Raw genomic sequence first — 56,381 nt, 5'->3', positions numbered from 1 at the left:
TTGCGCCGAACGCCACGCTGTTCCACTGGGATCTGCCGGCCGCGCTGGACGACCGCGGCGGCTGGCTCAACCGCGACAGCGCGCACTGGTTCGCCGAGTACGCCGAGATCATGTTCAAGGCGCTGGACGACCGCGTGCCGATGTGGACCACGCTCAACGAACCCTGGGTGGTGACCGATGGCGGCTACCTGCACGGCACGCTGGCGCCGGGCCATCGCAACCTGTACGAGGCGCCGCTCGCCGCGCACAACCTGATGCGCGCCAGCGGCGCGGCGATCCAGGCATACCGCGGCGTCGGTCGGCACCAGATCGGCGTGGTCTTCAACATCGAGCCGAAGTATCCGGCCAGCGGGCGCGCCGAGGACATCGCCGCGGCCGCCCGCGCCCATGCGTACATGAACCTGCAGTTCGCCGACCCGGCGCTGCTCGGCACGTATCCGCCGCAGCTGCCCGAATGCTTTGGCGACGCCTGGCCGGAGTTCCCGCCCAGCGACTTCGGCCTGACCCGGCAGAAGGTCGACTTCATCGGCATCAACTACTACACGCGCGCCGTGGTGCGCGACGATCCGGCGCAGCCCCCGCTGCGCGCCGCGCCGGTGCGCCAGCCGAACCGCACCCATACCGAGACCGGCTGGGAGGTGTACGAGCAGGGACTGATCGACACGCTCGCCGCGTTCGCGCGGCGCTACGGCGACATTCCGCTCTACATCACCGAGAACGGCGCAGCGTTCTACGACCCGCCGGTGGTCGAGGGCGAGCTGCTGCAAGACCCGCTGCGGGTGGACTACCTGCGCCGCCACCTGCGCGCGCTGCACGCGGCGATGGCTGCCGGCGCCAACGTGAAGGGCTATTACGCCTGGTCGCTGCTGGACAACCTGGAGTGGTCGCTGGGCTTCGCCAAGCGCTTCGGTCTGGTCCACGTGGACTTCGCCACGCAGCGGCGCACGCCCAAGGCCAGCGCAAGGTTCTACGCGCAGGTGATCGCCAGCGGCGGCGGCGCGCTCGACCCGTGAGCCATGGCCCGGCGCCGACCACTGGACGCGCGCGCGGGTGCAGGGCACCCTTGTCCATTCGCTTGTGCAGAAGGTTTTCGCATGTCGGCTGACGCCCACGCCCCCGTTCCCACCCTGCTGGTCGACCTTGGCGGCACCAACGTGCGCTTCGGCGTGGCCGATCCGTCGCGCACCGATCCGCTGCTGAAGGACAGCATCCGCCGCTACCGCGTGGCCGAGCACGAGTCGCTGGTGGCGACCGCGAAGCAGTACCTGGCCGATACCGGACTCACGGTGAAGCGCGCCATCGTCGCCGCCGCCGGGCGCATTGAGGACGGCGAGACGGTCAAGGTCACCAACAACCCGTGGGCGATCTCGGCGCACCAGACCGCCGCCGCACTGGGTCTGGACGCCGTGCACCTGGTCAACGACTTCGCCGCGCAGAGCATGGCGGTGACCCTGCTGCGCGGCGACGACCTGGTGCGCGTGGGCGAACTGCCGCCGCCGGTGATCGGCGCAGACGAGGAGCAGACCTTCGCCATCGTCGGCCCCGGCACCGGCCTGGGCGTGGGCGGCCTGCTGGTGCGCCAGGGCCACTGCAGCGTGCTGCAGACCGAAGGCGGCCACGCCGGCTTCGCCGCGCACTCGCCCGAGGACATCGCCATCCTCGACTACCTCAACCACAAGTACGGCCGCGTCTCCAACGAGCGGCTGATCTGCGGCCAGGGCCTGGTCAACCTGTACGACGCGATCTGCCACATGGTCGGCGCCACCGCGCAGCCGCTCAAGCCGGAGGACATCACCGCCCGGGCGAAGGACGGCAGCTGCCCGCTGTGCACGCGCACGGTGGAAACCTTCGCCGGCATCTTCGGCAGTGTCGCGGGCGACCTGGTGCTCACGCTGGGCGCGTGGAACGGCGTGTACCTCACCGGCGGGCTGATCCCGGTCCTGCTGCCATGGCTGGAGCGCGGCCGCTTCCGCGAACGCTTCGAGGCCAAGGGCCGCTTCCGCGACATCATGCAGAAGGTGCCCACGCAGGCGATCATGAATCCCGAACCGGGCCTGCTCGGCGCCGCCGCGCTGGCGGTGATGGAATCGGGCCGGCCACTGCTCGCCGGCTGAGCGCCGCGCACGCAGGCGGGCACGCCCGGATCGAAGGAGAACGCCATGGAGAACGCCATGCCCCGCAACGACACCGCCTTCCTGTTCGACCTCGACGGCACCCTGGTCGACAGCGTCTACCAGCACGTGCTGGCCTGGAAAGAGGCGCTCGACGCCGAGAACGTGGAGCTGTCGGTGTGGCGCATCCACCGCAAGATCGGCATGAGCGGCGGACTGTTCGCCAACATGCTGCTGCGCGAGACCGCGCTGGACATCACCCCCGAGCGGCTCGACCGCATGCGCCGTCGTCACGCCGAGGCGTTCAACCGCCAGCACACGCAGGGTTCGGTGAAGCCGCTGCCCGGTGCCCGCGAGCTGCTGGCCTTCCTCACCGAGCAGCAGATTCCGTGGGCGATCGCCACCAGCGGCCGCATGGAGACCGCCGCGCACAATCTGGAGGCGCTGGGCGTGGACCCGTCGAAAGTGCCGGTAGTGACCCGCGACCAGGTGCGCCACGCCAAGCCCGATCCGGACCTGTTCCTCACCGCGGCGGCGCGGCTGGGCTTCGACATCCGCCACGCGCTGGTGGTCGGTGACAGCGTGTGGGACATGCTCGCCGCCCAACGCGCCCGTGCCATCGGCATCGGCCTGCTCGCCGGCGGCTACGGCCGCGAGGAACTGCAGCAGGCCGGCGCGCTGCGCGTGTACGACGATCCGGCCGACCTGCTCGCCCACGTGGACGAAGTCGCCGCGCGCGACTGAACCGCCCACGGGATGTTTGCGCGACGCTGACACCGCGTGAAACCGCGTGAACATGGGCGGGCTAGCAGCCTGTCGGGCTTTGGTGGTCGAGGCGAGAATTTGGCTGTGCGAGGACAGATTTTCGACGATTCGCCGGCCCATAATGGTGCTATGGGCCAAGAAGCGGCGGAAATAGGGACCGCACAGACGGATTCGCAGCCCGGCCGACCAAAGCCCGACAGGCTGCTAGGCTAAACCCCGCTTCTGGCTTGTCCGGACACTCGCATGCGCCTCACCCTGACCCACACGATGTTCGCCGCCGCACTCGCCTGCGCCCTCTGCGCGTGCTCGCCATCAGAGCCGCCGCCGTCACGCGATGCGCCCACGCCACGCGCGCAAGCCGAAACACCCGCCAATCCCGCGCTTGGCTCGGCCGAGTGGTATGCCTGGGTCGACCGCACGCTGGGCATCACGGACGACGGCCACGGGCCGGACCGCGGCTCGGCCGAATGGAACGCCGCCGTGCAACACCGGCTCGGCCAGGAGGCGCCGCAGGCCGCGCCAGGCTCGCCCGAATGGCAGCAGGCGGTGGACGCGCTGCTGCGCACGCGCGCCACGGCGCCCTGAGCAACCCCCTGAGAACCCGACGCCTCAGCCCGGCGCGAGCAGCGCGTCCAGGTCGGTCTGGTCAAAGCTCAGCCTCTCGCGCGTGCCGCCGCCTTCCAGCACGGCATCGGCCAGCTCGGCCTTGCGTGCCTTCATTTCCTCGATGCGCTCCTCCACCGTGTTCGACGTGATCAGGCGGAACACGAACACCGGCTTGTCCTGGCCGATGCGATGCGCGCGATCGGAGGCCTGCGCTTCGGCCGCCGGATTCCACCACGGGTCGTAGTGGATCACCGTGTCGGCCGCGGTGAGGTTGAGGCCCACGCCGCCGGCCTTGAGCGAGAGCAGGAACAGCGGCACCTCGCCTTCCTGGAACCGCTTCACCGGCTCGGCGCGGTCGCGCGTCTCGCCGGTGAGCATGACGTAGGCGATGCGCCGGCGGTCCAGTTCGTGGGCGATCAGCTTGAGCATCTCGGTGAACTGCGAGAACAGCAGCACCTTGCGGCCTTCGGCCAGCAGCGCGGGCAGCATGTCCATCAGCAGCTCGAACTTGGCCGAGTCGCGCACGCCGCGCGCGGCCTCCAGCTTGACCAGTCGCGGATCGCAGCAGACCTGGCGCAGCTTGAGCAGCGCGTCGAGCACCACGATGCCGGAGTGCGCGATGCCGCGCTGGGCGATCACCTGGCGCAGCTCGTCGGCCAGCGACAGGCGCAGGCTCTCGTACAGTTCGCGCTGGCGGCCGTCGAGCACCACGCGGCGGGTGATCTCGGTCTTCGGCGGCAGTTCGGAAGCCACCTGGCTCTTGGTCCGGCGCAGGATGAACGGGGCGAGTCGGCGGTTGAGCCGGGCCTGGCATTCCTCGTCGCGCTGCTTCTCGATCGGGCCGCGGTAGTGGCGGCGGAACGCGCCCTCGTCGCCGAGCAGGCCCGGCACGGCCAGGTCGACCTGCGACCACAGCTCGCCCAGGTGGTTTTCCAGCGGCGTGCCGGTGAGACAGATGCAGCGCGGCGCGCGCAGGCTGAGCACGGCGCGGCGCGCCTGCGTGCGCGGGTTCTTCACCTGCTGCGCCTCGTCCAGCGCGATCAGCGCGAACGGCTGCTTGCGCAGCGTCACCACGTCGCGCGGCAGCAGCGCGTAGCTGGTCAGCACGATGTCCTGCGCGCCGAGCTGGGAGAAGTCGCCGCCGCGCTGCGGCCCGTGCAGCGCCAGCACCTTCAGCGATGGCGCGAAGCGGGCGCACTCGGCCTGCCAGTTCGGGATCAGGCTGGTTGGCACCACGATCAGCGCCGGCTGCGTCAGCGCGCCGCGCTGCTTGAGCGCGAGCAGGTGGGTGATCAGCTGCAGCGTCTTGCCCAGGCCCATGTCGTCGGCCAGCACGCCGCCCACGCCGGCCTCGGCCAGCGCGTTCAGCCAACGCAGGCCCTCGCGCTGGTACGGGCGCAGTTCCACCGTGAGGCCTTCGGGCACCACGTCGCTGGCACGGTCGGCGGCGTCGCGCAGGCGCGTGGTGAAGCCGCGCAGCTGCTCGGGCGCCTGCAGTTCGCCGCCGCTCGGCAGCGCGTCGGCCAGCTCTTCCAGTCGACCGGCCTGCACGCGCGGCAGGTGCAGCCGCTTCTTCGGCTTTTCCAGGTACTCGGCCAGCGGCGCGAGCAGGCCGCGCAGCTCCTTCAGCTTCACCGGCACGCGGCGGCGGTCGTCCACCGGTGCGTACCACACGGCGTCTTCCGGCTCGTTCGGCACCGGGCCGAGGTTGAGCTGGTGCTCGGCCAGCGCCTGCGCCACGGCGGGCAGCAGGTTGTGCCGCCTGCCCTCCACCTCGATGCCGATCTCCAGGTCGAAGGCGTGGTCGTCGGCGTCCTCGGTGGCGTTGCCGTACCAGCGCACCGGACCTTCCAGCACCTCGAACGGAAAGCTCGGCGCGTACTCCACCACGTAGCCTTCGGTTTCGAGCCTGGCGCGCAGCGCCAGCCAGCGCGCCGGCGTGTTCACTTCCAGCGCGCCGGCGTAGCCCTTGCCCGGGAACAGCCAGGCATCCTCGGGCAGGGTGTCGGCCAGATCCCACGGCAGGCCTTCGGTGTCCACGCCGGGCGTGAGGCCGGCGCGTTCGAGCTGTTCCATCGCGGAAAGCTCGTCGGCGCGGCGGCGCACGATTTCCACCAGCTGGCCGTCCCGCACGCGCCGCACCAGCGGCTCGCCGCCGCGGCCGGGCAGGCGCTCGCCGGCGTAGTCGAAGGCCAGCCGCGCGTAGGCCAGCGGCGGCGTGCCGGCGGCGAGGCGCGCGTGGCGGGTGAGTGCGTGCAGGGTCAGCACCGGTCTGGGTGTCAGATCCTCGCGGCGCAGGTCGTCGAACACCTGCGGCAGCGGCACGCGCTGGGCCAGCCGGCTGCGCGGCAGCGCGGCGCGCAGCCGATGGCTGTCGTCGTGCTTGAGCGGCGGCAGGTCGAGCCAGGCGGTTTCTTCGGCGGGCGCCTCGAGATGACCCAGCTCGGCGCGTTCGGCGTCGAGGTACCACAGGCCATCGATGCGCAGCAACCGCTGCCCGGCTGGCAGGGCGGGCAGCAGCCGCTGGCTGCCGTCGGCCTCCAACTGCCAGTGCCAGTTGAGCTGGTGCGACTTGCCACGCGACAGGCGCAAGCCGCCCAGCCCGCCGAGGAAGCACGGCGCGGTATCGAGGATTTCCGCCAGCAGCGCATCGCCGACGTGGCCGGCGAGCCGTGCGTAGCTGCGGCTCTTGCGCAGCGTCTGCGGCAGGCCGAGCACGGTGGCGGCCAGGCGCTGCTCGTGCGGTTCGAGCAGGGCATGCACCAGATGCTTGCTGTCCAGCGGCGCCGGCCGCGCGAAGCGGCCGTGTTCGGCCACGGCCAGCACCGCCGGGGCCACGTCGACCCGGCCGGCGTGGCTGCCGTCCTCGTGCACCACGTCGAGGAAGAACCCCAGCACGCCGCGCTCGGGCGGCGCGCCCGGCAGCGGCGGCTCCAGCACCCGGCGCCACACCGGCGGCAGCGCGGGTTCGGCCACGCTGCGCGCGACGGGGGGAGGATCGCCAGGCTTTCGGTCGTCCGGTTGCTGCATGGGCATGCGTCCGCTGGGCGATCAAAACCCTGAGCTTAGCAAGCCCGGTCGCGCCTGCCCACGACGGCGGCGGCCCCGGCGCACGGGGCGTGGTCGAGCCCGCTCAGGTGCCGGGGAACAGGCCCTGCGGATATTCCGGCTTCTGCCCGCGCGCCATCAGTGCACGCAGCCCTTCCACCGGGGTGACCTCGCCGTGCAGCACGGCGCGCACGCCGCTGGCGATCGGCAGGTCCAGCCCGTGCTTGGCGGCCAGCCGGGCGACTTCGTCGGCGGTGATCACGCTCTCCACCACCTGGCCGATCTGGCGCACCGCCTCGTCCAGCGCGACGCCCTGGCCCAGCGCCAGGCCGAGGCGGCGGTTACGCGAGAGGTCGCCGGTGCAGGTGAGCACCAGGTCGCCCAGGCCGGACAGGCCCATCAGGGTTTCCGGCTTGGCGCCGAGCGCGAGCCCGAGCCGCAGCATCTCGTTCATGCCGCGGGTGATCAGGCCGGCGCGGGCGTTCAGACCCAGCTGCATGCCGTCGGCCACGCCGGTGGCGACCGCCAGCACGTTCTTCATCGCACCGCCCAATTCGGCGCCGAGCACGTCGCTGCCGGTGTAGGCGCGAAAGTTCGGCGCGTGCAGCATGCCGGCCAGCTCGCGCGCGAACGGCTCGTCATCGGAGTGCACGGTGACCGCGCTGGGCAGGCCGGCGGCCACTTCCTTGGCGAACGACGGCCCGGTGACCACCGCCGCGGGGCGGCCGGGCAGCTTCTCGGCCACCAGCTCGTGCAGGAAGCGGCCAGTGCCCGGCTCGAAACCCTTGCTGGCCCAGGCGATCGCCGCGTCGGCGTCGAGCAGCGGGGCGATCTCGTCCAGCATCGAGGCGAACGCGTGGCTGGGCACCACGATCAACACCACCTTGGCACCGCGCAGCGCCACGGCCAGGTCGCTTTCGTAGCGGAGCTCGGCGGGCAGCTCGAGATCGGGCAGGTAGCGCTGGTTGCGATGAGTCTGCGCCATCGCCGCCAGCGCCTGCGCGTCGCGCCCCCACAAGCGGGTAGGCACGCCGTTGCGCGCCGCCAGCGCGGCCAGTGCCGTACCCCAGGAACCGGCGCCGAGGACCGCCAGGGTCGGACGGGTGTTCATCGGTGGATCAGCTGTTGAGCGCCGGCGCGGCCTCGCCACCGCCCATCGCGCTGCGGCGCAGCTGCTCGGCGTACAGCGCGTCGAAGTTGATCGGCTGCAGCAGGAACGGCGGGAAGCCGCCCTCCAGCACCAGCGAGGAGATCACCTGGCGCGCATACGGGAACAGCAGGTTCGGGCAGTAGCTGCCGACGATGCCGGCGTGGTCTTCCGGGCTGAAGCCGGCGATGCCGAACAGGCCGGCCTGGTGCACTTCGGCCAAGTAGGCGGTGCGCTCGCCCACGGTGCAGGTCAGGGTGAGGCTGAGCACCACTTCGTACAGGTCGTTGCCCAGATCGGTGGCACGCTGGCCGAGGTTGAGCTGCACCTGCGGCTGGTCGCCGGTCTCGCTGATTTCCTGGAACATCTGCGGGGCGTTCGGCGCCTCGAAGGAGACGTCCTTCACGTAGATCTTCTGCAGCGCGAGCTGCGGCGGGTTGGCCTGGTCGCTGGCCTGGCCGTTGGTGGTGACGTCTGCCATGGGATGTCCTCGTCGTAATGAAGCGCCGGCCCGCGCGTGCGGGCATGCACAATGTGCAAAGAGCACGATTGTTCCATACAAGTCGGCGCAACGTCACTCGGCGATGGCGGGTGCCACTGGTCAAGCCGCTGGTCAAGGATTGCGCAACCGGCGGAATTTCCGCGATAATGCGCGGCTCGTTCCATGCCGCCCGGGTGACCCGGGCCGTCCGCGACGCGATGCGGACCTCACGGCAGGGCTCGAAAGCTGCACCCTCCAGCATTGCGTGGCGCCCCGGCGCCGCTGGGCCGAAGTCGCCCTGGCCAACGGGCGTTACATCACCAAATACGGAGGTCATCATGGCCCGTGTATGCCAAGTCACCGGAAAGGGTGTGCAGACCGGCAACAACGTCTCGCATGCCAACAACAAGACCCGTCGCCGCTGGTTGCCCAACCTGCATGAGCGTCGCTTCTGGGTCCCCAGCGAGAACCGCTGGGTCAAGCTGCGCGTTTCCAACCACGCGCTGCGCACCATCGACAAGAATGGCATCGAGGCCGTGATTGCCCAGCTGCGTGCCCGCGGCGAGAAGATCTGAGGAGCTAGACCATGGCTAACAAGACCCAGGACAAGATCCGCCTGATCTCTTCGGCCGGCACCGGCCACTTCTACACCACGCAGAAGAACAAGAAGAACACGCCGGAAAAGTTCGAGTTCAAGAAGTACGATCCGGTCGTGCGCAAGCACGTGATCTACAAGGAAGGCAAGATCAAGTGACGTGACGGTCCGTTCGCCGCGCGCGAACGGCCTGCCGGATCGGCATCACGGCGAAGCGACATTCAACAGCCGCAGGCCGGTAAAGCAGTGATCCGCGATCCGAAGAAACCCGCCCTCGTGGCGGGTTTTTTCTTGCCGGCAGCGGGTCGCATCCGTCCACCGCCCGTGCGGCCAGACGTTATGCTCGATCACCCCACGGCGAATGCCGCCGCTCTCTCGAGGAGATGTGCCATGACCCGATTGCCTGCCCTTCCCCGTCTTGCCATGGCAGCCGCCCTGGCCCTGGGCCTGGCCGGACCTTCGTTCGCGACAACCCCGGCTCGGGTCACCGTCACCTACGACCATCCCGAACGGTTCACCGAGACCCGGGAAACCAAGGCGTTTGCGCCGATGCGCGCGGACAACGGCTACCTCGACACCTTGAAGACATACATCGAGCAGCGCGCCGGCAAGGTGCTGGCGGACGGCCAGCAGCTGCAGATCGTGATCACCGACGTCGACCGCGCCGGCTCGTACGAGCCGTGGCGTGGCCCACGTTTCAGCGACGTGCGGATCGTCAAGGACATCTATCCGCCGCGCATCAACCTGCATTTCCGCCTGCTCGACGCCAGCGGCGCGGTGTTGCGCGAGGGCGATCGCACGCTGCGCGATCCGGCCTTCCTCAGCAGCGGCATCGACGCGACCTCGACCGACAGCCTGCGCTACGAGAAGCGCATGCTCGACCGCTGGCTGCAGCGGGGACCGGACAGGCTCTGACGCCGGCCTGCCCTGCCGCCGGCCTGGTCGGGCAAGCGCGAAACGAAAGAGCCCGCCTCACGGCGGGCTCTTTCGTTCCGGCATCACCGATCGGCTGTCAGCGCGTGGTGACGGTGTAGCCCTTGAGCCGGACCGCGAACTCCTGCAGGGAGCGGATGCCGCTCTGCTCGGCCTCGTGGATCCACTGCTGCAGGCCCTTCAGCGCCTGGTCGGCGCCGCGCTGCTCCATCAGGGCCGCCAGGCGGGTGCGGAAATCGACCACCGTGCGCAGGGTCGGCCGCCTGGCCAGCACCGCCTGCAGCCTGTCGTGACCTTCGCCGTCCAGCCAGCGACCGCCGTCGGCCAGCGCGCGACGCAGGCGACGCGGCATCGCCTTGATGCTTTCGCCGGCGTGCTGCGCTTCTTCGCGCAGGGTCGGCACGACTACGCCGCGGTAGTAATCGGTCATCGCCTGGAAGCGGTGGGTGAGCACGGCCTTGAGCGTTTCGGCGTCGGGCAGGCTCACGTTGGGGCGCACGTCCAGCGTCGGGGCGACGCGCAGCACCTTGGCCAGACCCACCGAACGCAGCGCACAGATCACCGCCCAGCCGATGTCGAACTCCCACTTGCGCAGGGCGAACTTGGCCGAGCTGGGGAAGGCGTGGTGGTTGTTGTGCAGCTCTTCGCCGCCGATCCAGAAACCCCAGGGAATCAGGTTGCGGGCGGTGTCGGCGCTCTCGAAATTGCGGTAGCCGGCCCAGTGGCCGACGCCGTTGACGAAGCCGGCGGCCCAGAACGGGATCCAGATCATCTGCACCGCCCACATCGCCACGCCGATCACGCCGAACAGCGCAAAGCTGATGAACAGCATCAGGGTCGGCCCCCAGTAGGGGTGACCGCCGTAGACCTTGCGCTCGATCCAGTCGTCCGGGGTGCCGCGGCCGTACTGCTCCATGTCCTGCTTGTTCTCGGAGGCGTCGCGGTACAGCGACACGCCGTCCCAGAACACCTTCTTGATGCCGTAGATCATCGGGCTGTGCGGATCGTCGACGGTCTCGACCTTGGCGTGGTGCTTGCGGTGGATCGCCACCCACTCCTTGATCACCATACCCGTGGTCAGCCAGCCCCAGAAACGGAAGAAGTGCTGGATGAGCGGATGCAGGTCCACGCCGCGGTGCGTCTGGCAGCGGTGGTAGTAGATCGTCACCGTGAAGATGGTGAGCTGGGTGACCACCAGCAGGTACACCAGCTTGCCGACCCAGGTCATGTGGGTCAGGCCGGTGATCAGGAAGTCGAGGACGGAGTCCAGCATCTCGAAGACATCTCTATGTAGTTGAAAGGCAGTCTAGTGCAGGGTCTCCGTACCCACCAGCATGGCCCGGGCGCCTGCGCATGACGCGGAGCGTTCGAAACAACGTGCCGGTTGTCTGAAAGTGGGGGCGCCGTGACAATCATGCAATGAACAAAGCGCAACCCCTGCTGCGGATCGACCGGCTTTGCCGCCAACGCGCCGGTCGAATCGCCGTGCAGGATCTGTGCCTCGCCGTGGATCGCGGCGAAGTGCTCGGCCTGCTGGGCGTCAACGGCGCCGGTAAATCGACGACGTTGAGCCTGATTGCGGGGGCCATGCGCCCCGATAGCGGCACGATCCACCTGAACGGCGAGGATTTCCTCGAGCGCCCGGAGCTGGGCCAGCGGCTGCTCGGCTGGCTGCCGGAACGTGCCCCGCTGTGGCAGGAATTGACGGTGAGCGAGCACCTGCAGGCGCACGGACGGCTGCACGGGCTGAACGGCGCCGCACTGCGCCAGGCGGCCGCCGCCATGCTGGAGCGGCTCGAACTCACCGCGCTGACCCGCCGCCTCGCCGGCGTGCTGTCGCAGGGCCAGCGCCAGCGCCTCGGCCTGGCCTGCGCGCTGCTGCACCGTCCGGCGCTGCTGATCCTCGACGAGCCGGCCAACGCGCTCGATCCGGTGCAGGTCGCCGGCCTGCGCCAGCTGATCCGCGAGGAAGCCGCGCGCGGCACCGCGGTGATCCTGTCCACCCATCTGCTGGCCGAGGTCACCGCGGTGTGCGGGCGGGTGGCGATCCTGCACGAAGGCCAGCTGCGCCACGAGGGCATGGTGGACCCCAGCGACGTGCAGGCGCTGGAGCGGCGCTTCTTCGAGATCGCGATGAACGGCCGGAGTCAGGCCGCATGAGCGCACTGGCGATGGTGCGGCTGGAGTCGCGCCGGCTGTTCGTTCGTCCGCTGGCCTGGGTGCTCGGTGCGCTCACCCTGGGCGAACTGGCATGGCGCTTCGTGCTGCTGCTGGGCAACTTCCTCGCCGCGCAGGTGAAGCTCGCCGCGTTGCCGGCCGGCCCGGGCTACACCGATCTGGTCGCCGTGCCGCTGCTCAGCAGCCTGTTCACCGGCGGGCTGGTGCCGTTCGGGCTGGCCGAGTTGGCCTTGCTGGTGGTGCCGCTGCTGACCATGTCCAGCATCGCCGGCGAGCGCAGCAACGGCACGCTGCCGCTGCTGCTGGCCAGCGGCCTGTCGCCCGCGCGCATCGTGCTGGGCAAGTACCTGGCCGTGCTGGGCTGGCTGGCGCTGTGGCTGGCGCTGGCATTGGCCATGCCGCTCGCGCTCGCCCACGGCACCGCGCTGGACTGGGGCAAGCTGGCCGCCGCCGCGCTGGGGCTGGCGCTGCTGCTGGCGCTGCTGGCGGCGATCGGGCTGGCCTGTTCCACTTTCGCCTCGCATCCGGCGATCGCCGCCACCGCCAGCCTGGTGATCTCCCTCACGCTGTGCTGCGTGAACCTGGGCGCGCAGGCGGCCGGCGTCGACAACGGCGCGATCCACTGGCTGGCGCTGGGCACCCATCTCGAACCGCTGCTGCGCGGGCTGGTCGCCACCGACGACGTGCTGTGGTTCGTGCTGCTGGCGGCGCTGGCGCTGGCGCTGGCGATCCGCCGGCTCGCCGCGGACCGGGAGCGCGGCTGATGCGCATGCACCGCACCCTGCGCCGCCTCGACGGCTGGCTGTTCGCGCTGCTGGCCTTGCTCGCCGTGGGCGCGGCGGGCTATCTGTCCACCCGCTACGCGCACGTGGCCGACTGGACCCATGGCGGCCGCGCCAGCCTGTCGAAGGAAAGCCGCGCCGTGCTGGCCCGGCTGACCGGCCCGGTCGAGATCGTCAGCTACGCCAACCCGCAGGGCGACCTGCGCCAGAGCATCGCCAGCTTCGTGCAGCGCTACCAGCAGGTGAAGCCGGACATCTCGCTGCGCTTCGTCGACCCGCAGCTCGATCCCGGCGCGATGCGCGAGCTGGGCATCACCATCGACGGCGAACTGCTGATCCATTACCGCGGCCACGAGCAGCGGCTGGACGACCTCTCCTCCGAAGGCCCGATGACCAACGCGCTCGAACGGCTCGCCCGCGGCGGCGAACGCATCGTCGCCTTCGTCAGCGGCGATGGCGAGCGCCGCCCGGACGGCCAGGCCAATGCCGACATGGGCACCTTCGTGACCCAGCTCGAAGGCCGCGGCATGCGCGCGGTGCCGCTGAACTTCGCGCAGGCGAGCGCGGTGCCGCAGCACACCGACCTGGTGGTGCTGGCCAGCCCCGCCGTGCCGCTGCCGCCCGGCGGCGTGCAGGCGCTGGTGGACTACGTGCGCGACGGCGGCAACCTGCTGTGGCTGACCGAGCCGCGCGCGGCCGGCGCGCCGCTCGCCGACGATCTCGGCCTCAAGCCGCTGGCCGACGCGCTCGGCATCAGCGTGCTGCCGGGCGTGCTCAGCGACGCCTCCGGCGCCGCGCTGGGGCTGGACAATCCGCACATGATCGCGCTGGGCGACTACCCGGCGCAGGCGATCACCCGCGGCTTCACCCTCACCACGCTGTTCCCCGAGGTCGCGGCACTCGCACCCGCTGTCGGCAGCGGCGACTGGTCGACCACCCCGTTCCTGCGCACCGGCCCGCAGGGTCGCATCGACACCGGCAGCGAGGCCGACGCCTCGCTTCCCGGCCGGCCGCTGGAATTCGGCTTCGCGCTGCGCCGCCTCTCGCCCAGCCCGGACAAGAGCGAGCAGCGCGCGGTCGTGATCGGCGACGGCGACTTCCTCTCCAACACCTATCTGGGCAACGGCGGCAACCGCGCGCTGGGCGAGCGCATCTTCGACTGGCTGCTGGGCGACGACGCGCTGGTGAACCTGCCGCCGCGCGGCGCGCCGGACCGCTTCCTGCGGCTGTCGCAGGGCCAGTTGAACGCGGTCAGCCTGGGCTTTCTCGCCGTGCTGCCGCTGCTGCTGCTGGCGATCGGCGGGCTGATCGTGTGGCGGCGCCGGCGCCGCTGAGCATGCGCCGCGCCACACGCCAGCGCCTGCTGCTGCTGCTCGGCGTCGCCACGCTGGTGGCGCTGGCCGCGTGGCAATGGCAACGCGACGCGGCCGCCGCGCCGGGCGCGCTGACCTGCCTCGATCCGGCCGCCATCACCCGCGTCACGCTCACCCTGCAGGGCGGCCAGCCGGAGCACTACGCCAAACGCGACGGCCACTGGTGGCGCATCGACGGCACGCCCGCGCGCGCCGACGACGGCCGACTGGACGAACTCACCGGCATCGCCGCCGCCCCGGTGGCGAGCTGGCGGCCGCTGGGCGACTTCGAGCCCGCGCGCATCGGCCTGGCCGCGCCGGTGGCCACGCTGGTGCTGGATCGGCAGACCCTGCGCTTCGGCGAAACCGCCACCACCGGCCCGCTGCGCTACGTGCAGGCCGGCGATCGCGTGGCGCTGGTCTCGGTGCGCTACACCCCGCGCCCGGCGGCGCACGACGCCATCCGGGCAGATTAGTCACCGCGCTTGCCTGCCCGGCGGCGCGCCTCATATGGATCAGATCCCCTTTCCGGAGTACGCAGCATGAGCAAGCAGTCCATCGGCGTCGTCGGCATGGCCGTGATGGGTCGCAACCTGGCGCTGAACATCGCCAGCCGCGGCCACGCGGTGTCGGTCTACAACCGCAGCCGCGGGAAGACCGACGCGGTGATCGCCGAGTATCCGGACGCCGGCCTGGTGCCCACCTATTCGCCGCAGGCGTTCGTCGACTCGCTGGAACGCCCGCGGCGCATCCTGCTGATGGTCAAGGCCGGCAAGCCCACCGACGACACCATCGCCACGCTCAGGCCGTTGCTGGCCGAGGGCGACATCCTCATCGACGGCGGCAACACCTTGTTCACCGATACCGTCCGCCGCAGCCAGGAACTGGCCGCCGCCGGCCTGCACTTCATCGGCACCGGCGTCTCCGGCGGCGAGGAAGGCGCGCTGAAGGGGCCGTCGATCATGCCCGGTGGCCCGCGCGACGCCTACGACCTGGTCGCCCCGATCCTCAAGGAAATCGCCGCCCGCGCGCCGGACGGCGCACCCTGCGTGGCGTACATGGGCCCCGGCGGCGCCGGCCACTACGTGAAGATGGTGCACAACGGCATCGAGTACGGCGACATGCAGCTGATCGCCGAGAGCTACGCCCTGCTCAAGGGCGTGCTCGGCCTGTCCAACGCCGAGCTGGCCAAGGTCTACGCCGACTGGAACGCCGGCGAGCTGGACAGCTACCTGATCCAGATCACCGCACAGATCTTCGGCAAGCAAGACGCCGAGACCGGCCAGGCGCTGGTCGACGTGATCCTCGACCGCGCCGCGCAGAAAGGCACCGGCAAGTGGACCAGCCAGAGCGCGCTCGACCTCGGCGTGCCGCTGCCGCTGATCACCGAGTCGGTGTTCGCGCGCGTGCTGTCCTCGCTCAAGAGCGAACGCGTGGCGGCCAGCAGGCAACTGCACGGTCCCGATGCGAAGACGTTTGCCGGCGACCGCGCCGCCTTCATCGAATCCGTGCGCCGCGCGCTGTACCTGGCCAAGCTGATCTCCTACGCGCAGGGCTTCGCCCAGCTGCGCGCCGCGTCGAGCGAGTACGGCTGGAACCTGGACTACGGCACCATCGCCAGCATCTGGCGCGGCGGCTGCATCATCCGCGCGCGCTTCCTGGAGGACATCACCCGCGCCTTCGCCGAGCACCCCGCGCTGGCCAACCTGCTGCTGGCGCCGACCTTCGCCCAGGTCGCCACCGACTACCAGGCGGCGCTGCGCGAGGTGGTCACCACCGCGGTGCAGGTCGGCGTGCCGGTGCCGGGCCTGGCCTCGGCCATCGCCTATTTCGACGGCTACCGCAGCGAACGCCTGCCGGCCAACCTGATCCAGGCCCAGCGCGACCTGTTCGGCGCGCACACGTTCGAGCGCACCGACCGCGAAGGCAGCTTCCACGCGGACTGGAACTGACCCCCGCCCGGTAGGAGCGAGCGCACCCCGTGCGCGAATGCCTTTGATGTAGCCGGTAGGAGCGCACCCTGTGCGCGACGGCTTTTGGCTTTATTTAGATGTAGATCGAGAGCAAAGGCCATCGCGCACAGGGTGCGCTCCTACCCCCGTCACCATCGACCCCTCGCCCCATGCCTGAACTGCCCGAAGTCGAAACCACCCGCCGCGGCATCGCTGCGCACCTGGTCGGCCGGCGCATCGGTGCGGTGACGCTGCGCCGGCCGGATCTGCGCTGGCCGATTCCGCGCGAAGTGGCCGAGCTGCTGCCCGGACAGACCATCGAGGCGGTGGAGCGACGGGCGAAATACCTGCTGCTGTGCACCGAGATCGGCAGCGCCCTGCTGCATCTGGGCATGAGCGGCATGCTGCGCGTGCTGCCGCCGGACACGCCGGTCAACCCGCACGATCACGTGGATATCGCCATCGACGCGGCGCCGAACCGGCCCGCGCGCGTGCTGCGCTTCACCGACCCGCGCCGCTTCGGCTGCCTGCTGTGGCAGTGGCCGGGCGAAACGCACAACCTGCTCGCCACGCTGGGCCCGGAGCCGCTCAGCGACGACTTCGACGGCGACCGGCTGTGGCACACCTCGCGCGGCCGCAGCGCCGCGGTGAAGCTGTTCGTCATGGACAGCGCGGTGGTGGTCGGCGTGGGCAACATCTACGCCAGCGAGGCGCTGTTCGCCGCCGGCATCGACCCGCGCAAGAGCGCCGGCAGCATCTCCCGCGCCCGCTACGCGCGGCTCGCCGGCGAGATCAAGCGCATCCTCGCCTGGGCGATCGAACGCGGCGGCACCACGCTGCGCGACTTCCTCAACCCGGACGGCGCGCCGGGCTACTTCTTGCGCGAACTCAACGTCTACGGACGCGCCGGCGAGCCGTGCCGGACCTGCGGCACGAGCATCCGCCAGGTCGCGCTGGGGCAGCGCTCCACGTTCTGGTGCCCGCACTGCCAGCGATGAACGCAGAGAGCCTGCAATCGGCATCAAACAGTACGTGAGTGTCACTACCGCCAAGGCCGCGCATCCCTCGGTGGAAGAGAGCAGCGCCGCGGTAGCCGCACTGCCGTCACCGGCGCAAGAGGACACCTGATTCAACGTTGCAAGCCGATAGCCCAGCGGCGGCGGCCGCGCTGCGGCGGCTTGGAGCAGTCACCGCGGATAGCCGGCGGCAGCCTTGAAACGTAATGACAATGTCGTTACATCACGATAGACTGGACGAAACATCGGAGCCTGCGCCATGCCAACCACCACCGCCGACCATCCCAAGCGGGAAACGCTCAACCTCCGGATCAAGCCCGAGGAACGGAGCCTGATCGACCGTGCCGCCAAGGCGCGAGGAAAGAACCGCACCTCGTTCGTGCTGGACGCTGCACGTGCGGCCGCTGAAGAAGCGTTGCTGGACCAGGTCGCCATTGCGACCCACGCGAAAGCCCATGCCGCCTTCCTGGCCCGCCTGGATAGGCCGCCCCAGCCGAGTGAACGCCTGCGCAAAACCATGCAGACCCCGGCCCCCTGGGACAAGGCGTGACGCTTACCGCGCCCGGACCGCTCGGCCCGCAGCACGACGTGGAGCCCTTTCAGTCGGGCGTGGAGACACTGGACACCTGGCTGAAGCGGCGTGCCCTGAAAAACCAGGGCAGCGGCGCATCCCGTACGTTCGTCGCCTGCGAAGGTGTCCGCGTGGTGGCCTACTACGCCCTGGCATCCAGTGCCGTGATGGTGGATGCCGCACCGGGTCGGTTCCGGCGCAATATGCCCGACCCGATTCCCGTGGTGGTGCTCGGCCGCCTTGCGGTTGACCAATCACGACAAGGGAGAGGCCTTGGCCGCGCCTTGGTGCAGGATGCCGGTCGTCGTGTCGTCCAGGCCGCCGATGCGATCGGCGTGCGCGGCCTGCTGGTGCATGCGCTTTCGGCCGACGCCAAGATGTTTTACCAACGACTCGGCTTCGATCCGTCGCCGCTTGACCCCCTGGTGTTGATGGTCACGTTGGCGGACCTGCAAGCGGCACTGTGATCTTCACCCGTTGGGGCCTGTTCCAAGGAAGCCCGGTTTTGCTCGCGCGACTCGCCTCCCTTAGGAGCGTGGCATTTCCAGGAAAACCTTGCCAGAGAGAGATCGTCGGGACCGGGTATCGCGCACAGAGCCTGCCCTCGACTCGATCGGGGGGTGCGCTCCGGTGGCCCGCTCGTAGGCGGCGCGCTTCTCGGCGATCAGCTTGCGCGTCGACTCGTCCATCTCCGGATCGTGGATGAGGCCGATGCTTTTCGAGTTGATGAAGATCTCGAAGGGGCGGCGCTGCTCGTGCGGGGTGCCGGCGTTGAGCACGATGTCGTTGATGGTGACGTACAGCGCGTGCTCGAACAGCGGCGACTTGATCCTGAAGGCAGAGCCGACGCGCTGCCTGGCGCGCTCGACGCCAGGGTGCGTCTGGATGACTTTTCAAGTGCCGGCGAGGTTGCTCAGTCGCTTGGCCGCACGACGCTCCCGGCGCTTCTCCCTTCGCACCCGCGCGCGCTCGGCCAGGCACGAGAAGATCACGTACAGCGCGGGCGTGCTGAGCAGGGTCAACGTCTGCGAGATGAGCAGGCCGCCGATCAGCGCGATGCCCAGCGGGCGGCGCAGCTCGGAGCCCTCGCCCAGGCCGATGGCGATCGGCAGCGCGGCGAGAATCGCCACCATCGAGGTCATCATGATCGGGCGGAAGCGCACGATGCACGCTTCGCGCGCGGCCTCCAGCGGGCTCTTGCCGTGCTCGCGCTGCGCCACCAGGGCGAAGTCGATCATCATGATGGCGTTCTTCTTGACGATGCCGATCAACAGCACCAGCGCGATCATCGCCACCACCGACAGCTCGGTGTTGGTCACCACCAAGGCGGCCAGCGCACCGACGCCCGCCGCCGGCAAGGTGGAGAGGATGGTGATGGGGTGGATCAGGCTCTCGTAGAGCATGCCCAGCACAATGTAGACGGTGACGATGGCGGCGAGGATCAGCCACAGCATGTCGCCCTGCGATTGCTGGAAGCGGCGGAAATCGTCGCCCAGCGAGAGGCGGATGTCGCCCGGTACGCGGATGTCCTGCACGGTCTTCTGGATCGCCGGCAGCGCCTCGCCCATGCTCGCGCCCGGCGCGAGATTGAAGCTGAGATCCATCGTGGTCTGCTGACCGGAGTGGTGGATCTGCGAGGGCGCCAGGCCCGCCTCCTGATGCGCCACCGCGGTGATCGGCACCATCTTGCCGGCGTTGGAGCGCACGTAGATGCGGTTTAGCGCCTCGGGCGTGGCGGTCTGGTTCGGCAGCGCGTTCACCACCACCTTGTACTGGTTGATGTCCGAATAGATGGTGGACACCTGGCGCTGGCCGAACGCGTCGTACAAGGCGCCATCGATGGTGCCGACCGAGACACCCAGCCGCGCGGCCTTGTCGCGGTCGATCACGATGTTCTGGCGCAGGCCACCCTCTTCCACGTCGGAGCCGACGTCGCGGAACATCGGGTTCTTCGCCAACGCCTTCACCAACCGCGGCAGCCACAGTTGCAGCTCGTCCAGGTCATCGCCCTGCAGCGATACCTGGTACTGCGCGCCCTGGTTGCCGCCGCCACCGCCGCTGGGCAGGTCCTGGATCGGGCGCAGGCGCAGGTTGAGGTCCGGGTATTTCGCCGCCTTGGCGCTGAGCCGGTCGAGCACGGTAAAGGTATCGTCCTTGCGCCCTTCGGCACGGGTCTTCAGCTCGATGTCGAACGAGCCGCTGGCGCCCAGCCGGCTGGTGCCCAGCCGCGAGCCCACGCGGGCCACGTCCGGGTCGGCCAGCAGCATGTCCACCAGCCGCTGCTGGCGCTTGACCATGTCGTTGAACGACACGGTGGCGCCGGAGTTGGCGAAGCCGTGGATCAGGCCGGTGTCCTGCGGCGGGAACAGGCCACCCTTCACCTGCCCGGCCAGCACGAAGGTGAGCGCGATCAGCGCCAGCGGCGTCAGCGACAGCGCCAGCGCGTGGCGCAGCGAGAAATCCAGCGCGCGGGTGTAGAGGCGCAGCATGCCGCCGTGCATGCGGTCGATCGCGGCGTTGAGGCGGGCGAAGCGTCGCGGGCGCTTCGCCGGCGCGGCGTGGCCGAGCAGGAAGCGCCCGCACAGCGCCGGGGTGAGCGTGAGCGAGACCACCGCCGATACGGCGATCGCCGCGATCAGCGTCATGGTGAACTCCTTGAAGAACATGCCCACGATGCCGCCGGCGAACAGCAACGGAATGAACACCGCGATCAGCGAGGCGGTGATCGAGACGATGGTGAAGCCGATCTCGCGCCCGCCCTTGAGCGCCGCTTCCATCCGCGGCATGCCCTCGTCGATGTGGCGGATGATGTTCTCGATGACCACGATCGCGTCGTCCACCACGAAGCCGATCGCGATCACCAGCGCCAGCAAGGTGAGGTTGTTGAGCGTGTAGCCGAGGATGTACATCACCGTCGCCGCACCGGCCAGCGACAGCGGCACCGCGGCGGCGGCGATCAGCGTGGGCGCCAGCCGGCGCAGGAACAGCGCCATGGTGAGCACCACCATCGCCAGGCTGATCAGCAGCGTCGCCTGCACCTCGTGCAGCGAGGCGCGGATGGTCGGCGTGCCGTCGAAGTACGGGGTGAGCGTGGTGGCCGGCGGCAGGAAGCTGCGCAGCTCGGGGATCGTCGCGCGCACGCGGTCGACCGTCGCGATGACGTTGGCGTCGGCCTTCTTGTAGACGTACAGCAGCACCGCCGGTCTGCCGTCGAAGGTGGCCGCCTGGTAGGCGTCCTGCTGGCCGGCGTAGACGTGCGCCACGTCGGACAGCCGCACCGGCGTGCCGTTCTTCACCGCGACGATCAGCCGGGCGAAGTCGGCGGCGGTCTTCAGCTGGTCGGTGGCGGTGACGAACATGTTGGTGATGCCGTTGCTCAGCGTGCCCAGCGGCGAGCTGACGTTGGCGGCGGTGAGCGCGTTGCGCAGCTGGTCGGGCGACAGGCCCATCGCGTTGAGCTTGCGCAGGTTCACGTCGACGCGGATCGCCGGCGTGGCGGCGCCGGCGATGTCCACCGAGGAGACGCCGTCGAGCTGGCGCAGCCGGGGCATCAGCAGGGTGTCGGCGACGTTGTACAGATCCGCCGCGGACTGCGTCTGCGAGGTGAGCGCGAACACGATCACCGCATCGTCGTTGGGGTTGGCCTTTTCCAGGCTGGGCGCGTTGGTGAGGCCGCTGGGCAGGTCCGGCGCGGCCGCGTTGATCGCCGACTGCACGTCGCGCGCGGCGGCGTCGAGGTTGCGGTCGCTGTTGAAGATCATGAAGACGAACGTGCGCCCTTCGGAGCTGTTCGAGCGCAGCGTGTCGATGCCCGGCACCTGGCCCAGGTGGCGCTCCAGCGGCGCGGCGACGGTGGCGGCCATGGTGCTGGCGTCGGCGCCGGGCTGGCTGGCCTGCACGAAGATCACCGGGAACTGCACCGCCGGCAGCGCCGAGACGCCGAGCAGGCTGTAGCAGAGCGTGCCGACCGCGAACAGGCCGATGGCCAGCAGCGAAACGCCGATCGGACGACGCACGAAGAGGGCGGAAAGGTTCATGCGGAAACTTGGGCCTGGTCGCGGGGGAGGACGCGGCGCGCGCGGCGTACGCCAATCATCGCACTGCGAACGCACCAGCAGAAAATCGGTTGAACCGGAACACGCCTCCGGCCCGCGCGGCGCGGCGGCCCGGATGCAGTCGGCCCGCCATGCGGCGGGCCGACTGTGCCGGAATCGACCGACGATCGCCGGGATGCTGCGATGTTACGCCGCACCGCGCTCGGCATGGGCCAGCGCGCGCTGCTCGCGACGCTGGCGCAGCCAGTCGGAGAACCGCTCCATGTACAGGTAGATCACCGGCGTGGTGTACAGCGTGACCAGCTGCGACAGCAGCAGGCCGCCGACGATGGACACGCCCAGCGGCCGGCGCAGCTCCGCGCCGATGCCGTTGCCCAGCGCCAGCGGCAGGGCGCCGAGCATGGCCGCGGCGGTGGTCATCATGATCGGGCGGAAACGCAGCAGGCAGGCGCGGCGGATCGCCTCGCGCGGGCTCATGCCCTCGCGCTGCGCCTCGATGGCGAAGTCGATCATCATGATCGCGTTCTTCTTCACGATGCCGATCAAGAGCACGATGCCCACGATGCCGTCCACCGACAGGCTCATGCCGCACAGGATCAGCGCCAGCAGCGCGCCCACGCCGGCCGGCGGCAGGGTGGAGATGATCGTGATGGGGTGGATGTAGCTCTCGTACAGCACGCCCAGCACGATGTAGATCACGATCACCGAGGCGAGCAGCAGCAGCACCTCGTCGCCCAGCGAGGAGGAGAACTCCGCCGCCTTGCCCACGAACTCGCCGCGCACCTGCGGCGGCAGGTTCTGCTGCTTCACTACCTCGTTGATCGCGTCCACGCCCTGCGACAGCGAGTAGCCCGGCGCCAGGTTGAACGAGATCGTCACCGCCGGCAGCTGCTGCTGGTGGCTGACCACCAGCGGCGCGCTGGTGTATTCGGCGGTGGCCAGCGAGGAGATCGGGATGGTGCCGCCGCCGCCGATCTGGAAGCCGACGTTGCCGGTGTTGCCGATGCCCGACGGCGTGGCCGAGTTGCTCGAGGTGAGCTGGCCGAAGCTGGTGGCGTTGGAGCCGGTGAGCGCGCCGTTGCCGTTGCCGCGCACGGTGAGCTTGTTCAGCAAGTCGTCGCTGTTGCGGAACTGCGGCGCCACCTCCAGCACCACGCGGTACTGGTTGAGCTGGGTGAAGATGGTGGAGATCTGGCGCTGGCCGAACGCATCGTACAGCGTGTCGTCGATGCTCTGCACCGGCACGCCCAGGCGGCTGGCCTTGTCGCGGTCGATGGTGAGCTTGAGCGCGTTGCCCGCGTCGGCCAGGTTGTTGTCGACGTCGGCCAGTTGGGGCAGCTGCCGGAATGCCTGGGTCAGCCTTCCGGCATAGCCGGCCAGCTCGGCCGAGTTCACGTCGGACAGCGTGTACTGGTATTCGGTGGCCGAGACGCGGCTGTCCAGCGTCACGTCCTGCACCGGCTTGAGGTACAGCGCCACGCCGGGAATGTTCGCCACCGCGGCCTGCAGGCTGGGCAGCACCTTGTCCAGGCCGTCGCGGTCGCCGCGATCCTTCAGCACGATCGACAGCTGGCCCTGGTTGAGCGTGGGGTTGATCGAGCCGGCGCCGATGAACGCCGCCACGCCGCTTACCGCCGGGTTCTTGCGCAGCGCGTCGGCGACCGCCCTGGTGCGTGCCTCCATCTGCGGGAAGGCCACGTTCTGGTCGGCCTGCACCACGCCGGTGATCAGGCCGGTGTCCTGCTCGGGCAGCAGACCCTTGGGGATGGCGATGTACAGCAGCACGGTGATCACGATGGTGATCGTCGCCACCAGCATGGTCAGGCGCTGGTGATCGAGCACCCAGTCCAGGGTGTTCTCGTACAGCCGCACGGTGCGCGACCACAGGTCCCGCTTGCCGGTGCCGGCATGCGCGGCATGGTGCTCGTCGCCCCGTCCCTCATCAGTGACGGGCAGCTGGTCGGGCTTGAGCAGGTAGGCGCACATCATCGGCGTCAGCGTCAGCGACACCAGCATCGAGATGGTCACCGCGATGGTCAGCACCCAGGCGAACTCGTGGAACAGCCGTCCGGTGACGCCGGGCATCAGCAGCAGCGGCAGGAACACCGCCACCAGCGACACGGTCAGCGACAGCACGGTGAAGCCGATCTCCTTCGCGCCGATCTCGGCCGCCTCCTTGCCGCTCTTGCCCTGCTCGATGTAGCGCACGATGTTCTCGATCATCACGATCGCATCGTCCACCACGAAGCCGGTGGCCACGGTCAGCGCCATCAGCGAGAGGTTGTCCAGCGACATGCCGGCGAACGACATCACACCGAACGTGCCCATCAGCGACAGCGGCACCGCCACCGACGGGATGATCGTGGCCCACAGCCGGCGCAGGAACACGAAGATCACCGCCACCACCAGGAAGATGGTGAGGATCAGGGTGAACTGCACGTCGTGCACCGAGGCGCGGATGGTGATGGTGCGGTCGGCGAACACGTCCAGGTGCACGTCGGCCGGCAGCACCGCCTTGAGCGACGGCAGCGTGGCGCGGATCTGCTCCACCGTCTTGACGATGTTCGCACCGGGCTGGCGGCGGATGTCCAGCAGCACCGCCGGCTTGCCGTTGGCCCAGGCGGCGAGCTGGTCGTTCTCCACGCCGTCGACCACGCTGGCCACGTCGGACAGGCGCACCGGTGCGCCGTTCTTGTAACTGATGATGGTGTTCTTGTACTGCGCGGCATCGACCAGCTGATCGTTGGTGCCGATGGAGTAGCTCTGCGTCTTGCCGTTGAGCGTGCCCTTGGGCGCGTTGACGTTGGCCTGGCTGAGCGCGCTGCGCACGTCTTCCAGGGTGAGGCCGAGATTGGACAGCTGCGCCGGGTTCACCTGCACGCGCACCGCCGGACGCACGTTGCCGGCGATCGACACCAAGCCTACGCCCTGCACCTGCGAGAGCTTCTGGGCGATGATCGAATCGGCCAGGTCGTTGACGTCGCGCAGCGCGCGGCTGTCGGAGGTGAGCATCAGCGTGAGGATCGGCGCATCGGCCGGGTTCACGCGGTTGTACACCGGCGGATACGGCAGGTTGTTCGGCAGCGTGCCCTTGGAGGTGCTGATCGCCGACTGCACGTCCTGCGCGGCGATGTCGATGTCGCGGTCCATGTTGAACTGCAGCACGATCGTCGACAGGCCGGCGGACGAATCCGAGCTCATCATCGCCAGCCCGGAGATCTGCCCGAACTGGCGCTCCAGCGGCGTGGTGACCAGCGCCGCCATGGTCGCCGCGCTGGCGCCGGGATACTGCGTGGTGACCACCAGGCTGGGCGCGTCGATTTCCGGCAGCGCGGACACCGGCAGCTGGCGATAGCCGAGCACGCCCAGCAGCAGCACCGCCACCATCAGCAGCGAGGTGGCGATCGGGCGTCGGATGAAAAGCGATGAGAATCCCATGGTGTCCTGGTCTGCCGTCAGTGGCGGGGTAGGTGCCCGGCCGTCGTGGTGCGCCCGGACGGATCAGGTCCGGGCGCCGCGGCCAGCCGCCGGGCCGGCGGCGGCGCGCTGGAGCATCGTGATCAGCCGCGGCGACCGCCGCGACCGCCTGCCTTCTTGGCCTGCGCGGCCTTCTTGAGCTCTTCCTCGGTGGGTGCGGCCGGCACTTCGCCCGGCTTGAGCGGCTTGACCTTGCTGCCCGGCTTGAGCCGGAACTGGCCTTCGGTCACCACCTGCTCGCCGGCCTTCAGGCCCTGCGTCACCATCACGTGGCTGTCGCCCACTTCCTGACCGGTGGTCACCGACTGCATCTTCACCGTGTTGTCCGGCTGCAGCAGGTACACGTAGTCGCCGTCCGGGCCGCGCTGCACCGCCTGCGACGGGATCACCAGGCCGCCCCGCACCGTGCCCACCTTCAGCCGCACGTTGACGAACTGCCCGGGGAACAGGTTGTTCTCGGCGTTCGGGAACTCCGCCTTGAGGTTGAACGTGCCGGTGCTGGTGTCGATCTGGTTGTCGATCACCTTGAGCACGCCCATGCCGGCGATCACCTTGCTGCCGGTACTGTCCAGCGCGGCCACTTCCAGCGGCTCGCCGCGCTGCTGCGCGGAGCGCACCAGTTCCACGTTCTGCTCCGGCAGCGGAAAGATCACGTTGATCGGATGCACCTCGGTCAGCGTCACGATGCTCGACGAGGTGCTGACGATGTTGCCCGGATCGACGCCGCGGATGCCGGCCAGGCCGCTGATCGGCGCGATCACCCTGGTGTAGCCCAGCTGCACCCTGGCATTGTTGATGGCCGCCTCGTCGGCGGTCACGGTGGCCTCGTACTGGCTGACCGTGTTGCGCAGCGTGTCCATGTCCTGCTTGGAGATGTAGCCCTGCCTGGCCAGATCGAGGCTGCGCGCCAGGTTGCTGCGCGCGGTGGCCAGGAGCGCCGCGTCCTGGCGCTTGCGCGCGGCGGCCTGGTCGTAGGCGGCCTGCAGCGAGCGCGGGTCGATCTCGGCCAGCACCTGGCCCTTGGTCACTTCCTGGCCCTCGGTGAAGTTGAGCCGCATCAGCAGGCCGCCGATCTGCGGGTTCACCGTGACCGTGTTGAGCGCCTTCACGGTGCCCAGCGCGGTGAGGTACACCGGCACGTTCTGCACGCTGACCGGCTCCACCGTCACCGGCACCGGCTCGGCATCTTTCGCTCCGGGACCATTCTTGCCGGCGGCGGGCTTGTGCAGCAGGCGGACTCCGACCGCCGCCACCACGAGCACGGCAACGGCGACCAGCGCGATCTTCCAAAAACGCGACATGCAAAACTCCCGGATTGAACGACGGGGCAGCGGCCCCGGCGCGCGGCGTGCGCGCACTGTCTTGAGTGGCAGGAAAAGAATAGGTTCAGAGCAACGACCCCGGACACTGCCGGTTGACATGGGTCCGCCATGACCGATGGCAGGGGAGAGGCTTCGCGAAACCATGCATGACGGGGACCGGGCACGATCCGAATCCCGCGCACGATACCCCGGGCTGCGACCGCCCGCCACGCTGCACGCTGAAACTTGCGCCGGGCTTCGTCTATAATCCCGCGGCTGGCGTGACTGCGTCCCTGCGGGACGACATCAGGCCGCGCCCGGGGCCAATGGTGGCCCCGCATTTTGACTGGAGTACGTTCGTGAGCGGTTCCCTGACCAAATCCGATCAGAGCTTCGTGCGGCAGTTCTCGTTGCTGATCGCCGGCCTGAGTGTGCTGACCGTGCTGCTGATCGGCCTGGGCTGGGCGATCTACAACCACGAGCCGAAGGAAACCAACCCGAACGCGCTGAAGCAGCTGGAAGCGCGCATCGCACCGGCCGCCGCCGTGTACGCCGGCGACACTGGCCGCGCGGCGATGGCCGCCGCGGAGGAAGCCGCCGCCAAGGCTGCCGCCTCGCAGGTGGCCTACGGCGGCACCACCGACGGCAAGACGATCTACGGGAACCTGTGCCACAGCTGCCACACCGCCGGCGTGGCCGGTGCACCCAAGCTGGGCGACAAGGCCGCCTGGGCCCCGCGTCTGGCGCAGGGCCTGGATACGCTGGTGAAGCACGCGATCGAGGGCTACAAGGGCCCGGACGGCTTCATGATGCCGGCCAAGGGCGGCAACCCCGCACTGACCGACGCGCAGGTCAAGGCCGCCGTCACCTGGATCGCCGACCAGGCCAAGTAGCCGCCGCGCTCATTCAAGCCAAAGCCAACGCCGCCCACCGGGCGGCGTTTTCGTTCGCCCCTTCTCCCCCACGGGGAGAAGGTTGGGATGAGGGGTCACGGAGCCACGGTCGCGGTGCTGCCTGCGAACGATCCGTCGAGGTACGGGCGGGTACGACCCGTCTCAGCCCGGACCCATCCGTTCCTGCTCGATCCATCTGCGCGCAAACGCCTGCAACTCGGGAAAGAACACCTCGAAATGCCCGTCCAGCGCACTGGCCTGCAGCTGCAGCACCGGCAGGGCATCGGCCAGCGGATTGGCCCGCTGCAGCCGCTGTCCGATCCCGGCCAGCGCGCGACCCAGCACCTGCGGCTGCGCGTAGGCGGCCGGCAGGTCGTGCGCCTGCATGTAGGCGAGGAAACGCCGCAGCGCCGGCGGCAGCTGCGCCGCGCGATCGCACAGCAGCGCGCGCAGGTCGACGGAAAACCGCGTCAGCGGCACCGTCGACCAGCGCGGAAAGGCGCGTGCCAGGCAATGGTCGAACCACATGTCCAGCAGGATGCCGGCGTAGCGGCGATACGGCGGCGCCAGTCGCGCCTTCGCCGCCAGCACCTCGGGATGCGCGTCGGTGTACACGTCAATGGCGCGATGCAGGCGGATACCGGCAACCACCCCGCGCGGCCACGCGGCATCGGGCACGCCGCGCACGAAATCGCCGAGCATGCCGCCCAGGCGCAGCGCGTCGTCGTCACCGGCCAGCAGGGCGTGCGCGAGATGATTCATGAGCGGTGAAGATGCGGCCATCGCGGGCCATCGACAAGGCGGCCGGTTATCATCGCCGGCATGAACATGCTCTCGCTTCCCGCCAACCCGGCGAGCTTTCCCGAGCAGGCGGCCGGTTTCATGCTGCGTGGGCCAGCCGGCATGCTGGAAACCATCACCGACCGCGCCGCGCACCCCGGCGCGCGGCGCGGCGTGGCGATCGTGTGCCACCCCAACCCCGTGCAGGGCGGCACCATGCACAACAAGGTGGTGACGATGGTCGAGCGGGCGCTGCGCGAATCGGGGCTGGACACGGTGCGCTTCAACTTCCGCGGCGCCGGCGCCTCCGAGGGCCACTACGACGAAGGCAACGGCGAAGGCGACGATCTGGCCGCGGTGGCCGACTGGGTACGCCGCGTGCGCCCCGGCGAGGCGCTGTGGCTGGCCGGGTTTTCCTTCGGCAGCTACGTGACGATCCGCAACGCGGTGCGGCTGGGCGCCGAGGCGCTGATCAGCATCGCGCCGCCGGCCGGACGCTGGCCGTTCGAGGGCTTCGCGCTGCCGACCTGCCCGTGGCTGGTGGTGATGGGCGAGGAGGACGAGGTGGTCGAGCCGCAGGCGGTGTTCGACTGGATCGACAGCCTCGAGGTGAAGCCCGAACTGGTGCGCATGCCCGAGACCGGGCACTTCTTCCACCGCCGCCTGATGGACCTGCGCGGCGCCGTGAAGGCCGCGGCGCGCCGCTGGCTGCCGCCCGAGCGCACCTGACCCGTCCCGTTCCCGCCATGACCGATACCGCATCCGGCGCGCCCAGCGCGCGCTACCTCGAGGGCGTGGCCGCCCACCGCTGGGAGAGCGATCCGGCCCAGCTCGCCGTGCTGCCCGAGTTCGACCGCATGCACGCCGCGCTCGGCGCCGCGCCGGAAAGTCCAGGCCTGTTCGGACGGCTCAGGAATCTGCTCGGCAGCGACCCGGTGGACGCCGTGCCGGGTTTGTACCTGTGGGGCAGCGTGGGCCGTGGCAAGACTTTCCTGATGGATCTGTTCGTCGCCGGCCTGCCCGCCGGCACCGCGCTGCGGCGGCACTTCCACCGCTTCATGGGCGAGGTGCACGCCGAGCTGCGCACACTGGGCGAGCGCGCCGATCCGCTGGTGGACGTGGCCGCACGCATCGCCGGGCGCTGCCGCGTGCTGTGCCTGGACGAGTTCCTGGTCAGCGACATCGGCGACGCGATGATCCTGGCCAACCTGCTCGACGCGCTGTTCGCGCGCGGCGTGAGCCTGGTCACCACGTCCAACACGGCGCCCGCCAACCTCTACCGCGACGGCCTGCAGCGCGCCCGCTTCCTGCCGGCGATCGCGCTGCTGCAACAGCGTTGCCACGTGGTGGAGATGGCATCCTCGCGCGACTGGCGCCTGCGCGCGCTGAGCCAGGCGCCGGTCTACCTCACGCCGCCCGGCGCGGAGACCGAGCGGGCGCTGACGCGCATCTTCGCCAGCCAGGCGCAGGACGAGCCGGTCGACGGCGGCGCGATCACCCTCAACGGCCGCGAGGTGCCGCTGCGCCGCCGCGCCCAGGGCGTGCTGTGGTTCGCCTTCGACGCCCTGTGCGAAGGCCCGCGCGCGGTGGCCGACTACATCGCGCTGGCGAAATCCGCGGCCACCATCCTGATCTCCAACGTGCCGCAGTTCACCGTGTACAGCGAGGACGCGGCGAAGCGCTTCGTGCAACTGGTGGACGAGTTCTACGACCGCCGCGTGAAACTGGTGCTGTCGGCCGCCGCGCCGATCACCGAGCTGTACGACGGCGAGCGCCTGCGCGCCGAATTCGGCCGCACCGAATCGCGGCTGATCGAGATGCAGAGCGAGGACTACCTCGCCGCGCCGCACCGGCCCGAGTAGCGGATTGCAGACGGACTCTGCATTAGATTCAGGCGTCTGCCGCGCGCGATCGACCAGGCGACGGCACCATGCAGCGACGACAGGCACAGAGGAAGGTCATGGCAAGCGCATCGGACACCCCTCCGGACCCCACTCCCGGAACGGTGCACCACGCCGTCGACCTGGCGGACGGCTTCGCCGTGCCCGGCTTCGACGCGGTGGCGCGACTGGCCGCCCATTCGCTGCGCGTGCCGGTGGTGTCGCTGGTGCTGGCCACCGGCAGCGCCTACTGGTTCAGCGACGATGCGCGCAGCCCGCACGCGCCGCAGGCGCTGCATCCGCGGTACCTGGCCGCGGCCCGCCACGGCGAGCCCCAGGTGGTGCCCGACACCGAGGCCGACGAGCGCTTCGGCGGCGGACCGCCGCTTACCGACCCGCGCACCGCCTCGATGCGCTTCTTCGCCAGCGCGCCGGTGTACACGCTCAGCGGCCAGCACGTGGGCGCGCTGTGCGTGATGGACCATGCGCCGCGCACCGGACTGAGCAGCAAGGAGCGCGACGACCTGCGCGACGCCGCCGCGCTGGCCGGCACCGGGCTGGTGCTGGGCAGCTACCTGGGGCGTACCGATCCGGTCACCCAGCTGCCCCACCGCAACGCGTTCTTCGAGGACCTGCGCGCGCGCCAGCGCGGCGGCGCCCACCGCGCCTGGCTGATCGCCATCGACGTGGCCCCGGTGAACCGCTTCAACGCCTTCGTGCGCGCGATGGGTCACGCCTACGCCGACGAATTGATGCGCGACGCCGCCGCCCGCATCCAGGTGTGGATGCCCGAGCACACCCACCTCTACCAGGTCGGCGTGCATCGCTTCGCCGCCGTGCTGCCGGAGGCGTCCGGTGCCGTCGACGGTGCGCGGATGGACGAGCTGGTGCACCGCCTGCGCCAGCCGTTCGACTGCCTGGGCATTCCGCTCACCATCCAGCCCGGCGTGGGCCTTCTCGACCTGGACGTGGGTGAGCTCGACGGCGGCGGCGATCCGCTGCGGCTGGTGATGAGCGCCTCGCACGCGGCCCACCACAACGTACGCGGCTGGTCGATCTACGAACCCGCGCACGACGAACGGCACCGGCAGGAGTTCTTCCTCGTCACCGAGCTGGCCGCCGCACTCAACGACCGCACCGAGCTCACGCTGCACTACCAGCCGCGGGTGGAACTCGCCACCGGCCGCTGCGTGGCGGTGGAGGCGCTGGCGCGCTGGCACCATCCCACGCTGGGCCCGATCCCGCCGGACCGCTTCATTGCGCTGGCCGAACAGGCCGGGCTGATGCGCACGCTCAGCGGATGGGTGCTCGACCATGCGATCGCCCAGCTCGGCGCGTGGCAGCGCGCGGGGCTGGCGCTGAAGCTGTCGCTCAACGTCTCCGGCAGCGACCTCGGCGGCGAACTGGTGGAACACCTGCGCAGCACCGCCAGCCGCCACGGCGTGGCGCTCGATGCGCTGGAGCTGGAGTTCACCGAAAGCATCCTGCTGGAACACTCCGACACCACGCGCGAACACCTGGCGGCGATCCGCGCGCTGGGCATCGGCATCGCCATCGACGACTTCGGCACCGGCTACAGCAACCTCGCCGCGCTGCGCCAGATGCCGGCCACCAGCCTGAAGATCGACCAGTCGTTCGTGCGGGCGATGGAGGACAGCCGGCACGACGGCGCCATCGTGCGGGCGATGACCGAGCTGGCGCGCGAGCTGGGCTTCCGGGTGGTGGTGGAAGGGGTGGAGACCGCCGGAATCTACGCCGCCGTGCGCGGCATGGCCTGCGACGAGGCGCAGGGCTTCCACATCGCACGGCCGATGCCGGCCGGCGAACTGCCCGGCTGGCTGGCACGGCGCAATACCGGGCCGCGCTGAGCGGCGAGCATGAACCGGCACGCAACCGGATGCAGGCGCCGGCCGTCACGCGCACGCGCGTGATGGCCGGCACAACGCGCCGCCGGGTGGCGCGGCACAGTGCGGTACCCCTCTTGCCCAGGCACGCCATGCACGGCCCTTCGCCCACCCGCGATCCGGTGTTTTCGCGCCCGCTGCGGCCCCGCGTCCACCCGGTCGGAACCGGTGGCCGGCTGCGCCAGTTCCGCCACGATGCGTTCGATCGCAACATGTCGCCGCTGCTGGTGGTCGACCACGTGCAGTCGGCCGGCCCGGAGATCGAACCGGCACCGCATGCGGGCCTGTCGGTGGCCACGCTGCTGTTCGAGCACGCGCAGGGCGAGATCGAAACCATCGACAGCACCGGCGCCAGCCACTGCGTGCGGCCCGGCGACCTGCACTGGACGCTGGCTGGACGCGGCGTGGTGCGCCAGGCGCGCGCGCGCGGCGACGCGCTGTCGCTGGACGTGCTGCAGTTGCAGGTCAACTCGCCCAGCGACCTGAAGCAGCAGCCGCCGACCAGTTTTCACCTGGCGGCCGCCGACGTGCCGCAGATCGCCCTGCCCGGCAGCCGGCTGCGCCTGCTCGTCGGCAGCTTCGGCACGCTGCGCTCGCCGCTGGAACTGCCGCAGCCGCTGCTGATCCTGGACGGTCGCATCGACGCCGGCGCAACCTTTCCGCTGACCCTGCCGGCCGGCTGGAACGCCTGGTGCTACGCGGTCTCCGGCGAGCTGGCGCTGGCCGCCGACGGCGCCGGCTCGCGCGCCCTGCCCGCCACCACCGCGGTCACCGCGGGCGCCCACGGCGCCGACGTGCTGCTGCGCATCCGCGGCGTGGGCACGCGCTCGCACGTGGTGGTGGTGGCCGGTGCGGCGATCCACGAGCCGCTGGTGCAGCACGGCCCGTTCGTGATGAACACGCGCCAGGACGTGATGCGCGTGGTGCGCGACTACGAAGCCGGACGGCTCGGCCGACTCTGATTCAAGCGCGCACATTCAACCGCGCGCGGCCAGCCCGGCCGCCATCGCCTCGCGCGTGCCGGTCGCTTACGTTCCAGCAGCCGCGCATCAGCTGCTATCGTCCGCGCTTTGCCGGCACTGGATCACGCATGACTGCCCTGCTCGCCCTGGCCCTGCTGTCGAGCCCCGCCAGCACCGGTGGCGACGACTTCCACGATCGCGTCACCCAGGGCCGGCTGGCCGAGGCCGCCGCGACCGGCCCCGCCTACCAGAAGGCGCTGTGGGCGAAGATCGGCCACCCGATGACCGACGCGCTGAAGGCCTGCATCGCCCGCAACGCACCGGCGGACAAGTCGCCGTTCACCCTGGTCGCCGACGTCGGCGCGGACGGCCGACCGGCACACATCGACGTGCAGCCCGCCACGCCGCTGGCGACCTGCCTGGCCTCCGGCTTCGTGACCTGGACGCTGCCCGCGCCGCCACGGCAGCCGGTGCCGTATCCGATCGAGATCGACGTCAGCATCACGCGCTGACGCCGGTCGCATTCACTCGCCCGGCGGCTGGCGCGCCGCCAGCCGGCGGTACAGCGTGCTGCGGCTGATGCCGAGCCTGCGCGCCGCGGCGGCTATGTTGCCGCGGCAGGCGGCCAGCACCTGGTCGATCGCCTGCGCTTCGAGATCGTGCAGGTTGCCGGCCAGCGGTTCGGCCGCGGCCGGCAGTGCGCCGGTCGATGCAGCGACTGCGCCGCGCCAGCCGTCGGGCAGGTCGTGCCCGGTGAGCGTGGCGCCCACCGTGCCCAGCGCCATCAGGCTGCGCAGCACGCCGACCAGCTCGCGCACGTTGCCCGGCCAGCGACAGGCCGCCAGTTGCTGCACCAGCTCCGGCGCCAGCCACATCGGCACCTGCTCGGCGCCCAGCGCCGTCCACAGCCGGCGCACGGTGTCGGCCACGTCCGGATGCGCGCGCAGCGGCGGCAGCTGCAGCACTGACTGCGCCACGCGGAAATACAGGTCGGCGCGGAATTCGCCGCGCTCCACCGCCTGCTGCAGCTGGCGATGGGTGGCGGCGATCACGCGCACGTCGATGGCGTGCGCGCGGCCGCCGCCCAGCGGCGTCACCTCGCGCTCCTGCAGCACGCGCAGCAGCCGGCTCTGCAGGCCCAGCGGCATGTCGCCCAGCTCGTCCAGGAACAGCACGCCGCCGTGCGCCTCGCGCAGCAGGCCCGGCGAACCCTCGCGCCGCGCGCCGGTGAACGCGCCCGGCTGGTGGCCGAACAGCTCCGATTCGATCAGCGCCTCCGGCAGCGAGGCGCAGCTCACCGCCACGAACGGCGCCCGGGCGCGGGCGCTGCGCCGGTGCAGTTCGCGCGCCACCACTTCCTTGCCGGTGCCGGTCTCGCCCTGCAGCAGCACGGTGATGTCGGCGTCGAGCAGGCGCACCTGGCGATCGATCGCCGCATCCAGCACCGGATCGAATACCGCCGCCGGCGCGCGCAGCGGGCGGATCGCCTGCTGCGCCGGCGCCGGCGCAGCAGGCGCGCGCACGGTACCGGGCACGTGGATGCGCGAGCGCTGCGCATCGCGCCTGGCGTGCACCATGTCGCCGGTCTGGCAGCGCATGCTGCCCATGCTGCCGGGCACCGGCAGGGCGGAGGCGAACAGCTCGTCGTAGCGGCGCCTGCCCAGCTCGCTCCAGTCCAGCCCGAGCAGGCGCAGCGCATGGCGGTTGGCCGCGGCGAGGCGATGCCCCTCGAACACCAGCATGCCCTCGCGCGCCGTGCCGATCAGCGCCGGGTCGGGCTGGATGCGCACGATGTCGGCGCCGTCGAAGGCGGTCTCGAACAGGCGATGCTCGATCTGCTCCACCGCCAGCTGCACCATGCCCAGCGCATGCAGGTGGTGCACCGAGGCGTGACCGGAGAGGTCGAGCACGCCGACCACCCGGCCCTGCGGATCGAAGATCGGCGAGGCCGAGCAGCTGAGCACGCGATGCGGTGCGTAGTAGTGCTCCGCGCCGTGCACTTCCACCGGGCGACGCTCGACCAGCGCGGTGCCGATCGCATTGGTACCGGTGGCCTGCTCGCTCCATGGCACGCCGGGGCGCAGCAACACGCGCGCGGCCTTGTCGAGGAAGTCCGGATCGCCCAGCGCATCGAGGATGAAGCCGTCCGGCGCGGTCAGCACCACGATGCTGCCAGCCTGGTTGGCGCTGGCGTAGAGCGCCTCCAGCTCCGGCCGGCACAGCCGGCGCAGCGCCTCGTGGCGCTCCTGCATCTCGCCCAGTGCGCGTCGCTCCACCGGCGCCACGCTGGGCCGCGCGCTGGCCACCAGCCCCTGCTCCAGGCAGCGTCGCCACGAGGCAAGGATAGTGTCGGACACCAGCCCGCGGGGCGCGGCGCCGGCGCCGAAGAAGCTGCGGCGGGCGGCGTCGATCGAATCGGATATCGCGTTGTGTCGCATGGAACACTCCGGGCTGTCGCAGATTGCGACAGCTGTTGCGCTGCGTGTTCCGATACAAAGCACATGCGTTTGCGAAGTGCAACGCGACCTTCGCGAGCGACGCTGCTGCGATGCAGCGGCAGGATTTTTTTTCCCCAGCGCACGGACGCTGCGCGCGGTTGGCACGGTGCAGCAAAGAGCGATGGCGACAGCGTGCTGGCACGGCTCCTGCTCCATTCCCCTCACCTTCCACCCCACGCGGAGCCACGCCATGACCAAACTCGAACAGCAGCACCTCGCCGTGCAGGTGCCCTTCAAGCAGCGCTACGACAACTACATCGGCGGCCAGTGGGTGGCGCCCAAGGCGGGGCGCTACTTCGAGAACATCACCCCGATCACCGGCAAGCCGTTCTGCGAGATCGCCCGCTCCGACGCGTCGGATATCGAGGCCGCGCTCGACGCCGCGCACGCCGCGAAGGAGGCCTGGGGCAAGACCTCCGCCGCCGAGCGCGCGCGCATCCTCAACCTGATCGCCGACCGCATGGAGCAGAACATCGAGCTGCTCGCCCACGCCGAGACCTGGGACAACGGCAAGCCGATCCGCGAGACGATGGCCGCCGACCTGCCGCTGGCGATCGACCACTTCCGCTACTTCGCCGGCTGCATCCGTGCACAGGAAGGCAGCCTCAGCCAGCTCGACGACGACACCGTGGCGTACCACTTCCACGAGCCGCTGGGCGTGGTCGGGCAGATCATCCCGTGGAACTTCCCGCTGCTGATGGCCACCTGGAAGCTCGCCCCCGCGCTGGGCGCCGGCAACTGCGTGGTGCTCAAGCCGGCCGAACAGACCCCGGCCAGCATCCTGGTGTGGGCCGAGATCGTCGGCGACCTGCTGCCGCCGGGCGTGCTCAACATCGTCAACGGCTTCGGCCTGGAGGCGGGCAAGCCGCTGGCCTCGAGCCACCGCATCGCCAAGATCGCCTTCACCGGCGAGACCACCACCGGTCGCCTGATCAGCCAGTACGCCAGCCAGAACCTGATCCCAGTGACGCTGGAGCTGGGCGGCAAGTCGCCGAACATCTTCTTCGAGGATGTCTGCGCGGCCGACGACGCCTTCTTCGACAAGGCGCTGGAAGGCTTCACCATGTTCGCGCTCAACCAGGGCGAGGTGTGCACCTGCCCCAGCCGCGCGCTGATCCAGGAGTCGATCTACGACAAGTTCATCGAGCGCGCGATCAAGCGGGTGGAGGCGATCAAGCTGGGCAACCCGCTCGATCCGTCCACCATGATCGGCGCGCAGGCCTCCAGCGAACAGCTGGAGAAGATCCTGTCGTACCTGGACATCGGCAAGCAGGAAGGAGCCGAGCTGCTCACCGGCGGCGCGCGCGCCATGCACGGCGGCGACCTGAAGGACGGCTACTATGTGCAGCCGACCGTGTTCAAGGGCCACAACAAGATGCGCATCTTCCAGGAGGAGATCTTCGGCCCGGTGCTGTCGGTGACCACCTTCAAGGACGAGGACGAGGCGCTGGCGATCGCCAACGACACGCTGTACGGCCTGGGTGCCGGCGTGTGGAGCCGCGACGCCAACCGCTGCTACCGCTTCGGCCGCGGCATCCAGGCCGGCCGCGTGTGGACCAACTGCTACCACGCCTACCCGGCGCATGCCGCGTTCGGTGGCTACAAGCAGTCGGGCATCGGCCGCGAGAACCACAAGATGATGCTCGACCACTACCAGCAGACCAAGAACATGCTGGTGAGCTACTCGCCGAACAAGCTCGGCTTCTTCTGACGGCGCAGCACAAGGTTCCGTTGATCTACCGCGGCCCATAGACTGGCCGCGCCGCGCGCATCCGGGCCACCGCATGCGCGCGGCGGTGGCGTCATTGCGTCAACTCCACAGGAGATCGATTTGAAGCACGCGCCGAACGAGCCGCCTCGCCTCCTGCCGACCCCGATCCATCGCGCGGCCGCGCGACGGCGGCTCACCGCCGCCAGCGCCAGTGCCTGCGCGGTGATGCTGGCTCCGGCGATGGCGCAGCAGGCGCCGGCCGCAGGCGGCCCCCGGCTGCTGCCCGCCGTGCAGGTCAACGCCAGCCGGCTGGACATTCCGCCGTTCGACGTGCCCGCCGCGCTCAGCGTGGTGCGCGTCGATCCGGCCGCCAGCGGCCAGCCCGGCGTCAATTTCTCCGAGGTGCTGGCGGGCGTGCCGGGGATCCTCGCCCGCGACCGGCAGAACTACGCGCAGGACGAACAGATCTCCATCCGCGGCTTCGGCTCGCGCTCCACCTTCGGCGTGCGCTCGATCCGCGTGTACATGGACGGCATCCCGTCCACCCTGCCCGACGGCCAGGGCCAGGTGGCGCAGTTCAACCTCGATTCGGCCGACCGCGTGGAGGTGCTGCGCGGGCCGTTCTCGGTGCTCTACGGCAACGCCGCCGGCGGCGTGGTGCAGCTGTACAGCGCCGACGGCACCGCGGTGCCGCAGACCACGCTGGGCGTGTACGGCGGCAGCTACGACAGCTTCCGTTTCCTGGCCAACACGCGCGGCATCGCCGGCCCGGTGAACTACAACATCGCCGCCTCGGAATTCCTCTCCGGCGGTTACCGCGCGCACAGCCGCGTGCGGCGCGAGTCGGACAACGCCAAGTTCGGCATCGACCTCGGCCACGGGCGCAAGCTCACCGTGCTGCTCAACCGCATCAACCAGCCCAATACCCAGGACCCGCTCGGCCTGACCCGCGCCCAGCTCAACCAGGACCGGCGCCAGGCCACCGCGGTGGCGGCGCAATACAACACCCGCAAGAGCGCCGAGCAGAACCAGCTCGGGCTGGTCTACGAGCAGGCCTTGAGCCAGGCCGACCAGTTGCGCGCGATGGCGTACTACGGCCAGCGCAGCATCGTGCAGTACCTGTCCATTCCCCCGTTCGTGCAGAAGAACCCGCTGCAGGCCGGCGGCGTGATCGCCCCGGCCACCCACTACGGCGGTGCCGACCTGCGCTGGACCCACCGCGGCGAGCTGGCGGGAGGCGACTACGAGGCGGTGCTCGGCGCCAGCGGCGACTATCAGATCCAGCGCCGCACCGGCTACGAGAACTTCATCGGCTCCACCCTGGGCGTGAAGGGCGCGCTGCGCCGCAACGAGCACGACAACGTCAACAACGTGGCCGAGTACGCGCAGTTCTACTGGCACTTCGCGCCGCGCTGGTCGGTGCTGCTGGGCCTGCGCAACGATGAAGTGCGCTTTGCCGAGCACGACTTCTACATCACCGCGCGCAACCCCGACGACAGCGGCCACGTGAGCTACCGCGCCACCACGCCGGTGGCGGGGCTGCAGTTCCGTGCCGCCGACAACGTGCGCATCTACGCCAGCTTCGGCAAGGGCTTCGAGACACCTAGCTACAACGAGCTGGGCTATCGCAGCGACGGCCAGGCCGGGCTGGCGTTCGACCTCAAGCCCGCGCGCAGCAACAACTACGAGCTGGGCGCCAAGTGGCAGGCGACCGGCGGCCTCGAATTCGACACCGCGCTGTTCCGCGCCGACACCCGCAACGAGCTGGCGGTGGCGACCAATACCAACGGCCGCGCGACCTATCGCAACGCCGGCCATACCCGCCGCGAAGGCGTGGAACTGTCCGCCACCGGGGAGCTGGCGCCGGGCTGGCGGCTGAGCGCCGGCGTCACCCACCTGCGGGCGCGCTTCGAAGACGGCTACCTGGCCTGCAGCGGTTCGCCGTGCACGGTGCCGACCACCCCGGTCGCCGCCGGCTCGCGCCTGCCCGGCGTGCCGCAGGACTACGGCTCGCTGCGGCTGGAGCACGGCAGCGGCACGGGCTGGCGCGAGGGCGTCACGCTGACCGGCGTCGGCTCGGTCACGGTGAACGACTTCGGCACCGACCGCGCCGCCGGTTACGCGCTGGTCGACCTCGACGCCGGCTACACCTTCGCGCTGGGCCAGACCACCCGGCTGGACCTCAGCGCGCGGGTGAACAACCTCGCCAACCGCCGCTACATCGGCTCGGTGATCGTCAACGACGGCAACGGCCGCTACTTCGAACCCGGCCCCGACCGCAGCGTCATGCTCGGCGCGCGGCTGACGTTCTGACGCCGCATCCGGGAGAGCCGCATGTCCAACCACGCTGCCGAAATCGCCAAGGTACTCGCCACACCCGCCGCCGAGGCGCTGATCGAGCGGCTGCGCGAACGGCACGGGCCGGTGCTTTTCCACCAGTCCGGCGGCTGCTGCGACGGCTCCTCGCCAATGTGCTATCCGCAGGACGACTTCATCGTCGGCGACCGCGACGTGCAGTTGGGCGAGATCGCCGGCGCGCCGTTCTACATGAGCCCGTCGCAGTACGAATACTGGAAGCACACCCAGCTGATCATCGACGTGATCGAGGGTCGCGGCGGCATGTTCTCGCTGGAAAACGGCGAAGGCGTGCGCTTCCTCACCCGCTCGCGCCTGTTCACCGACGCGGAAGTCGAGGCGCTGCAGACGGCCGGGCGCTTCTGAGCCGCAGCCGTCGCGATCGGCCGTAGCCCGCGCCTGCGCTGGTCACAGGCGGCTTTTCCACAGGCTTATGCACAAGATGTGGTGTTGACCTCGCTCTCCCGCCACTCTATGTTGCGCTCGTTGGTGCCCGTCCAGACGCGGCTGTCGGTCGGGCTTGAAAGGGAATCCGGTGCAAATCCGGAACTGCCCCGCAGCGGTAAGTGGAAACGAAACTCCTCACATGCACTGGGCCGCCGCGCCTGGGAAGCGAGGGGGACTAGGTAGGCGCAAGCCTGGGTCCGCGAGTCCGAAGACCTGCCAGCACGTCGGGCCCCACGGGCCGGCGGTCGCGTCCGGTGAGACGCGATGCGCCGATGCTCTCGCGACCCGGCGCAGGTGACCGCTTCCGCGGGGAAGCGCGTCGCATCGCAGGCCGTCATGCGCCTGCGTGTCGACGCGTCGTTCCCCAAGGAAGCCAAGCCTCAGGCCCTGCGCGCGGGAGCAGGCGTTTGAGTTTCGGAACCGTCGCGGCCGCCATCCCGGACCGGCGCGGCGGCTTCCACTTCGGGAGCACTTTCATGGAAACCGCCGAACCCGCGGCCCGCGAGCACACCGTGCCCGCGCCCGCCGCCGTTGCACGCGACAGCGCATCGGACTTCGCCCTCACCCCGCCGCACAACCCCGGCAGCATGCGCGTGACCAAGCGCAACGGCGGCCAGGAGATCGTCGACGTCAACAAGATCGTCAAGGCGGTTACCCGCAGCGCCGACGGCCTGCATGCGGTCGACCCGCTGCGGGTGGCGCTGAAGACCATCGGCGGCCTGTACGACGGCGCCACCACGGCCGAGCTGGACCAACTGTCGATCCGCACCGCCGCCGCGCTCACCGCCGAGGAGCCGGAGTACGGCCAGCTCGCCGCGCGCCTGCTCAGTGCGTACATCGACAAGGAGGTCGCGGGCCAGGAGATCCAGAGCTTCTCGCAGTCGATCGCGCTGGGCGCCGAGGTCGGCATCCTCAACGCGCGGCTGCGCGAGTTCGTGGCACTCAACGCGCGCAAGCTCAACGACGCGATCGATCCGCTGGCCTCGCGCCGCTTCGAGTACTTCGGCCTGCGCACGGTGTACGACCGCTACCTGCTGCGCCATCCCACCAAGCGCTTCGTTATCGAGACGCCGCAGTACTTCTTCATGCGCATCGCCTGCGCGCTGGGCGGCAACGACATCGGCGAGACGCTGGAGCTGTACCGGCTGCTGTCGTCGCTGGAATACATCGCCAGTTCGCCCACGCTGTTCAATGCCGGCACCACGCACGAGCAGTTGAGTTCATGCTTCCTGCTCGACTCGCCGCTCGACTCGCTCGAATCGATCTACGACAAGTACGCCGACGTCGCCAAGCTCAGCAAATTCGCCGGCGGCATCGGCATCGCGTGGTCGCGGGTGCGCTCGCGCGGTTCGCTGATCCGCGGCACCAACGGCCATTCCAACGGGCTGGTGCCATGGCTGAAGACGCTGGACGCCTCGGTCGCCGCGGTGAACCAGGGCGGCAAGCGCAAGGGCGCCGCCTGCGTCTACCTGGAGCCGTGGCACGCCGACATCGAGGAGTTCCTCGAGCTGCGCGACAACACCGGTGACGAGGCCCGCCGCACGCACAACCTCAACCTGGCCAACTGGATCCCCGACGAATTCATGCGCCGCGTGGAGCGCGACGGCGACTGGTCGCTGTTCGATCCCAAGGTGGTGCCGCACTTCGTCGACAGCTGGGGCGAGGCGTTCGAAGCGGCGTATCGCAAGGCTGAGGCCGATGGCCTGGCGGTGAAGACGGTGAAGGCGCGCGAGCTGTACGCGCGCATGCTGCGCACGCTGGCGCAGACCGGCAACGGCTGGATCACCTTCAAGGACCGCTGCAACGCCACCAGCAACCAGACGGCCAAACCGGACAACGTGATCCACCTGTCCAACCTGTGCACGGAGATCCTCGAGGTCACCAACGCCTCTGAAACGGCGGTGTGCAACCTCGGCTCGATCAACCTGGCGCGGCATGTGGTCGATGGCGCGTTCGATTTCGACAAGCTCGCCGGCACCGTACGCACCGCGGTGCGCCAGCTCGACCGGGTGATCGACCTCAACTTCTACCCGATCGACACCGCCGCCGTGGCCAACCGCAAGTGGCGCCCGGTGGGGCTGGGCGTGATGGGCCTGCAGGACGTGTTCTTCAAGCTGCGGCTGCCGTTCGACTCGGCCGAGGCGCTGACATTGTCCAGCCGCATCGCCGAGGAAATCTACTTCCACGCGCTGAGCCAGTCGAACGAGCTGGCGGTGGACTTGGGGATGCATCCGGGCTTCGCCGAGAGCCGCGCGGCCAACGGCGAGCTGCAGTTCGACTACTGGCCCAACGCCACGCCGCACGAACCCACGCGCTGGGAAACGCTGCGCGGCACCATCCAGCAGCACGGCCTGCGCAACTCGCTGCTGATCGCGATCGCCCCCACCGCCACCATCGCCTCGATCGCCGGCTGCTACGAGTGCATCGAGCCGCAGGTGAGCAACCTGTTCAAGCGCGAGACGCTGTCCGGCGATTTCCTGCAGGTGAACCGCTACCTCGCCGACGAGCTGAAATCGCTCGGCCTGTGGACACCCGAGGTGCGCGACCAGATCAAGCTGGCCGAAGGCTCGATCCAGGGCATCGCGGCGATCCCCGAACGCCTGCGGCAGATCTACCGCACCGTGTGGGAACTGCCGCAGAAGGCGCTGATCGACCTGGCCGCCGCCCGCGCCGCCTACATCGACCAGAGCCAGTCGCTCAACCTGTTCATGGAGAACCCGAACATCGGTCAGCTCAGCTCGATGTACATGTACGCGTGGAAGGCCGGCATCAAGACCACCTACTACCTGCGCTCGCGGCCGGCGACGAAGATCGCCAAGGCGACGGTAAGTGCATCGAAGGCGACTGCGCCGGCGGACCAGGATCAGGCGAACGCCGCGGTGTTCTGCTCGTTGGAAAACCCCGAGTACTGCGAAGCCTGCCAGTAGGAGCTCGTCATCCCAGCGGACGCTGGGATCCAGTGACTTCGTCGTCGCGTGGAAGGCACTGGATTCCAGCGTTCGCTGGAATGACGGACTGGGAAGATCGGGGGAATATCAGCCGCAAATCTCCGCATACAGATCACGCCAGTATGGATTCGACTTTTCGACGAGCTCGACCTTCCACGCACGCTTCCACGCCTTCAGCGCCTTCTCGCGCACAATCGCCGATTCTATGGTTTCGTGCAGCTCGAACCAGACAAGGTCATGAACACGATGCCGACTGGTGAATCCTTCCATGACTTGGTTGCGGTGTTGCCAGACGCGCGCGGGAAGGTTCGATGTCACGCCGATGTAGAGCGTGCCATTGCGGCGGCTGGCGAGCATGTACACGCAGGGATTTCGCTCCTGCATTCGTCGATTCCATTCGCGCTGCATGACGTACTCGAACCTTACCCATGAAACGAACGTCATCCCAGCGAAGGCTGGGATCCAGCGTCGTTGGATGACAACCCGCGGCGGAGAAGCCTGAAGTCACTGGGTCCCAGCCTTCGCTGGGACGACGAGAGGAGGACTCAGCGCGATGACAAAGATTCCACATTTTTGAAAGGAAAACCCATGAGCCACGACACAGCCCGCGACAGCCGCCTTCTCGATCCCGGCTTCGCCCTCACCCTGCGCCCCATGCGCTACCCCGCGTTCTACGAGATGTACAAGAACGCGATCAAGAACACCTGGACGGTGGAGGAAGTGGATTTCTCGCTCGACACCACCGACCTCAACGCCAAGATGTCCGCCGCCGATCGCCACCTGATCCATCGGCTGGTGGCGTTCTTCGCCACCGGCGACAGCATCGTGTCGAACAACCTGGTGCTGAACCTGTACCAGCACATCAACGCGCCCGAGGCGCGCATGTACCTGTCGCGCCAGCTGTACGAGGAGGCGCTGCACGTGCAGTTCTATCTCACGTTGCTGGATACCTACATTCCCGATCCCACCGAGCGCAACAAGGCATTTTCGGCGATCGAGAACATCCCCTCGATCCGCGCCAAGGGGGATTTCTGCTTCCGCTGGATCGACTCGATCCAAGGACTCAAGCGGCTGGAAACGCGCGAGCACCGACGGCAGTTCCTGCTCAACCTGATCTGCTTCGCCGCCTGCATCGAGGGGCTGTTCTTCTACGCCGCGTTCGCCTACGTGTACTTCCTGCGTTCGCGCGGCCTGCTGCACGGGCTGGCGTCGGGCACCAACTGGGTGTTCCGCGACGAGTCCGGCCACATGGCGTTCGCCTTCGACGTGGTGCGCACCGTGCGCGAGGAAGAGCCGGACCTGTTCGACGACGCCATGCGCGCGCAGGTGGAACAGATGCTGGAAGAGGCGATCGCCTGCGAGACCCGCTTCGCCGAGGACGTGCTCTCCGGTGGCGTCGCCGGCCTGTCGGTGAAGGACATGCGCCAGTACCTGGAATACGTCGCCGACCAGCGTCTGGCCCAGCTCGATCTGCCGAAGAAGTACGGCACGAAGAACCCGTTCGACTTCATGGACCTGCAGGACGTGCAGGAAGTGACCAACTTCTTCGAGCGCCGCGTCTCCGCCTACCAGGTCGGCGTGCAGGGCGAGGTGGCGTTCGACATGACGTTCTGAGCATCCCAGGCCCCCGCATGCGCGCGCCCGACGTTCGCGAAGAAAACCAATGCGTTACAGAACGTTTACTTGAGAGACGGTCGACGAGGAGGGACGCCTGTCCGGCGCACGTATCGCTCTCATGCACGGCGCCGCGGGCACGAGGGCAGGTCGACGACCGGCCCTCGTGCGTTGCACGTCGCGGCAGCCACTGCCGGGATCACATCTTCGGCGGCGTCACCCGGTACTGCGCCGGCGGCGTGTCGCCGGCGAGGTAGCGCACGAAGTAGTCCCAGCGGCGGCGCATCACGTACGGCGCGTCCTTGGCGTAGCCGTGGTGGGCGTTGGGCACCAGCAGCAGATCGAAGTCCTTGTTGGCGTCCATCAGCGCACGCACCATCAGCAGGGTGTTGGACAGCGGCACGTTGTCGTCCATGGTGCCGTGCACCAGCATCAGGTGGCCCTTGAGCCTGGCCGCGTGGTTCTCGTTGGCCTGGTCGTCGTAGTTGCTCTTGCCGTCCTTGTCGACGATGAGCTGGCCCTGGTACTTCTCGGCCCAGTCGTCCTCGTAGTTGCGGTTGTCGTGGTTGCCGCTCTCGGACCAGGCGACCTTGAAGAAGTCCGGGTAGCGCAGCATGGCGTCGGTGGACGCGTTGCCGCCGCCGGAATGGCCCCAGATGCCCACGCGGGTCAAGTCCATCCACGGATGGCGCCGGCCCAGTTCCTTCAGGCCCGCGACCTGGTCGGGCAGGGTGTTGTCGCCCATGTCGCCATACCAGGTGTCATGGAACGACTTCGAACGCCACGGCGTGCCCATGCCGTCGATCGCCACCACGATGAAGCCGAGCTCGGCCAGCGCCTGGTGGTCCACCCGCGCGGCGTTGAAGCTGCGCGAGCCCACCGAACCGACCTGCGGACCGGGGTAGATGTAGTCCACCACGGGGTACTTCTTCGACGGATCGAAGTTGGTCGGCTTGAACATCAGGCCGTACAGATCGGTCTTGCCGTCGCGCGCCTTCACCGTGATCGGCACCGGCGGCACCCAGCCCACCGCCTGCAGGCGGCTGATGTCGGCCCTGGCCACGGTGGCCAGCGTGTGGCCGTCACTGCTGGCGCGCAGCACGGTGACCGGCGGCACGCTGGGGGTGGAATACGCGTCGACGAAGCTGGCGCCATCGGGCGACAGGCTGATCTCGTGGTTGGCCGGCTCGGGCGTGAGCAACGTCGGCTTGCCGCCGTCGAGGCTCACTTTGTAGAACTGGCTGAAGTACGGGTCCATGCCCTTGTGCCGACCCACCGCCTCGAACCACACGGTGCGGGTCTTCGGATCCACCTTCAGCATTTCGGTCACCACGCCCTCGCCGGTGGTGATGGCGCGCTTGAGCCTGCCGGTGTCGAGGTCCACCAGATAAAGCTGGCCCCAGTTGCTGCGCTCGGAGTACCACACCGCCTCGTGCGTGGCCGGCAGGTAGGCCCAGTTGGCGCGACCGATGCCGCTCTCGTAGTAGGTCTTGGCGCTCTCCTCGAACACCGTGCGCACCTTGCCGGTGGCCGCATCGGCGATGCGCAGCCACTCGTGCTTGTGATGGCGCGAGGTGGAGACGAAGGCCAGCGTCTTGCCGTCCGGCGCCCACTTCACGTCGTCCCAGCCGCCGTCGGAGCCGCAGCTGACGTCGTCGCACAGGGTGGAGCGGTGCTGGTCCGGCGGCATGTCCAGCCGCACCACTTTCCTGGTCGGCACGTCGATGATGACGCGCTCGATCAGGGTGACGTGCTTGTCGCCGGCCAGCGGGTACTTCCACGCTTCGAGCCTGGGATGGCCCACGCCGGTGGAGACCATGTACATCTCGCCGGTCTTGCGCTGGTCCTGCTGGAACGTGGCGATTTTCTTCGAATCCGGCGACCACTCCACGATGGCGTTGTCGGTGTGCTTCCAGCCGGCGTTGTCGGTGGCGTAGCCGAAGTTTTCCACGCCGTCGGTGGTGAGCTGGGTCTCCCTGCCGGTGGCCACGTCGCGCACCCACAGGTTCCAGTCGCGTATGAAGGCCTCGCTCTTCCTGTCCGGCGACAGCGCACCCGGTTCCTTGCCTCCCGCCGGCCTGGCGCAGCTGGCGTCGGCGCTGCACACGTAGGTCTTGCCGTGCACGCTGAACCGGTAGCGGCCATCGGCGGTGGGCGCGATGTGCTTCAGGCCGAGCTTGTTCGCCTCCAGCGGCTTGCCGCCATCGAGCCGGTCGAGCGCCGCGGCGAGCTTGGCCTGGTCGAACAGCGGCGCGACCTGGCCGGTGGCGGTGTCCATGCGCAGGTAGCGGTCGCCGCGGGCGTCGTGGTCGAGGTAGACCAAATGCGTGCCGTCGAGCCAGTCCACCCGGGTCACGGCGTGATCGACCAGCGGGATCGCCTTGTAGTTGACGAACTGTTCGGCGCGGGCGTAGTCCGCGTCGGTGAGCGTGCGGCCGGTGGCGCAGGCGCCGGTCGACAGGCCGGCCAGCACCAGCGCACCGAGCAGCCGCGGTGTACCGAGAGAAGAGAACATGGGGGACTCCGCTGACGTGAAGACGGACGCCCACAGGCGCCGGAAGATACGGGACAGCATTCCCTGACTCGCGGCGTGCCCGCAAGGCGGACGCCCGCAGCGCCCCTGGCGCTGCCCAGCCGCTGATCCTAGTCCGGCCCCTGCGGGGGGACCCCTGCCAGAAGTCCTGTCGACGAGCGCACCTTGACGCTGTGCGCGGCGTCATCGCACCCTGCCCGTCCCGCCACTGTCCGAAGGAATCGCGCCATGTCCGAGCCGGTCAGCGTCATCGGCAGCCCGATCTCGCCCTACGTGCGCAAGGTGCTCGCGTTCCTGGAGCTGAAGGGCATCGCCTACCGGATCGACCCGATCGCCCCGTTCGTCGGCAACGAGGCGTTCACCCGGCTCAGCCCGCTGCGCCGGATCCCGGTGCTGATCGACGGTGAGCTGGTGCTCAACGACTCCAGCGTGATCTGCCAGTACCTGGAAGAGCGCCACCCCGCGCCGGCGCTGTATCCGGCCGACCTGGCCGATCGCGCCCGCGCGCGCTGGCTGGAGGAATACGCCGATACGCACCTGGGCGACGTGCTGATCTGGAAGCTGTTCTTCCAGCTCGGCGCCAGGCGTTTCCTGTTTCGCGAGGAGGCCGACGAGGCCGTGGTGCGCAAGGCGCGCGAGGAGGAGATTCCCGCCGCGCTGGACTACCTGGAGGCGCAGCTGCCGTCTTCGGGATTCGCGTTCGGCGAGCTGTCCATCGCCGACCTCACGCTGGCCAGCTTCTTCCGCACCGCGGCCTTCGTGAAGTACGCCATCGACGCGACACGCTGGCCGCGCATGGCGGCGCTGGTGGCGGCGGTGATGGCGCTGCCGGCAATGCAGAAACTCGCCGCCATCGAAGACCGCATCGTGCGCCTGCCGCTCGCCGAGCAGCGCCCCGCGCTGGCGGCGATGGGTGTGGCGCTCACCGAGGCGACGCTGGGCGACGCCGCTCCGCAGCGCGGCTTTCGCTGAAGCCTTAGTCTGCACATAGCAGCCCAACCTGTGGGCGACGGGTCAGCTCCGCGGAAAAGCGGTCGCGCATAGGGTGCGCTCCTACGGGTAGATTGCCGGGTAGGAGCTCACCCTGTGAGCGACAGATGGCCAGTGAGGCGCGGAGCGATCGCGCGCCTATCCCGGTCCGTGCGTCTCGAACAACCCGGCCAGCCAGTCCACGAACACCCGCAGCCGCGCGGGCATCTGGTGCTGTTGCGGATAGAGCACGGTCATCGGCAGCGAGGGTGGCGGGGTGTCCGGCAGCAGTTCGATCAGGCGGCCTTCGGCCAGCGCGTCGGCCACGTGGTAGCGCGGAAACTGGGCGAGGCCCAGCCCCACTTCGCAGCAGCCCAGGTAGGCGTCCACGCCGCTGACGGTGACGCGCGAGGGCAGCACCACTTCGCGCCGCCGCTTGCTCACCACGAATTCCAGCGGCTCGACGCGCCGCGTGGTGGGCGAGGCCCAGTTCACCGCCACGTGGCCGTGCGGAAGCTCGGCCAGCGTGCGCGGCGTGCCGTGAGCGCGCACGTAATCGGCGCTGGCGATGGTCACCTGGGCGAGCCGGCCGACCTGGCGCCCGATCATCCCCGAGTCGCCGAGTGGGTGACCGTGGCGCGCGGCAGGCTGAGGTCGTCCGCGGCAGCGGTGAAGCTGCCCAGCTCGACGATGCGCGCGTACAGGCGCATGGCTTCGATGCGATCCACGATTGTTTATTTCCATGGAATGGTGTTGCCCATTATTGATCATTTATCCATCACCGACCGGCGCGCAGAATGACCGGCCGTTGGGCGTCGAAAGCGCCTCCCCTCCCCACCGCACCAGGAGCACACCCATGCAGATGCGCACGCTCGGCCGCCACGGCCCGCAGGTTTCCGCCCTCGGCCTCGGCTGCATGGGCATGAGCGATTTCTACGGCGGTCGCAACGACGCCGAGTCGATCGCCACCATCCAGCACGCGCTCGATCGCGGCGTCACCCTGCTCGACACCGCCGACATGTACGGCCCGCACACCAACGAGGTGCTGGTGGGCCAGGCGATCAGGGGGCGTCGCGACGAGGCGTTCCTGGCCACCAAGTTCGGCATCGTGCGCGACCCCGGCGACCCCACCGTGCGCGGCATCAGCGGCCGCCCGGAGTACGTGCGCGCCGCCTGCGACGCCAGCCTGAAGCGCCTCGGCGTGGAGACGATCGACCTGTACTACCAGCACCGCGTGGATCCGGCCGTGGCGATCGAGGAGACCGTGGGCGCGATGGCCGAGCTGGTACAGGCCGGCAAGGTGCGTTATCTGGGCCTGTCCGAAGCCTCCGGCGCCACGCTGGAGCGCGCCTGCAAGGTGCACCCGATCGCCGCGCTGCAGAGTGAGTACTCGCTGTGGACGCGCGACCCGGAAACCAACGGCATGCTCGACGCCTGCCGCCGTCTGGGCGTGGCGCTGGTGGCGTACTCACCGCTGGGTCGCGGCTTCCTCACCGGCGCGATCACCCGGCCGGAGGATTTCGCCGAGGACGACTACCGCCGCCACAGCCCGCGTTTCCAGGGCGACAACTTCGCCCGCAACCTGGCGCTGGTCGAACAGGTGCAGGTGCTGGCCAACCGCAAGGGCTGCACGCCCGCGCAACTGGCGCTGGCCTGGGTGCTGGCGCAGGGCCAGGACATCGTGCCGATCCCCGGCACCAAGCGTCGCGCGCGGCTGGACGAGAACCTCAACGCGCTGCAGGTGAGCCTGAGCGCCGCCGAGCTGGCCGAGGTCAACGACGTATTTCCGCCCGACGCGGCCGCCGGCACGCGCTACCCCGAGGCGATGATGGCTTCGGTCAACGCCTGATCGCGCCGCTGCCGCGTCCCGCTCGCCGCGCATCGGGGGCGGGGCGCGACGCCGTGGGCGCGACCCGCGTCGCAGCCCGGCGATGGCCGCCCGCTACACTTTGCGCATGAACACCCCCGACGACTCCCTGCTCGGCAAGACCACCGTCTACGCCGATCGCTACGATCCCGCGCTGCTGTTTCCGATTCCGCGCGCGGCCAAGCGCGCGGAGATCGGCGTGGCCACGCCGCTGCCGTTCCACGGCGTGGACGTGTGGAACGCCTACGAGTTCTCGTGGCTGGACGCGCGCGGCAAGCCGATGGTGGCGCTGGTGGAGATCCGCGTGCCGGCGAGCTCGCCGAACATCATCGAGTCCAAGTCGTTCAAGCTCTACCTCAACGGCTTCGCGCAGGAGCGCATGGTCGACACCGCCACGCTGATCACCCTGCTGGAACGCGATCTCTCCGCCGCCGCCGGCGCCGCGGTGAAGGTGGAGCTGAGCGTGCCGTCGGCCGTGATCCATGCATTGCGCGACCTGGGCGGCGCCTCCATCGACGACCAGCCGCTGGACATCGACGACTACGGCCCGCCCAAGGCCGACTACCTGCGCACGCACGACGCCGACGTCATCGACGAAACGCTGGTGTCCGACCTGCTGCGCTCAAACTGCCCGGTGACCGGACAGCCGGACTGGGGCAGCGTGCAGATCCGCTACCGCGGCCGGCCGATCGATCGCGAGGGCCTGCTGCGCTACCTCGTCTCGTTCCGCACGCACAACGAATTCCACGAGCAGTGCGTGGAGCGCATCTATGTCGACCTGATGGCGCGCTGCGCGCCCGCGCAGCTGAGCGTGTACGCCCGCTACACGCGGCGCGGCGGGCTGGACATCAATCCGTACCGCAGCAGCACGCCGGCGACGCCGGTGAACCTGCGCGGCGCGCGCCAGTAATCGGACGCCGGGCACCTCACCGTGATGTGAACGGTGCGCCGTGATGGTAATCAGGGCTTCAGCCGGTCAGGAATAGCCTCTCAACCCCGGCGGCGCGTTGCGCGTCGCCGGGGCCACGGACGGCGTTGTCCCCCTCCCTGCTGAAGACGGAAGATTCCCCATGAAAACGTCCGCTCGCCCCCTTCTCCTGTGCAGCCTCGCCGCCAGCGGCCTGCTGATGCTCAGCGCCTGCGGCAAGCACGACGCCAGCAACGACACGCCGGCCCCGGCCAGCACCACCACCACGCCCACCGCGCCGGCGATGCCCCCGGCACCGGCCAGCACCGCACCCGCGCCCGCCGGCACCGCCGCCACGCCGGCAATGCCCGCCGGCACCGCGCCGGCCCCGGCCAGCACCACCGCCGGCGCCACACCGGCGGCCGGCGATGCGTTCGCCGTGAGCAAGGTGGTGGTCGGGGATGCCGTCACCGCCGCGCACACCGTGAGCCGGCCCAAGGACACCATCGCCGCGACCCAGAAGGCGATCTACGCCAGCGTCGAAACCAGCGGCCGCACCGACGGCGCCACGCTCAGCGCGCGCTGGCGCTACGACGAGGGCAAGGGCCAGTTGGTCAGCGCGATCAGCCAGTCCATCGCCACCACCGGCCCGGCCGTCACCACGTTCAAGATCCAGAATCCGAACGCCTGGCCCGAGGGCAAGTACACCGTGGAGATCGCGCTCGACGGCAAGCCGGTGTCGACCCGCTCGTTCGAGGTGAAGTCGTCCAGCTGATCCACCGACCGATCGCCGCACCCCGCGAGGTGGCCCCGGTGGCGCTTTTTTTGCCATGACAGGCGGCCGGCGCATGCGCGGCGCGGCCGTCCGGCCGATCGCCCTGCGAACACCACGCCACCCCGATACCCGCGCCTTGCTCCCTCTCCCCCGAACAGCTTCATCGTTCGGGGGAGAGAGAGGCTGTTCACTTTCGGCGACAACCACCACGCCCGGGAACCTGCGGCATCCAAAGCCCCCCCTCACCCCAGCCCTCTCCCCCATGGCAACGCCATGGGGGAGAGGGAGTCATGGCTCGAGCAGTTTCTCCATCACCTTGCCTGCGGCCGCGACGAATCTGCGATGAAGCTGCCGCACCGCTTCAGCCCTCTCCCCCATGCCCAAGCCATGGGGAGAGGGAGTCATGGCTCCAGCAGCTTCTCCGTCGCCTTGCCTATCGTCGCGAGGACGAGTCTGCGATCAAGCTGCCGCACCGCTTCAGCCCTCTCCCCCGAGCATCGCTCGGGGGAGAGGGTTGGGTGAGGGGGCGCTCTTGCTGGCAGGCAATCCGGGCCGGGCAAAGCCCCTCACCCCAATCCTCTCCTCCATGGCCAAGCCGTGGGGGAGAGGGAGCCATGGTATCCATCACCTTGCTCATCGCCGCGAAGGCGAAGGCGCCGGCGCCATGCCCACGCTCCCACCTGCGCACCCCTCGGAACCACGCACATCCCGGCTCGCAGCGTGCACACCGCGCGAAGACCCCGTGACTGTCCGCTGCACCAGCGTGAACCCCCGCTGCGGCGGCCTTCGCCGACGCACGCCCCCTTCACGCCGCGCCCGCTGCAATCGATGACGGACGAGGCGACACCGCTTCGCCGCCTTTCCCAAGCAACGAGGACATCGCCATGAACGAGGACACCATCAAGGGTCGGTGGAAGCAGCTCGGCGGCAGCATCAGGCACAAGTGGGGCAAGCTCACCGACAACGATCTCACCGTCGCCGAGGGCAGCGCCGAGTACCTCGCCGGCAAGGTGCAGGAGCGTTACGGCATCGCCCGTGACGAGGCGGAAAAACAGGTCCGCGAATTCCAGCAGACGCTGCGCCACTGATCGGCACGAAGCGCGCGCCGCCACCGCGGCGCGGCGCGGTCATCCACCCAGGAGACAATCCCATGCTTCATTACGCCATCGTGTTTCTCGTCATCGCCCTGATCGCCGCGGTGTTCGGCTTCACCGGCATCGCCGCCGGCGCCGCCAGCATCGCCAAGATCCTGTTCGTGGTGTTCCTGGTGCTGTTCGTGCTGTCGCTGATCTTCGGCGGCTTCCGTCGCGGTCCGCGCGTGTAGCGTATCGACCGACTCACGATGGTTACCGGGGCGGCATCGAAAGATGCCGCCCCTTTGCGTTGCGCGACATCGATGGCGCGCAGTCGCACCCAACCGGCCCTGTGCAGCACGGGCGAGAACGAGTCGATCAGTTCGCGCGTGAGCGGAGTGGGAAAGCGGCGGCTCAGGATCACCGCGAAAAACGTCTCGCTGAGCTCGGGCAGTTGCGCCAGCTCGACCTGGCTGTCGTTGGCCAGCTCCTCGCGCACTCCTCACCGACCTGCCCTTTGCCGAGGCGGCGCAGCGGATCGCCACCACCGAAGGCGCGCGCGTCACGCCGACGCGGTGCGCCCACGCCGGGGCGATCGAGCGCGTGCTGGCGAAACAGGCCGGGGTGCGCGCGCCGGGCTTCGTGGTCACCGCCCGCCTGCCCGGCCGACCCTGCGGCGGGTACGGTGCGCACAGGTGCTGGCCGACGGGCATCGCTGCGCCGGCTGCGACCATCTCGGACGGCGGCCGCGCGACGACGGTCCGGACGACCCGCGCACTGCGCCGTCTGCAACCCCTGACGCGGTCACCGGACTTTTTCCCGCCGGAGGCGGACGCGCTACGCCTACGCCGATATCCCGCTCCGTCCGGAACGACCGCATGCATGCATCCCCGCCGGAGTGGCACGATCCATGATCGGGCGCCGCTCTCTTGCCATACGCAACCGGCCCCGCCGCGACGCAGACTGATGCCAGCCGAATCGGCCAAGCCGTCACAGGCAGCGACATGCCAGCGGCCTCTCCCGTGCCGTTACGCACGAGACTGGCTGCATCGATCAGTGCATGTGCAGCAGGACGGACTTGATATATGTAGTATTATATGATTTCGTTACGGCTCCCCCGCGCCGAGCGCGCACGACCCGTGAGCAGGTTCGACATGACCCATGCCCTCCGCAGCAAGGCTCTTTGGCTGGTCCTGATCGCGCTTGCGCCAGCCGCCCATGCCGGCGATGCCAGCCGCGCCCCGTTCGGCAGACTGCCCGACGGCAGCACGGTGGAAGCGGTCACGCTGCGCAACAACCATGGCGCCGCCGCCCGCATCATCACCCTGGGCGCCAGTGTGCAGTCGCTGACCCTGCCGGATCGGCACGGTGCGATGGCCGACGTGGTGCTCGGCTATCCGGACGCGGCCACCTACATCACCAAGCCGCAGTATTTCGGCGCCACCGTCGGCCGCTTCGCCAACCGCATTGCCAAGGGTCGGTTCACGCTGGACGGCAAGTCCTACCAGTTGCCGACCAACGATGGCCCGAACTCGCTGCACGGCGGCAGCAAGGGCTTTGACAAGGTGCTCTGGACGATCACCCGAGTGACCGGGGGGGCGGCGCCCAGCGTCACCATGCGCTACGTCAGCCCGGACGGCGACCAGGGCTACCCCGGCACGTTGACGGTGGATGCCACCTACACGTTCGACGACCGCAACCGGCTGACCATCGACTACCACGCGACCACCGACGCGCCGACCATCGTCAACATCAGCAACCACACCTACTGGAACCTCGGTAGCGAAGGCTCGGGGAGCGTGCTGGACGACGTGCTGACGATCCCGGCCGACCACTTCACTCCGGTCGATGCCACGCTGATCCCGACCGGCGAGTTCCGCGCCGTGGCCGGCACCGACTACGACTTCCGCCGGGGCAAGCCGATCGGCCGTGACATCCGCGACGGCAAGGAACCCCAGCTGCTGCAGGGCCGCGGCTACGACATGAACTGGGTGATCAGCCGGCACAAGGCCGGGAAGGCGCGCCTGGTCGCGCGCGTGGCAGACCCGCACAGCGGCCGCGTGCTGAGCCTGTATTCGGCGCAGCCGGGCCTGCAGTTCTACTCGGGCAACTTCCTTGACGGCACCAGCGTCGGCAAGTCCGGTCGCATCTACCGGCAGGGCGATGCCTTCGTGCTGGAGCCGCAGATCTTCCCGGATACCCCGAACCAGCCGGACTTCGGCTCCGCCCGGCTCGATCCGGGGCAGACTTACGACAACCGCATCGTCTACCGCTTTTCGGTGGAAGGCGCCGCACACTGATCCGATGCCCGTGCGTTGGTCGTACGGGCCAGCCAACCAGGGAGGCTCCATGAAGCACACCGTGATCGGGCTGGCTTTCGTCATCGCCGCAGCGTTCAGCCTCGCCCCGGCGCATGCCGCCGATAGCGCCCGCTGGTCGAAGCGGCAGGCGGCCGTCTGGTACGCGAAGCAGGCCTGGCCGGTCGGCAGCAACTACCTGCCGGCCAATGCCATCAACGAGCTGGAGATGTGGCAGGCGGACACCTTCGATCCGGCACGCATCGACAAGGAACTGGGCTGGGCGCAAAAGATGGGCATGACCACCATGCGCGTGTTCCTGCACGACCTGTTGTGGAAACAGGATGCCCAAGGCTTCAAGCAGCGCATCGACACCTTCCTCACGATCGCCGCGAAGCATCACATCAAGCCGATCTTCGTGCTGTTCGACTCCTGCTGGGACCCGCAACCGAAACTCGGCCCGCAGCACCCGCCGATCCCCGGCGTGCACAACTCCGGCTGGGTGCAGTCGCCGGGCGTGGCGATGGACGATCCGGACCAGTATCCGCGCTTCGAAGCCTACGTGAAGGATATCGTCGGGCACTTCGCCAAGGACAACCGCATCCTGGCCTGGGACGTGTGGAACGAGCCGGACAATCCGGGCGGGGGCGACTACGACGCCGAGGAGCCGCGGGACAAGTTCCAGCGCGTCGCCGAACTGCTGCCGCAGGTGTTCGCCTGGGCACGCAGCGCGCACCCGCTGCAACCGCTGACCAGCGGCGTGTGGCACGACGACGACTGGAGCCCGGACGCAAGGCTCAATGCGATCGAGAAGACCCAACTGGAGCAATCGGACATCATCAGTTTTCACAACTACGGCTGGCCGGAAGAATTCGAGGCGCGGGTCAAACAGCTCAGGCCATGGGGTCGCCCGATGATCTGCACCGAGTACATGGCGCGCGGCGCCGGCTCGACCATCGACACCATCCTGCCGATCGGCAAGAGGGACGACATCGGCATGGTCAATTGGGGCTTCGTCGACGGCAAGTCGCAGACCAGGTTCCCGTGGGACTCGTGGAAGCGTCCCTACACCTTCGAGCCGCCGACGATCTGGTTCCATGACCTGCTGCATCCGGACGGCTCACCGTACCGGGCACGCGAGGTGCAGATCATCCATGCGCTCAGCGAGGCGCCGCGCGGCGTGGTGCCGAAGGTGCTCTCGGTTCGTTGACGTGCCGTCACCACCCGATGGCGGTCATTTTCTGTTCGCATCCAATACCTGCCAAGTAATCCGCCAAGTAAAAAATCGACCGGGAAAGCACCAAACAAACGCGCCGAACCTGGTGCTTCCTGTTCCAGTCGCGGACTGGGCTCAGCCGATCGAATTGCCCCGGGTTTCCTGCAGGCTGCCTGGTTCCAGTGATGCCGCTTCACGCAGCGTTGCCGACAGTAAGAGCTTATCCGTAAATAATAGGACAGTCTGTTCTCCCATCGCGGCTTGTCCGCGATGGGAGAACGACGATGGCAAAGGCAGCATTGCGAAGCAGACTTCCGTCCTGGGAAGTGTCGGACGCGTTTTGGCAGCGGGTCGAACCCTTGATTCCACAACGCCAACGAGA

The 56,381-nt window shown here is 69.3% G+C and carries 48 protein-coding genes, 1 pseudogene and 1 riboswitch (1 of these 50 running past the window's edge); of the genes and pseudogenes, 34 read left to right on the top strand and 15 right to left on the bottom strand.

Translation table 11 applies throughout. The features are described from left to right. From ACO2Q2_RS08460 to ACO2Q2_RS08445, 4 genes are all read left to right on the top strand, one after another. On the top strand, window positions 1-1,013 hold the 3' portion of the coding sequence (locus ACO2Q2_RS08460) for a GH1 family beta-glucosidase (RefSeq protein WP_423255325.1). 340 nt of this gene lie to the left of the window's left edge; only the last 1,013 of its 1,353 coding nucleotides appear in the window; the start codon falls outside the window, past its left edge; it ends in the stop codon at window positions 1,011-1,013. An 81-nt stretch (window positions 1,014-1,094) separates the two neighbouring features. Further along, a complete protein-coding gene (glk, locus tag ACO2Q2_RS08455) occupies window positions 1,095-2,114 on the top strand; it encodes a glucokinase (RefSeq protein WP_423255324.1) in 1,020 nt (339 codons plus the stop codon). Window positions 2,115-2,171: 57 nt separating this feature from the next. After that, window positions 2,172-2,855: an HAD family hydrolase gene (locus ACO2Q2_RS08450; protein WP_423255323.1), complete on the top strand. Its 684-nt coding sequence runs from the start codon at window positions 2,172-2,174 to the stop codon at window positions 2,853-2,855. Window positions 2,856-3,119: 264 nt separating this feature from the next. Beyond that, a complete protein-coding gene (locus ACO2Q2_RS08445) occupies window positions 3,120-3,461 on the top strand; it encodes a hypothetical protein (RefSeq protein ID WP_423255322.1) in 342 nt (113 codons plus the stop codon). A gap of 24 nt (window positions 3,462-3,485) precedes the next feature. Here the strand turns inward: ACO2Q2_RS08445 and ACO2Q2_RS08440 are convergent, their stop codons facing one another. The 3 genes from ACO2Q2_RS08440 to secB all read right to left on the bottom strand — a co-directional run bounded on the left by ACO2Q2_RS08440 (window position 3,486) and on the right by secB (window position 8,158). Continuing rightward, complete coding sequence (locus tag ACO2Q2_RS08440; RefSeq protein WP_423255321.1) at window positions 3,486-6,512, bottom strand: SNF2-related protein; 3,027 nt, start codon at window positions 6,510-6,512, stop codon at window positions 3,486-3,488. A 103-nt stretch (window positions 6,513-6,615) separates the two neighbouring features. Next, complete coding sequence (locus ACO2Q2_RS08435) at window positions 6,616-7,641, bottom strand: NAD(P)H-dependent glycerol-3-phosphate dehydrogenase (RefSeq protein ID WP_423255320.1); 1,026 nt, start codon at window positions 7,639-7,641, stop codon at window positions 6,616-6,618. Window positions 7,642-7,648: 7 nt separating this feature from the next. Continuing rightward, window positions 7,649-8,158 carry a protein-export chaperone SecB gene (gene secB, locus ACO2Q2_RS08430; RefSeq protein WP_423255319.1) on the bottom strand — a complete coding sequence of 170 codons (510 nt, stop codon included), beginning with the start codon at window positions 8,156-8,158 and terminating at the stop codon, window positions 7,649-7,651. A 338-nt stretch (window positions 8,159-8,496) separates the two neighbouring features. Between secB and rpmB the strand changes: the two genes are divergently transcribed. The 3 genes from rpmB (at window position 8,497) to ACO2Q2_RS08415 (ending at window position 9,668) form a co-directional block, all read left to right on the top strand. Continuing rightward, complete coding sequence (gene rpmB / locus ACO2Q2_RS08425) at window positions 8,497-8,733, top strand: 50S ribosomal protein L28 (RefSeq protein WP_404629810.1); 237 nt, start codon at window positions 8,497-8,499, stop codon at window positions 8,731-8,733. Window positions 8,734-8,744: 11 nt separating this feature from the next. Beyond that, entirely contained in the window at window positions 8,745-8,912 is a 168-nt protein-coding gene (gene rpmG / locus ACO2Q2_RS08420) for a 50S ribosomal protein L33 (protein WP_017463578.1), read from the top strand. A gap of 231 nt (window positions 8,913-9,143) precedes the next feature. Next, window positions 9,144-9,668 carry a DUF3016 domain-containing protein gene (locus ACO2Q2_RS08415; RefSeq protein WP_423255318.1) on the top strand — a complete coding sequence of 175 codons (525 nt, stop codon included), beginning with the start codon at window positions 9,144-9,146 and terminating at the stop codon, window positions 9,666-9,668. A 97-nt stretch (window positions 9,669-9,765) separates the two neighbouring features. On the opposite strand, the gene ACO2Q2_RS08410 is transcribed toward ACO2Q2_RS08415, so the two are convergent. Next, window positions 9,766-10,959: a DesA family fatty acid desaturase gene (locus tag ACO2Q2_RS08410; RefSeq protein ID WP_423255317.1), complete on the bottom strand. Its 1,194-nt coding sequence runs from the start codon at window positions 10,957-10,959 to the stop codon at window positions 9,766-9,768. A 146-nt stretch (window positions 10,960-11,105) separates the two neighbouring features. On the opposite strand from ACO2Q2_RS08410, the gene ACO2Q2_RS08405 reads away from it, so the two are divergent. From ACO2Q2_RS08405 to ACO2Q2_RS08370, 8 genes are all read left to right on the top strand, one after another. Beyond that, window positions 11,106-11,846, top strand: a complete 741-nt coding sequence (locus ACO2Q2_RS08405) for an ABC transporter ATP-binding protein (RefSeq protein WP_423255316.1) — start codon at window positions 11,106-11,108, stop codon at window positions 11,844-11,846. Further along, entirely contained in the window at window positions 11,843-12,628 is a 786-nt protein-coding gene (locus tag ACO2Q2_RS08400; protein WP_423255315.1) for an ABC transporter permease, read from the top strand. Before ACO2Q2_RS08405 ends, ACO2Q2_RS08400 begins: the two co-directional genes overlap by 4 nt. A gap of 5 nt (window positions 12,629-12,633) precedes the next feature. Further along, window positions 12,634-13,980: a GldG family protein gene (locus ACO2Q2_RS08395; RefSeq protein ID WP_423255412.1), complete on the top strand. Its 1,347-nt coding sequence runs from the start codon at window positions 12,634-12,636 to the stop codon at window positions 13,978-13,980. A gap of 2 nt (window positions 13,981-13,982) precedes the next feature. After that, complete coding sequence (locus ACO2Q2_RS08390; RefSeq protein WP_423255314.1) at window positions 13,983-14,474, top strand: hypothetical protein; 492 nt, start codon at window positions 13,983-13,985, stop codon at window positions 14,472-14,474. 66 nt (window positions 14,475-14,540) lie between these two features. Next, entirely contained in the window at window positions 14,541-15,950 is a 1,410-nt protein-coding gene (gene gndA, locus ACO2Q2_RS08385) for an NADP-dependent phosphogluconate dehydrogenase (protein ID WP_423255313.1), read from the top strand. Between the two features lie 170 nt (window positions 15,951-16,120). Then, window positions 16,121-16,948 (top strand): bifunctional DNA-formamidopyrimidine glycosylase/DNA-(apurinic or apyrimidinic site) lyase, encoded by an 828-nt coding sequence (gene mutM / locus ACO2Q2_RS08380; protein WP_423255312.1) that lies wholly within the window; start codon window positions 16,121-16,123, stop codon window positions 16,946-16,948. A 277-nt stretch (window positions 16,949-17,225) separates the two neighbouring features. Next, on the top strand, window positions 17,226-17,516 hold the full coding sequence (locus tag ACO2Q2_RS08375) for a DUF1778 domain-containing protein (protein WP_423255311.1): 291 nt from the start codon (window positions 17,226-17,228) through the stop codon (window positions 17,514-17,516). Beyond that, window positions 17,513-18,004 (top strand): GNAT family N-acetyltransferase, encoded by a 492-nt coding sequence (locus ACO2Q2_RS08370; RefSeq protein WP_423255310.1) that lies wholly within the window; start codon window positions 17,513-17,515, stop codon window positions 18,002-18,004. The genes ACO2Q2_RS08375 and ACO2Q2_RS08370 overlap by 4 nt, the downstream gene beginning before the upstream one ends. Before the next feature lie 159 nt (window positions 18,005-18,163). On the opposite strand, the pseudogene ACO2Q2_RS08365 reads toward ACO2Q2_RS08370, so the two are convergent. From ACO2Q2_RS08365 to ACO2Q2_RS08350, 4 genes and pseudogenes are all read right to left on the bottom strand, one after another. Further along, window positions 18,164-18,430, bottom strand: a pseudogene (locus tag ACO2Q2_RS08365) (hypothetical protein); the annotation flags it as partial. Continuing rightward, on the bottom strand, window positions 18,431-21,574 hold the full coding sequence (locus ACO2Q2_RS08360) for an efflux RND transporter permease subunit (RefSeq protein WP_423255309.1): 3,144 nt from the start codon (window positions 21,572-21,574) through the stop codon (window positions 18,431-18,433). 204 nt (window positions 21,575-21,778) lie between these two features. Beyond that, a complete protein-coding gene (locus ACO2Q2_RS08355; protein WP_423255308.1) occupies window positions 21,779-25,030 on the bottom strand; it encodes an efflux RND transporter permease subunit in 3,252 nt (1,083 codons plus the stop codon). Window positions 25,031-25,152: 122 nt separating this feature from the next. Next, entirely contained in the window at window positions 25,153-26,370 is a 1,218-nt protein-coding gene (locus ACO2Q2_RS08350; RefSeq protein ID WP_423255307.1) for an efflux RND transporter periplasmic adaptor subunit, read from the bottom strand. 371 nt (window positions 26,371-26,741) lie between these two features. On the opposite strand from ACO2Q2_RS08350, the gene ACO2Q2_RS08345 reads away from it, so the two are divergent. Continuing rightward, window positions 26,742-27,263, top strand: a complete 522-nt coding sequence (locus ACO2Q2_RS08345) for a c-type cytochrome (RefSeq protein WP_423255411.1) — start codon at window positions 26,742-26,744, stop codon at window positions 27,261-27,263. 162 nt (window positions 27,264-27,425) lie between these two features. Here ACO2Q2_RS08345 and ACO2Q2_RS08340 read toward each other — a convergent pair whose 3' ends face one another. Beyond that, a complete protein-coding gene (locus tag ACO2Q2_RS08340) occupies window positions 27,426-28,025 on the bottom strand; it encodes an ACP phosphodiesterase (protein WP_423255306.1) in 600 nt (199 codons plus the stop codon). A gap of 60 nt (window positions 28,026-28,085) precedes the next feature. On the opposite strand from ACO2Q2_RS08340, the gene ACO2Q2_RS08335 reads away from it, so the two are divergent. From ACO2Q2_RS08335 to ACO2Q2_RS08315, 5 genes are all read left to right on the top strand, one after another. Continuing rightward, window positions 28,086-28,772, top strand: coding sequence for an alpha/beta hydrolase (locus ACO2Q2_RS08335; RefSeq protein ID WP_423255305.1), 687 nt, complete (start codon window positions 28,086-28,088; stop codon window positions 28,770-28,772). A gap of 17 nt (window positions 28,773-28,789) precedes the next feature. Continuing rightward, on the top strand, window positions 28,790-29,905 hold the full coding sequence (gene zapE / locus ACO2Q2_RS08330; protein ID WP_423255304.1) for a cell division protein ZapE: 1,116 nt from the start codon (window positions 28,790-28,792) through the stop codon (window positions 29,903-29,905). Window positions 29,906-30,003: 98 nt separating this feature from the next. After that, window positions 30,004-31,791: a sensor domain-containing phosphodiesterase gene (locus ACO2Q2_RS08325; protein ID WP_423255303.1), complete on the top strand. Its 1,788-nt coding sequence runs from the start codon at window positions 30,004-30,006 to the stop codon at window positions 31,789-31,791. A 128-nt stretch (window positions 31,792-31,919) separates the two neighbouring features. Next, window positions 31,920-32,789 (top strand): pirin family protein, encoded by an 870-nt coding sequence (locus tag ACO2Q2_RS08320; protein WP_423255302.1) that lies wholly within the window; start codon window positions 31,920-31,922, stop codon window positions 32,787-32,789. Window positions 32,790-32,917: 128 nt separating this feature from the next. Continuing rightward, entirely contained in the window at window positions 32,918-33,301 is a 384-nt protein-coding gene (locus ACO2Q2_RS08315) for a peptidase C13 (protein ID WP_423255301.1), read from the top strand. Between the two features lie 12 nt (window positions 33,302-33,313). Here the strand turns inward: ACO2Q2_RS08315 and ACO2Q2_RS08310 are convergent, their stop codons facing one another. Beyond that, window positions 33,314-35,227: a sigma-54-dependent Fis family transcriptional regulator gene (locus tag ACO2Q2_RS08310; protein WP_423255300.1), complete on the bottom strand. Its 1,914-nt coding sequence runs from the start codon at window positions 35,225-35,227 to the stop codon at window positions 33,314-33,316. Between the two features lie 250 nt (window positions 35,228-35,477). Between ACO2Q2_RS08310 and adh the strand changes: the two genes are divergently transcribed. From adh to ACO2Q2_RS08290, 4 genes are all read left to right on the top strand, one after another. Beyond that, the gene (gene adh / locus ACO2Q2_RS08305; RefSeq protein ID WP_423255299.1) at window positions 35,478-36,998 is read left to right on the top strand and encodes an aldehyde dehydrogenase; all 1,521 of its coding nucleotides are present in this window, start codon (window positions 35,478-35,480) and stop codon (window positions 36,996-36,998) included. Between the two features lie 225 nt (window positions 36,999-37,223). Further along, window positions 37,224-39,311 carry a TonB-dependent receptor family protein gene (locus tag ACO2Q2_RS08300; protein WP_423255410.1) on the top strand — a complete coding sequence of 696 codons (2,088 nt, stop codon included), beginning with the start codon at window positions 37,224-37,226 and terminating at the stop codon, window positions 39,309-39,311. Between the two features lie 21 nt (window positions 39,312-39,332). Beyond that, window positions 39,333-39,719, top strand: a complete 387-nt coding sequence (locus ACO2Q2_RS08295; RefSeq protein ID WP_423255298.1) for a DUF779 domain-containing protein — start codon at window positions 39,333-39,335, stop codon at window positions 39,717-39,719. Between the two features lie 104 nt (window positions 39,720-39,823). Beyond that, a riboswitch (cobalamin riboswitch) is annotated at window positions 39,824-40,035 on the top strand. A 241-nt stretch (window positions 40,036-40,276) separates the two neighbouring features. Next, window positions 40,277-42,727: a ribonucleoside-diphosphate reductase subunit alpha gene (locus ACO2Q2_RS08290; RefSeq protein ID WP_423255297.1), complete on the top strand. Its 2,451-nt coding sequence runs from the start codon at window positions 40,277-40,279 to the stop codon at window positions 42,725-42,727. Window positions 42,728-42,835: 108 nt separating this feature from the next. Here the strand turns inward: ACO2Q2_RS08290 and ACO2Q2_RS08285 are convergent, their stop codons facing one another. Next, window positions 42,836-43,132: a GIY-YIG nuclease family protein gene (locus ACO2Q2_RS08285; RefSeq protein WP_423255409.1), complete on the bottom strand. Its 297-nt coding sequence runs from the start codon at window positions 43,130-43,132 to the stop codon at window positions 42,836-42,838. Window positions 43,133-43,336: 204 nt separating this feature from the next. Between ACO2Q2_RS08285 and ACO2Q2_RS08280 the strand changes: the two genes are divergently transcribed. Continuing rightward, on the top strand, window positions 43,337-44,362 hold the full coding sequence (locus tag ACO2Q2_RS08280) for a ribonucleotide-diphosphate reductase subunit beta (RefSeq protein WP_423255296.1): 1,026 nt from the start codon (window positions 43,337-43,339) through the stop codon (window positions 44,360-44,362). 199 nt (window positions 44,363-44,561) lie between these two features. On the opposite strand, the gene ACO2Q2_RS08275 is transcribed toward ACO2Q2_RS08280, so the two are convergent. Beyond that, window positions 44,562-46,877 carry a DPP IV N-terminal domain-containing protein gene (locus ACO2Q2_RS08275; RefSeq protein ID WP_423255295.1) on the bottom strand — a complete coding sequence of 772 codons (2,316 nt, stop codon included), beginning with the start codon at window positions 46,875-46,877 and terminating at the stop codon, window positions 44,562-44,564. A 246-nt stretch (window positions 46,878-47,123) separates the two neighbouring features. Between ACO2Q2_RS08275 and ACO2Q2_RS08270 the strand changes: the two genes are divergently transcribed. Further along, window positions 47,124-47,867: a glutathione S-transferase family protein gene (locus tag ACO2Q2_RS08270; RefSeq protein WP_423255294.1), complete on the top strand. Its 744-nt coding sequence runs from the start codon at window positions 47,124-47,126 to the stop codon at window positions 47,865-47,867. A 156-nt stretch (window positions 47,868-48,023) separates the two neighbouring features. Here the strand turns inward: ACO2Q2_RS08270 and ACO2Q2_RS08265 are convergent, their stop codons facing one another. After that, on the bottom strand, window positions 48,024-48,473 hold the full coding sequence (locus ACO2Q2_RS08265) for a LysR substrate-binding domain-containing protein (RefSeq protein ID WP_423255293.1): 450 nt from the start codon (window positions 48,471-48,473) through the stop codon (window positions 48,024-48,026). Then, complete coding sequence (locus tag ACO2Q2_RS08260) at window positions 48,470-48,592, bottom strand: LysR family transcriptional regulator (RefSeq protein WP_423255292.1); 123 nt, start codon at window positions 48,590-48,592, stop codon at window positions 48,470-48,472. Before ACO2Q2_RS08260 ends, ACO2Q2_RS08265 begins: the two co-directional genes overlap by 4 nt. A gap of 128 nt (window positions 48,593-48,720) precedes the next feature. On the opposite strand from ACO2Q2_RS08260, the gene ACO2Q2_RS08255 reads away from it, so the two are divergent. The 7 genes from ACO2Q2_RS08255 to ACO2Q2_RS08225 all read left to right on the top strand — a co-directional run bounded on the left by ACO2Q2_RS08255 (window position 48,721) and on the right by ACO2Q2_RS08225 (window position 55,993). Next, window positions 48,721-49,713 carry an aldo/keto reductase gene (locus tag ACO2Q2_RS08255; RefSeq protein WP_423255291.1) on the top strand — a complete coding sequence of 331 codons (993 nt, stop codon included), beginning with the start codon at window positions 48,721-48,723 and terminating at the stop codon, window positions 49,711-49,713. A gap of 106 nt (window positions 49,714-49,819) precedes the next feature. Then, the gene (gene queF / locus ACO2Q2_RS08250) at window positions 49,820-50,641 is read left to right on the top strand and encodes an NADPH-dependent 7-cyano-7-deazaguanine reductase QueF (RefSeq protein ID WP_423255290.1); all 822 of its coding nucleotides are present in this window, start codon (window positions 49,820-49,822) and stop codon (window positions 50,639-50,641) included. 160 nt (window positions 50,642-50,801) lie between these two features. Then, window positions 50,802-51,413 carry a hypothetical protein gene (locus ACO2Q2_RS08245; RefSeq protein ID WP_423255289.1) on the top strand — a complete coding sequence of 204 codons (612 nt, stop codon included), beginning with the start codon at window positions 50,802-50,804 and terminating at the stop codon, window positions 51,411-51,413. Between the two features lie 884 nt (window positions 51,414-52,297). Then, entirely contained in the window at window positions 52,298-52,501 is a 204-nt protein-coding gene (locus ACO2Q2_RS08240; RefSeq protein WP_423255288.1) for a CsbD family protein, read from the top strand. Between the two features lie 62 nt (window positions 52,502-52,563). Beyond that, on the top strand, window positions 52,564-52,737 hold the full coding sequence (locus tag ACO2Q2_RS08235) for a DUF1328 domain-containing protein (RefSeq protein ID WP_324895932.1): 174 nt from the start codon (window positions 52,564-52,566) through the stop codon (window positions 52,735-52,737). A gap of 903 nt (window positions 52,738-53,640) precedes the next feature. After that, on the top strand, window positions 53,641-54,786 hold the full coding sequence (locus ACO2Q2_RS08230; protein WP_423255287.1) for an aldose epimerase family protein: 1,146 nt from the start codon (window positions 53,641-53,643) through the stop codon (window positions 54,784-54,786). A 49-nt stretch (window positions 54,787-54,835) separates the two neighbouring features. Continuing rightward, window positions 54,836-55,993: a 1,4-beta-xylanase gene (locus ACO2Q2_RS08225; RefSeq protein WP_423255286.1), complete on the top strand. Its 1,158-nt coding sequence runs from the start codon at window positions 54,836-54,838 to the stop codon at window positions 55,991-55,993. 141 nt (window positions 55,994-56,134) lie between these two features. On the opposite strand, the gene ACO2Q2_RS08220 is transcribed toward ACO2Q2_RS08225, so the two are convergent. Further along, the coding region (locus tag ACO2Q2_RS08220; RefSeq protein ID WP_423255285.1) for a hypothetical protein at window positions 56,135-56,381 on the bottom strand (247 nt) is incomplete at its 5' end.

The organism is Dyella sp. KRB-257 (genome assembly GCF_049445995.1).
GTDB lineage: Bacteria > Pseudomonadota > Gammaproteobacteria > Xanthomonadales > Rhodanobacteraceae > Dyella_A.
The sequence above is the reverse complement of the archived record's forward strand: the minus strand, read 5'-3'. Positions and strand labels throughout refer to the sequence as shown.

Excerpts from the sequence above, each read along its gene's own strand:
- ACO2Q2_RS08335 (WP_423255305.1), top strand. The coding sequence starts at position 28,086 with ATGAACATGCTCTCGCTTCCCGCCAACCCGGCGAGCTTTCCCGAGCAG.
- ACO2Q2_RS08405 (WP_423255316.1), top strand. The coding sequence starts at position 11,106 with ATGAACAAAGCGCAACCCCTGCTGCGGATCGACCGGCTTTGCCGCCAA.
- ACO2Q2_RS08325 (WP_423255303.1), top strand. The coding sequence starts at position 30,004 with ATGGCAAGCGCATCGGACACCCCTCCGGACCCCACTCCCGGAACGGTG.
- ACO2Q2_RS08265 (WP_423255293.1), bottom strand. The coding sequence starts at position 48,473 with ATGATCGGGCGCCAGGTCGGCCGGCTCGCCCAGGTGACCATCGCCAGC.
- ACO2Q2_RS08270 (WP_423255294.1), top strand. The coding sequence starts at position 47,124 with ATGTCCGAGCCGGTCAGCGTCATCGGCAGCCCGATCTCGCCCTACGTG.
- secB (WP_423255319.1), bottom strand. The coding sequence starts at position 8,158 with ATGGCAGACGTCACCACCAACGGCCAGGCCAGCGACCAGGCCAACCCG.
- ACO2Q2_RS08285 (WP_423255409.1), bottom strand. The coding sequence starts at position 43,132 with ATGCAGGAGCGAAATCCCTGCGTGTACATGCTCGCCAGCCGCCGCAAT.
- ACO2Q2_RS08315 (WP_423255301.1), top strand. The coding sequence starts at position 32,918 with ATGACTGCCCTGCTCGCCCTGGCCCTGCTGTCGAGCCCCGCCAGCACC.
- ACO2Q2_RS08280 (WP_423255296.1), top strand. The coding sequence starts at position 43,337 with ATGAGCCACGACACAGCCCGCGACAGCCGCCTTCTCGATCCCGGCTTC.
- ACO2Q2_RS08410 (WP_423255317.1), bottom strand. The coding sequence starts at position 10,959 with ATGCTGGACTCCGTCCTCGACTTCCTGATCACCGGCCTGACCCACATG.
- rpmG (WP_017463578.1), top strand. The coding sequence starts at position 8,745 with ATGGCTAACAAGACCCAGGACAAGATCCGCCTGATCTCTTCGGCCGGC.
- ACO2Q2_RS08310 (WP_423255300.1), bottom strand. The coding sequence starts at position 35,227 with ATGCGACACAACGCGATATCCGATTCGATCGACGCCGCCCGCCGCAGC.
- rpmB (WP_404629810.1), top strand. The coding sequence starts at position 8,497 with ATGGCCCGTGTATGCCAAGTCACCGGAAAGGGTGTGCAGACCGGCAAC.
- ACO2Q2_RS08295 (WP_423255298.1), top strand. The coding sequence starts at position 39,333 with ATGTCCAACCACGCTGCCGAAATCGCCAAGGTACTCGCCACACCCGCC.
- ACO2Q2_RS08435 (WP_423255320.1), bottom strand. The coding sequence starts at position 7,641 with ATGAACACCCGTCCGACCCTGGCGGTCCTCGGCGCCGGTTCCTGGGGT.
- glk (WP_423255324.1), top strand. The coding sequence starts at position 1,095 with ATGTCGGCTGACGCCCACGCCCCCGTTCCCACCCTGCTGGTCGACCTT.
- ACO2Q2_RS08240 (WP_423255288.1), top strand. The coding sequence starts at position 52,298 with ATGAACGAGGACACCATCAAGGGTCGGTGGAAGCAGCTCGGCGGCAGC.
- adh (WP_423255299.1), top strand. The coding sequence starts at position 35,478 with ATGACCAAACTCGAACAGCAGCACCTCGCCGTGCAGGTGCCCTTCAAG.
- ACO2Q2_RS08390 (WP_423255314.1), top strand. The coding sequence starts at position 13,983 with ATGCGCCGCGCCACACGCCAGCGCCTGCTGCTGCTGCTCGGCGTCGCC.
- mutM (WP_423255312.1), top strand. The coding sequence starts at position 16,121 with ATGCCTGAACTGCCCGAAGTCGAAACCACCCGCCGCGGCATCGCTGCG.
- ACO2Q2_RS08255 (WP_423255291.1), top strand. The coding sequence starts at position 48,721 with ATGCAGATGCGCACGCTCGGCCGCCACGGCCCGCAGGTTTCCGCCCTC.
- ACO2Q2_RS08300 (WP_423255410.1), top strand. The coding sequence starts at position 37,224 with ATGCTGGCTCCGGCGATGGCGCAGCAGGCGCCGGCCGCAGGCGGCCCC.
- ACO2Q2_RS08230 (WP_423255287.1), top strand. The coding sequence starts at position 53,641 with ATGACCCATGCCCTCCGCAGCAAGGCTCTTTGGCTGGTCCTGATCGCG.
- ACO2Q2_RS08440 (WP_423255321.1), bottom strand. The coding sequence starts at position 6,512 with ATGCAGCAACCGGACGACCGAAAGCCTGGCGATCCTCCCCCCGTCGCG.
- ACO2Q2_RS08340 (WP_423255306.1), bottom strand. The coding sequence starts at position 28,025 with ATGAATCATCTCGCGCACGCCCTGCTGGCCGGTGACGACGACGCGCTG.
- ACO2Q2_RS08275 (WP_423255295.1), bottom strand. The coding sequence starts at position 46,877 with ATGTTCTCTTCTCTCGGTACACCGCGGCTGCTCGGTGCGCTGGTGCTG.
- ACO2Q2_RS08355 (WP_423255308.1), bottom strand. The coding sequence starts at position 25,030 with ATGGGATTCTCATCGCTTTTCATCCGACGCCCGATCGCCACCTCGCTG.
- ACO2Q2_RS08235 (WP_324895932.1), top strand. The coding sequence starts at position 52,564 with ATGCTTCATTACGCCATCGTGTTTCTCGTCATCGCCCTGATCGCCGCG.
- ACO2Q2_RS08375 (WP_423255311.1), top strand. The coding sequence starts at position 17,226 with ATGCCAACCACCACCGCCGACCATCCCAAGCGGGAAACGCTCAACCTC.
- ACO2Q2_RS08450 (WP_423255323.1), top strand. The coding sequence starts at position 2,172 with ATGCCCCGCAACGACACCGCCTTCCTGTTCGACCTCGACGGCACCCTG.
- ACO2Q2_RS08290 (WP_423255297.1), top strand. The coding sequence starts at position 40,277 with ATGGAAACCGCCGAACCCGCGGCCCGCGAGCACACCGTGCCCGCGCCC.
- ACO2Q2_RS08445 (WP_423255322.1), top strand. The coding sequence starts at position 3,120 with ATGCGCCTCACCCTGACCCACACGATGTTCGCCGCCGCACTCGCCTGC.
- ACO2Q2_RS08400 (WP_423255315.1), top strand. The coding sequence starts at position 11,843 with ATGAGCGCACTGGCGATGGTGCGGCTGGAGTCGCGCCGGCTGTTCGTT.
- ACO2Q2_RS08350 (WP_423255307.1), bottom strand. The coding sequence starts at position 26,370 with ATGTCGCGTTTTTGGAAGATCGCGCTGGTCGCCGTTGCCGTGCTCGTG.
- gndA (WP_423255313.1), top strand. The coding sequence starts at position 14,541 with ATGAGCAAGCAGTCCATCGGCGTCGTCGGCATGGCCGTGATGGGTCGC.
- ACO2Q2_RS08395 (WP_423255412.1), top strand. The coding sequence starts at position 12,634 with ATGCACCGCACCCTGCGCCGCCTCGACGGCTGGCTGTTCGCGCTGCTG.
- ACO2Q2_RS08415 (WP_423255318.1), top strand. The coding sequence starts at position 9,144 with ATGACCCGATTGCCTGCCCTTCCCCGTCTTGCCATGGCAGCCGCCCTG.
- queF (WP_423255290.1), top strand. The coding sequence starts at position 49,820 with ATGAACACCCCCGACGACTCCCTGCTCGGCAAGACCACCGTCTACGCC.
- zapE (WP_423255304.1), top strand. The coding sequence starts at position 28,790 with ATGACCGATACCGCATCCGGCGCGCCCAGCGCGCGCTACCTCGAGGGC.
- ACO2Q2_RS08320 (WP_423255302.1), top strand. The coding sequence starts at position 31,920 with ATGCACGGCCCTTCGCCCACCCGCGATCCGGTGTTTTCGCGCCCGCTG.
- ACO2Q2_RS08225 (WP_423255286.1), top strand. The coding sequence starts at position 54,836 with ATGAAGCACACCGTGATCGGGCTGGCTTTCGTCATCGCCGCAGCGTTC.
- ACO2Q2_RS08245 (WP_423255289.1), top strand. The coding sequence starts at position 50,802 with ATGAAAACGTCCGCTCGCCCCCTTCTCCTGTGCAGCCTCGCCGCCAGC.
- ACO2Q2_RS08360 (WP_423255309.1), bottom strand. The coding sequence starts at position 21,574 with ATGAACCTTTCCGCCCTCTTCGTGCGTCGTCCGATCGGCGTTTCGCTG.